Annotated in this window: 52 protein-coding genes and 1 tRNA gene (2 of these 53 cut by a window edge); 27 read left to right on the plus strand and 26 right to left on the minus strand. The window is 60.1% G+C overall.

The window, feature by feature from the left end; all coding sequences use genetic code 11:
- The 3 genes from AADW57_RS03385 to AADW57_RS03395 form a co-directional block, all read right to left on the minus strand.
- Positions 1–212: the 5' portion of an HD domain-containing protein gene (locus AADW57_RS03385; protein ID WP_341668650.1), read on the minus strand. The gene continues 430 nt to the left of window position 1, outside the view; only the first 212 of its 642 coding nucleotides appear in the window; its start codon is at positions 210–212; its stop codon lies off the left edge, out of view.
- Positions 213–321: 109 nt separating this feature from the next.
- Positions 322–1,296: a Bug family tripartite tricarboxylate transporter substrate binding protein gene (locus AADW57_RS03390; protein ID WP_341668651.1), complete on the minus strand. Its 975-nt coding sequence runs from the start codon at positions 1,294–1,296 to the stop codon at positions 322–324.
- 27 nt (positions 1,297–1,323) lie between these two features.
- Entirely contained in the window at positions 1,324–2,478 is a 1,155-nt protein-coding gene (locus AADW57_RS03395) for a mandelate racemase/muconate lactonizing enzyme family protein (RefSeq protein WP_341668652.1), read from the minus strand.
- A 302-nt stretch (positions 2,479–2,780) separates the two neighbouring features.
- Here AADW57_RS03395 and AADW57_RS03400 point away from each other — a divergent pair, with 302 nt between their 5' ends.
- The 3 genes from AADW57_RS03400 (at position 2,781) to AADW57_RS03410 (ending at position 5,174) form a co-directional block, all read left to right on the plus strand.
- Positions 2,781–3,110 (plus strand): YegP family protein, encoded by a 330-nt coding sequence (locus AADW57_RS03400; RefSeq protein WP_341668653.1) that lies wholly within the window; start codon positions 2,781–2,783, stop codon positions 3,108–3,110.
- A 164-nt stretch (positions 3,111–3,274) separates the two neighbouring features.
- A complete protein-coding gene (gene soxC / locus AADW57_RS03405; RefSeq protein ID WP_341668654.1) occupies positions 3,275–4,660 on the plus strand; it encodes a sulfite dehydrogenase in 1,386 nt (461 codons plus the stop codon).
- On the plus strand, positions 4,644–5,174 hold the full coding sequence (locus AADW57_RS03410; RefSeq protein ID WP_341668655.1) for a c-type cytochrome: 531 nt from the start codon (positions 4,644–4,646) through the stop codon (positions 5,172–5,174). Before soxC ends, AADW57_RS03410 begins: the two co-directional genes overlap by 17 nt.
- A gap of 4 nt (positions 5,175–5,178) precedes the next feature.
- On the opposite strand, the gene AADW57_RS03415 is transcribed toward AADW57_RS03410, so the two are convergent.
- Complete coding sequence (locus tag AADW57_RS03415) at positions 5,179–5,559, minus strand: RNA-binding S4 domain-containing protein (protein WP_341668656.1); 381 nt, start codon at positions 5,557–5,559, stop codon at positions 5,179–5,181.
- 97 nt (positions 5,560–5,656) lie between these two features.
- Between AADW57_RS03415 and AADW57_RS03420 the strand changes: the two genes are divergently transcribed.
- The gene (locus tag AADW57_RS03420; RefSeq protein ID WP_341668657.1) at positions 5,657–6,502 is read left to right on the plus strand and encodes a M90 family metallopeptidase; all 846 of its coding nucleotides are present in this window, start codon (positions 5,657–5,659) and stop codon (positions 6,500–6,502) included.
- Here AADW57_RS03420 and AADW57_RS03425 read toward each other — a convergent pair.
- Positions 6,399–7,964, minus strand: coding sequence for an MFS transporter (locus AADW57_RS03425; protein ID WP_341668658.1), 1,566 nt, complete (start codon positions 7,962–7,964; stop codon positions 6,399–6,401). The genes AADW57_RS03420 and AADW57_RS03425 overlap by 104 nt on opposite strands.
- Before the next feature lie 112 nt (positions 7,965–8,076).
- Here AADW57_RS03425 and AADW57_RS03430 point away from each other — a divergent pair, with 112 nt between their 5' ends.
- Positions 8,077–8,895: a helix-turn-helix transcriptional regulator gene (locus AADW57_RS03430; RefSeq protein WP_341668659.1), complete on the plus strand. Its 819-nt coding sequence runs from the start codon at positions 8,077–8,079 to the stop codon at positions 8,893–8,895.
- Here AADW57_RS03430 and AADW57_RS03435 read toward each other — a convergent pair.
- Positions 8,868–9,584: an MgtC/SapB family protein gene (locus AADW57_RS03435; RefSeq protein ID WP_341668660.1), complete on the minus strand. Its 717-nt coding sequence runs from the start codon at positions 9,582–9,584 to the stop codon at positions 8,868–8,870. The genes AADW57_RS03430 and AADW57_RS03435 overlap by 28 nt on opposite strands.
- Positions 9,585–9,673: 89 nt before the next feature.
- Complete coding sequence (locus tag AADW57_RS03440) at positions 9,674–10,528, minus strand: AraC family transcriptional regulator (RefSeq protein ID WP_341668661.1); 855 nt, start codon at positions 10,526–10,528, stop codon at positions 9,674–9,676.
- Between the two features lie 141 nt (positions 10,529–10,669).
- On the opposite strand from AADW57_RS03440, the gene AADW57_RS03445 reads away from it, so the two are divergent.
- Positions 10,670–11,209, plus strand: a complete 540-nt coding sequence (locus AADW57_RS03445) for a carboxymuconolactone decarboxylase family protein (RefSeq protein WP_341668662.1) — start codon at positions 10,670–10,672, stop codon at positions 11,207–11,209.
- Positions 11,210–11,312: 103 nt separating this feature from the next.
- Here the strand turns inward: AADW57_RS03445 and AADW57_RS03450 are convergent, their stop codons facing one another.
- The 3 genes from AADW57_RS03450 to AADW57_RS03460 all read right to left on the minus strand — a co-directional run bounded on the left by AADW57_RS03450 (position 11,313) and on the right by AADW57_RS03460 (position 13,343).
- Complete coding sequence (locus AADW57_RS03450) at positions 11,313–12,092, minus strand: MipA/OmpV family protein (RefSeq protein WP_341668663.1); 780 nt, start codon at positions 12,090–12,092, stop codon at positions 11,313–11,315.
- Positions 12,093–12,361: 269 nt separating this feature from the next.
- Complete coding sequence (locus AADW57_RS03455; protein WP_341668664.1) at positions 12,362–12,928, minus strand: NADPH-dependent FMN reductase; 567 nt, start codon at positions 12,926–12,928, stop codon at positions 12,362–12,364.
- 112 nt (positions 12,929–13,040) lie between these two features.
- Positions 13,041–13,343: a monooxygenase gene (locus AADW57_RS03460; protein WP_341668665.1), complete on the minus strand. Its 303-nt coding sequence runs from the start codon at positions 13,341–13,343 to the stop codon at positions 13,041–13,043.
- A 127-nt stretch (positions 13,344–13,470) separates the two neighbouring features.
- Between AADW57_RS03460 and AADW57_RS03465 the strand changes: the two genes are divergently transcribed.
- The 6 genes from AADW57_RS03465 to AADW57_RS03490 all read left to right on the plus strand — a co-directional run bounded on the left by AADW57_RS03465 (position 13,471) and on the right by AADW57_RS03490 (position 21,511).
- Entirely contained in the window at positions 13,471–14,067 is a 597-nt protein-coding gene (locus AADW57_RS03465; RefSeq protein WP_341668666.1) for an NAD(P)H-dependent oxidoreductase, read from the plus strand.
- 46 nt (positions 14,068–14,113) lie between these two features.
- Positions 14,114–14,998 carry an EamA family transporter gene (locus tag AADW57_RS03470; RefSeq protein WP_341668667.1) on the plus strand — a complete coding sequence of 295 codons (885 nt, stop codon included), beginning with the start codon at positions 14,114–14,116 and terminating at the stop codon, positions 14,996–14,998.
- 92 nt (positions 14,999–15,090) lie between these two features.
- Positions 15,091–16,995, plus strand: a complete 1,905-nt coding sequence (gene htpG / locus AADW57_RS03475) for a molecular chaperone HtpG (RefSeq protein ID WP_341668668.1) — start codon at positions 15,091–15,093, stop codon at positions 16,993–16,995.
- Positions 16,996–17,411: 416 nt separating this feature from the next.
- Complete coding sequence (locus tag AADW57_RS03480; RefSeq protein WP_341668669.1) at positions 17,412–19,607, plus strand: TonB-dependent receptor; 2,196 nt, start codon at positions 17,412–17,414, stop codon at positions 19,605–19,607.
- Positions 19,608–19,696: 89 nt separating this feature from the next.
- Positions 19,697–20,377 carry a Fe2+-dependent dioxygenase gene (locus AADW57_RS03485; protein ID WP_341668670.1) on the plus strand — a complete coding sequence of 227 codons (681 nt, stop codon included), beginning with the start codon at positions 19,697–19,699 and terminating at the stop codon, positions 20,375–20,377.
- 21 nt (positions 20,378–20,398) lie between these two features.
- Entirely contained in the window at positions 20,399–21,511 is a 1,113-nt protein-coding gene (locus AADW57_RS03490; RefSeq protein WP_341668671.1) for an alpha-hydroxy acid oxidase, read from the plus strand.
- A gap of 36 nt (positions 21,512–21,547) precedes the next feature.
- Here AADW57_RS03490 and ampD read toward each other — a convergent pair whose 3' ends face one another.
- From ampD to AADW57_RS03505, 3 genes are read right to left on the minus strand one after another with little or no spacing between them, the layout of a single operon-like run.
- Positions 21,548–22,144: a 1,6-anhydro-N-acetylmuramyl-L-alanine amidase AmpD gene (gene ampD, locus AADW57_RS03495; RefSeq protein WP_341668672.1), complete on the minus strand. Its 597-nt coding sequence runs from the start codon at positions 22,142–22,144 to the stop codon at positions 21,548–21,550.
- A 6-nt stretch (positions 22,145–22,150) separates the two neighbouring features.
- Complete coding sequence (locus AADW57_RS03500; protein WP_341668673.1) at positions 22,151–22,402, minus strand: PP0621 family protein; 252 nt, start codon at positions 22,400–22,402, stop codon at positions 22,151–22,153.
- Complete coding sequence (locus AADW57_RS03505; RefSeq protein WP_341668674.1) at positions 22,395–23,246, minus strand: cytochrome C assembly family protein; 852 nt, start codon at positions 23,244–23,246, stop codon at positions 22,395–22,397. Before AADW57_RS03505 ends, AADW57_RS03500 begins: the two co-directional genes overlap by 8 nt.
- A gap of 103 nt (positions 23,247–23,349) precedes the next feature.
- Here AADW57_RS03505 and ffh point away from each other — a divergent pair, with 103 nt between their 5' ends.
- The gene (ffh, locus tag AADW57_RS03510) at positions 23,350–24,774 is read left to right on the plus strand and encodes a signal recognition particle protein (protein ID WP_341668675.1); all 1,425 of its coding nucleotides are present in this window, start codon (positions 23,350–23,352) and stop codon (positions 24,772–24,774) included.
- Positions 24,775–24,901: 127 nt separating this feature from the next.
- On the opposite strand, the gene lysM is transcribed toward ffh, so the two are convergent.
- The 4 genes from lysM to trmB form a co-directional block, all read right to left on the minus strand.
- Entirely contained in the window at positions 24,902–25,345 is a 444-nt protein-coding gene (gene lysM, locus AADW57_RS03515) for a peptidoglycan-binding protein LysM (protein ID WP_341668676.1), read from the minus strand.
- 129 nt (positions 25,346–25,474) lie between these two features.
- Positions 25,475–25,675, minus strand: coding sequence for a sulfur carrier protein ThiS (thiS, locus tag AADW57_RS03520; protein ID WP_341668677.1), 201 nt, complete (start codon positions 25,673–25,675; stop codon positions 25,475–25,477).
- A 42-nt stretch (positions 25,676–25,717) separates the two neighbouring features.
- Complete coding sequence (pip, locus tag AADW57_RS03525) at positions 25,718–26,665, minus strand: prolyl aminopeptidase (RefSeq protein ID WP_341668678.1); 948 nt, start codon at positions 26,663–26,665, stop codon at positions 25,718–25,720.
- Positions 26,662–27,429: a tRNA (guanosine(46)-N7)-methyltransferase TrmB gene (gene trmB, locus AADW57_RS03530; protein ID WP_341668679.1), complete on the minus strand. Its 768-nt coding sequence runs from the start codon at positions 27,427–27,429 to the stop codon at positions 26,662–26,664. The genes pip and trmB overlap by 4 nt, the downstream gene beginning before the upstream one ends.
- A 205-nt stretch (positions 27,430–27,634) precedes the next feature.
- Between trmB and AADW57_RS03535 the strand changes: the two genes are divergently transcribed.
- Positions 27,635–27,708, plus strand: a tRNA-Gly gene (locus AADW57_RS03535).
- A 232-nt stretch (positions 27,709–27,940) separates the two neighbouring features.
- On the opposite strand, the gene fghA is transcribed toward AADW57_RS03535, so the two are convergent.
- From fghA to frmR, 3 genes are read right to left on the minus strand one after another with little or no spacing between them, the layout of a single operon-like run.
- Positions 27,941–28,771, minus strand: a complete 831-nt coding sequence (gene fghA / locus AADW57_RS03540; protein ID WP_341668680.1) for an S-formylglutathione hydrolase — start codon at positions 28,769–28,771, stop codon at positions 27,941–27,943.
- Positions 28,772–28,782: 11 nt separating this feature from the next.
- A complete protein-coding gene (locus AADW57_RS03545; protein WP_341668681.1) occupies positions 28,783–29,895 on the minus strand; it encodes an S-(hydroxymethyl)glutathione dehydrogenase/class III alcohol dehydrogenase in 1,113 nt (370 codons plus the stop codon).
- Between the two features lie 36 nt (positions 29,896–29,931).
- Positions 29,932–30,207 (minus strand): formaldehyde-responsive transcriptional repressor FrmR, encoded by a 276-nt coding sequence (gene frmR / locus AADW57_RS03550; RefSeq protein WP_341668682.1) that lies wholly within the window; start codon positions 30,205–30,207, stop codon positions 29,932–29,934.
- Positions 30,208–30,484: 277 nt separating this feature from the next.
- On the opposite strand from frmR, the gene AADW57_RS03555 reads away from it, so the two are divergent.
- The 3 genes from AADW57_RS03555 to AADW57_RS03565 are packed head-to-tail and all read left to right on the plus strand — an operon-like array spanning position 30,485 to position 35,738.
- Positions 30,485–32,845 (plus strand): xylulose 5-phosphate 3-epimerase, encoded by a 2,361-nt coding sequence (locus AADW57_RS03555; protein ID WP_341668683.1) that lies wholly within the window; start codon positions 30,485–30,487, stop codon positions 32,843–32,845.
- Positions 32,846–32,865: 20 nt separating this feature from the next.
- On the plus strand, positions 32,866–34,224 hold the full coding sequence (locus tag AADW57_RS03560) for an MBL fold metallo-hydrolase (protein WP_341668684.1): 1,359 nt from the start codon (positions 32,866–32,868) through the stop codon (positions 34,222–34,224).
- Positions 34,221–35,738 (plus strand): thymidine phosphorylase family protein, encoded by a 1,518-nt coding sequence (locus AADW57_RS03565; protein ID WP_341668685.1) that lies wholly within the window; start codon positions 34,221–34,223, stop codon positions 35,736–35,738. Before AADW57_RS03560 ends, AADW57_RS03565 begins: the two co-directional genes overlap by 4 nt.
- 283 nt (positions 35,739–36,021) lie before the next feature.
- On the opposite strand, the gene AADW57_RS03570 is transcribed toward AADW57_RS03565, so the two are convergent.
- The 3 genes from AADW57_RS03570 to AADW57_RS03580 form a co-directional block, all read right to left on the minus strand.
- Positions 36,022–37,392 (minus strand): GNAT family N-acetyltransferase, encoded by a 1,371-nt coding sequence (locus tag AADW57_RS03570; RefSeq protein ID WP_341668686.1) that lies wholly within the window; start codon positions 37,390–37,392, stop codon positions 36,022–36,024.
- Between the two features lie 230 nt (positions 37,393–37,622).
- The gene (locus AADW57_RS03575; protein ID WP_445819173.1) at positions 37,623–39,806 is read right to left on the minus strand and encodes a TonB-dependent siderophore receptor; all 2,184 of its coding nucleotides are present in this window, start codon (positions 39,804–39,806) and stop codon (positions 37,623–37,625) included.
- A 165-nt stretch (positions 39,807–39,971) separates the two neighbouring features.
- On the minus strand, positions 39,972–40,808 hold the full coding sequence (locus AADW57_RS03580; RefSeq protein WP_341668687.1) for a bifunctional allantoicase/(S)-ureidoglycine aminohydrolase: 837 nt from the start codon (positions 40,806–40,808) through the stop codon (positions 39,972–39,974).
- A 336-nt stretch (positions 40,809–41,144) separates the two neighbouring features.
- Here AADW57_RS03580 and AADW57_RS03585 point away from each other — a divergent pair, with 336 nt between their 5' ends.
- Positions 41,145–42,059, plus strand: a complete 915-nt coding sequence (locus AADW57_RS03585) for a LysR family transcriptional regulator (protein ID WP_445819174.1) — start codon at positions 41,145–41,147, stop codon at positions 42,057–42,059.
- Positions 42,060–42,071: 12 nt separating this feature from the next.
- Here AADW57_RS03585 and AADW57_RS03590 read toward each other — a convergent pair whose 3' ends face one another.
- A complete protein-coding gene (locus tag AADW57_RS03590) occupies positions 42,072–42,983 on the minus strand; it encodes a cation diffusion facilitator family transporter (protein WP_341668688.1) in 912 nt (303 codons plus the stop codon).
- Positions 42,984–43,044: 61 nt separating this feature from the next.
- On the opposite strand from AADW57_RS03590, the gene rlmD reads away from it, so the two are divergent.
- The 6 genes from rlmD (at position 43,045) to AADW57_RS03620 (ending at position 49,429) form a co-directional block, all read left to right on the plus strand.
- A complete protein-coding gene (gene rlmD, locus AADW57_RS03595) occupies positions 43,045–44,466 on the plus strand; it encodes a 23S rRNA (uracil(1939)-C(5))-methyltransferase RlmD (RefSeq protein ID WP_341668689.1) in 1,422 nt (473 codons plus the stop codon).
- Between the two features lie 309 nt (positions 44,467–44,775).
- On the plus strand, positions 44,776–45,483 hold the full coding sequence (locus AADW57_RS03600; protein ID WP_341668690.1) for an ABC transporter ATP-binding protein: 708 nt from the start codon (positions 44,776–44,778) through the stop codon (positions 45,481–45,483).
- Entirely contained in the window at positions 45,480–46,889 is a 1,410-nt protein-coding gene (locus AADW57_RS03605; RefSeq protein ID WP_341668691.1) for an ABC transporter permease, read from the plus strand. Before AADW57_RS03600 ends, AADW57_RS03605 begins: the two co-directional genes overlap by 4 nt.
- Before the next feature lie 106 nt (positions 46,890–46,995).
- Positions 46,996–47,772, plus strand: coding sequence for an outer membrane lipoprotein-sorting protein (locus AADW57_RS03610; protein WP_341669650.1), 777 nt, complete (start codon positions 46,996–46,998; stop codon positions 47,770–47,772).
- A gap of 2 nt (positions 47,773–47,774) precedes the next feature.
- Positions 47,775–49,034, plus strand: a complete 1,260-nt coding sequence (locus AADW57_RS03615) for a hypothetical protein (protein ID WP_341668692.1) — start codon at positions 47,775–47,777, stop codon at positions 49,032–49,034.
- 260 nt (positions 49,035–49,294) lie between these two features.
- On the plus strand, positions 49,295–49,429 hold the full coding sequence (locus tag AADW57_RS03620) for an alpha/beta fold hydrolase (RefSeq protein ID WP_341668693.1): 135 nt from the start codon (positions 49,295–49,297) through the stop codon (positions 49,427–49,429).
- Positions 49,430–49,530: 101 nt separating this feature from the next.
- Here the strand turns inward: AADW57_RS03620 and metG are convergent, their stop codons facing one another.
- On the minus strand, positions 49,531–51,600 hold the full coding sequence (gene metG, locus AADW57_RS03625; RefSeq protein WP_341668694.1) for a methionine--tRNA ligase: 2,070 nt from the start codon (positions 51,598–51,600) through the stop codon (positions 49,531–49,533).
- Between the two features lie 220 nt (positions 51,601–51,820).
- Positions 51,821–52,087 (minus strand): hypothetical protein, encoded by a 267-nt coding sequence (locus tag AADW57_RS03630; RefSeq protein ID WP_341668695.1) that lies wholly within the window; start codon positions 52,085–52,087, stop codon positions 51,821–51,823.
- A 102-nt stretch (positions 52,088–52,189) separates the two neighbouring features.
- Here AADW57_RS03630 and apbC point away from each other — a divergent pair, with 102 nt between their 5' ends.
- The 3 genes in view from apbC to AADW57_RS03645 are tightly spaced (at most 6 nt apart) and all read left to right on the plus strand, a layout consistent with a single transcriptional unit that may run on beyond the window.
- Entirely contained in the window at positions 52,190–53,275 is a 1,086-nt protein-coding gene (gene apbC / locus AADW57_RS03635) for an iron-sulfur cluster carrier protein ApbC (protein WP_341668696.1), read from the plus strand.
- Between the two features lie 6 nt (positions 53,276–53,281).
- Positions 53,282–55,057: an autotransporter assembly complex protein TamA gene (locus tag AADW57_RS03640; protein ID WP_341668697.1), complete on the plus strand. Its 1,776-nt coding sequence runs from the start codon at positions 53,282–53,284 to the stop codon at positions 55,055–55,057.
- Positions 55,057–56,507, plus strand: the 5' end (the start) of a protein-coding gene (locus AADW57_RS03645; protein WP_341668698.1) for a translocation/assembly module TamB domain-containing protein. It continues 2,314 nt past the right edge of the window; only the first 1,451 of its 3,765 coding nucleotides appear in the window; the start codon lies at positions 55,057–55,059; its stop codon lies beyond the right edge, outside the window. The genes AADW57_RS03640 and AADW57_RS03645 overlap by 1 nt, the downstream gene beginning before the upstream one ends.

Consider the following 56,507-nt stretch of genomic DNA (forward strand, 5'->3'; position numbering starts at 1 on the left):
GGCGAGTTTTTTTCTACGGCCACGCAGTCGTGCAGCAGGGTGGCGGCCAGCAGAATCCGTAGATCGCCGCCTTCGTGCGCCTGAATGGCGCGCACGTTTTTCCAGACCCGCTGAAGGTGGGACAGGTCGTGCGAACCGTCGCCTTGGCAACCGCTGGAGTAGGGCAGTAGTTCAAGGGCCAGGTCGGGGTAGGGGCTGAAGTCGGCGGCCATGATGGTTTGGGCAAATGCCCAGCATACGTGATGTGGGCGGGGCTTGCCACGTTTGCCGGTGATGCGCTGGCGCAATAGCGATGCGCCCCTGTGCAGGGGCGCGGTGCGGTCAGAAGTTGCTCAGGCCCAGCGCTTGCACGGTACCGGACCAGCGGTTCAGCTCCTGATCCACGTAGGCGGTAAATTCGGCTGGGCTGTTTGATTGCACCAGTGCGCCGTTGCTGTCCCAGATAGTCTTGATCTTGTCGGTCTGCAAGGCTTTGTGGATGGCGTCGGCCACGCTGTTGACCGTCTCGTCCGGGGTGTCGCCCTGCATGAAGATGCCGTACCAGGTTTGGGCGCTTAGCTCGTCCAGGCCCAGCTCTTTCAGGGTGGGCACATCGGGCAGGGCCTTGGCGCGTTCGGGGCTGGAGACGGCCAGGGCGCGCAGGCGGCCATTGCGTATCTGCGCTACGGCCGACGGCATGGTCTCGAACATGAAATCGATCTGATCGCCGCTGATCAAGGCCATGACGGACGGGTTGCTGCCTTTGTAGTGTACCGGGGTCATGTTGGTGCCCGACAGTTTGTGCAGCTTGCCCGCCATCAGGTGCAGCATGGTGCCCACGCCGCTGGTGCCGTAGTTCACGCCCTTTTCTTGTCGCGCCGCCGCCAGCAGATCGTCTACGCTTTTGTAGGGCGAGTCGGCATTGACCACCAGCACATTGGGCATGGCTGCAATCAAGGTGACGGCTTTCAGATCTTTGCGGGTGTCGTAGGGGAAGTTTTTGAGCACCGCCGGCGCGATGGTGTGGTGTACCGCGCCGAACAGCAGTTGGTGCTCCGAGGGGCTGGAGCTGGCGACCAGGCTGGCCCCCAGCACGCCGCCCACGCCGCCTTTGTTTTCCACAACAACGGTCTGGCCGATTTGCTGGCCCAGGGCTTCGGCCAATGGGCGGGCCAGGGTGTCGCCCGAGCCGCCGGCAGCGGACGGTACGATCAGGCGCACCGGCCGTTGGGCCCAGTCGGGCGGTTCGGCCAGGGCGCTTTGCGCGCCGGCCAGAAGACAGCTGAGGACAATAACAACACGGGACCAGGGTTTCATGTCTGTTTACCTCTCAGGTGGGAGTGATCAGCCTTTGCCGTTGCCCAGACTGCCGGGCAGGCGGCGCAGCTTGTCGATTTGATCCAGCCGAGGCGTCAGACCCAGGCCGGGGGCTTGCGGCATGCGCATCCAGCCTTGTTCGGGCTGGGGCAGGCCGGTGTAGATTTCCGCCATCATGGCGCTGGCGGCCAGGTGCCATTCGACTTCGCCGCCGTTCAGCAGGCCGCTGTGCAGGTGGCCGTTGTGCGAGGGGAAGGCCCCGCCGTTGGCAACCGAGGCGTTAAAGCTTTCGGCCAGGCCGAAAATCTTGCGCGACTGGGTAAAGCCGCCTGAAATCAGCACATTGGGCTGCACGATATCCACGGCCTGATGCATCAGCAGGTCGCGGAAACGGTAGGATTGCCCTTCGTTCTGGCCGGCGGCGATGGTAATGCCGGTTTGCTGGCGCAGTTCGCGCAGGCGGCCGGTGTCGTTCTGGGTGATCGGTTCCTCGAAAAAGCCTACATCCAGATCGCGGGCGGCACGGGCGACTTCTTTGGCGTGGATGTAGTCCAGGCTGCAGTTGCCGTCGATGTACAAGCCGACCTCGGCGGGTATGGCTTCGCGCACCAGCGTCATGCGGCGTATGTCCTGGCGGATGACCTCTTGCAAGGGACGTGGTTCGTCGCGTCGTTGCAGGCCGTTGTGACCCACCACCATCTTCAGGCCGCGAAAGCCCTGGTCCACGCAGGCGCGCGCCACCTGCACCAGTTCTTCGTCCTGAAGAAAGGAAAAGCCGAAGGTGGCGTAGGCGGGGACTTGTTCGCGGGCACCGCCCAGCAGTTTCCAGACCGGCTGGCCCAGGGCTTTGCCTTTGATGTCCCATAGGGCAATGTCCAGGGCAGAAATGGCATGCATGCCGTAGCCGGACTGGCCGCGCGGGCAGACGTTCCAGTACATGCGGTCCCACAAGCGCTCGGTGTTCAAGGGGTCTTGCCCGATCAGGTCGCTGGCCAGGATATCGTTGATGGCACTGGCCACGGGATGCTCTTCGGTAATGGCGGTCAGGCCGTAGCCGGTAATGCCGGCATCGGTTTCCACTTCCACGTGGCACACGGCCAGGTTGGAGGGTTTGCGTATATCGCCGCCCTGGAAGTGAAAGGGCACATTCAAGGGAATGGCACGGACTGCGGTGATGTTCATGTACAGCTCTCCTGAAATAATTTTGATGCGCTTGCATGTAATTGTTTTAGGTTTATATCTTTTTTTAAAAATCATCATCAATGGTGTAAACCCTTGATTTTGCTGATATATCAATGTGTTTTTTGATATTTCAAAAGAGGGTTTAAGTGGCTGATCAAGCGGTGGCGGGCGTTTCCGGGGAGGCGGGTCGCGCTTGCCACGGGGCACCGACAGGGGTTATTCCTGACGGGCGGCCACACAGCGGCTGCGGCATACTGGCGCAGGCGCAGCCAGCGCCTGTTCACTTCCCGACGGAGGCAAGCATGAGCGGATACTACGATCTGAAACGCAGTGGCGATCAGTACATGTTCAATCTGAAAGCCGGCAATTACGCCATCATCCTGAGCAGCGAACGCTACAAGACACGTGCCGCTGCGGTGGCGGGCATTGAGTCGGTGCGCAAGAACTCGCCATTGGACGAACGCTTTGAGCGCCGCACCGCCAGCGACGGTTCGCCGTATTTCGTTTTGAAGGCTGGCAACGGCGAAGTGTTGGGCCGCAGCGAGATGTACTCCACCCCGGCTGCTTGCGAGAAAGGCATACAGTCGGTCAAGCACAATGGGCCGCTGGCCCAGGTCAAAGACAACACATAAAAACGCGTTATATACCTGGGTATTCAATAGTTGGCGACCTAACTATCTAGGTCTACGCTGTATCCATCCCGCTATGCGCGGGATGGTGCAGGGTCTAGCCAAATCCGCCTGCCTGCACGTTTTGTAGTTCATAAGTCGTACCTGTACCCGATGGGAGGACGTTTATGAGTGACGCAAACCGCAGTGGCGACGGCGCGACCATCAAGCGCAGCCATGCCCAGCTACAGCAACTGGAAGCCCGGTTTTTGGAGCACGAGCGCCAAGACCCCGCTTCGCCGTATTTTCAGGGCGATGGCCCCAATCCGCATGCTTTGCCTTCGCGCCGCCGCTTCATGCTGGGTGCCTTGGCGATGGCCGGCACGGCCAGCGGCCTGGCGCAGGCGGCCACGCCGGGAGCCATAGAGCGTACGGTGCCGCCCGACGCCACACGCGTTCAGGGCGTGGGTGTGGGGGTGGACGATGGCGGCTATGGAGCGCGCTCGCAGTTTGAAAAAGAAGTGCGCACCCGCTACGCCACCAAGACGACCGAATCGTCCTGGAGCTTTACTCCCTTGCAGAACAGCATGGGCATCATCACGCCGTCGGGCCTGCATTACGAGCGGCATCATGGCGGCATTGCCACCATCGATCCGGCCACGCATTCCTTGTTCGTGCATGGCATGGTCAAGCAGGCGCGCAAGTATTCCATGAGCGATCTGCGCCGTTTTCCGGCTTTGTCGCGCCTGATGTTCATGGAGTGTTCGGGCAATGGCCTGACGGAATGGGCCAAGCCCACCATGAAAACGGTGCAGGGCACGCACGGCCTGACCTCGACCTCGGAATGGGTGGGCGTCCCGCTATCGACTGTGCTGGGCGAAGTGGGCGTGCGTCCGGGAGCCAAGTGGCTGCTGGCCGAAGGCGGCGATGCGGCGGTGATGACGCGCAGCATTCCGCTGGAAAAAGCGATGCAGGATTGCCTGTTGGCTTACGGGCAGAATGGCGAGGCGCTGCGTCCCGAACAGGGCTATCCCTTACGCCTGTTTGTGCCGGGCTACGAAGGCAATATGTCCATTAAATGGTTGCGCCGGCTGGAAATCTCCGATACGCCTTTTATGACGCGCGAGGAAACGTCCAAGTACACCGACCTGATGCCCGATGGCAGCGCTTTGCAGTTTTCCTTTCTGATGCAGGCCAAGTCCGTGATTACGTTTCCGTCCGGTGAAATGGTCCTGCGCGAACCGGGCTTTTACGAAATATCCGGCCTGGCCTGGTCGGCGAACGGCGCAATCAAGCGGGTAGAGGTATCAGTCGATGGCGGGCGCAGTTGGCGCGATGCCATGTTGCACGGTCCGGTGCTGCCGATTTGCCATACCCGCTTTTCCTTGCCGTGGGAGTGGGATGGCAAAGAGGCGATTTTGCAGAGCCGGTGCACGGACGAGACGGGCTATGTGCAGCCCAGCATTGCCCAGTTAGTCAAGGAACGGGGCTTAAGCTCGGTCTATCACTTGAATGGCATACAGAGCTGGAAAGTCGCATCCACGGGGGAGGTGTCCAATGTCCATCATGACTAGAACCTGTCTGGCCGTCGTTTTGGCGACCGTGTGTGTCGGTGCAGGGGCGCAGCAAGCGCATGTTTATGGCTTTGGCGTGCCGGCCACTGAAGCGGAACTGGCCAAGTTTGTGTCTCCCTTGCCCGACGGACGCGGTTTGCCCAAGGGTTCGGGCACGGTCGAACAGGGCCAGAAGTTGTATACGCAGCATTGCATGGCCTGTCACGGAGCCAAGCTGGAAGGGGGCATAGGCGATCGCCTGATTGGTGGACGCGGTACCTTGGCGGCCGGCAAAGGCCCGCCGGTCAAAACCGTGGAAAGCTATTGGCCGTATGCCACGACGCTGTTCGATTACACCAAGCGTGCCATGCCGTTTACGGCACCGGGCAGTTTGAGTAATGACGAGGTCTATGCCTTGACGGCGTATATCTTGTCCCAAGCGGGTGCGATCCAGCCTGATCAGGTTATGGATCAGACCAGCCTGCCGCAGGTCAAAATGCTGAACCGCGACGGGTTCAAGCCGGCGGGCCGCTAGCGGACTACTTACCCCGCAGCAGTTCCATCTGGCGGCGGTCCCGCTTGGTGGGGCGGCCGGCGTCGTAGTCCATCGCCGGCTCTGGAGCCAGGCGGCGCTGTTCGGCCGCCTGGGCGCGGGCCGTGCTGCTTTCTTCGGTTTCCTGATAAAGCCGACGTGCGACCGGTGCCGGTCCGCGCGCACCGCTGATGGCGACGATACGCACCTGCATGGGCGGGGTTTCTTTACGCAGGGTAATCAGATCGCCCGGCCCGACTTCGCGCGCCGGTTTGGTGGTTTGGTGATTGAGCAGTACCCGGCCCTTGCTGATTTCGTCCGAAGCCAGGCTGCGCGTCTTGTAAAAGCGCGCCGCCCACAACCATTTGTCCAGTCGTAATTTGTCCATGCCTTATTCTAATCCTGCGTCTTGTCGCCGTGGCGGGGCCGTGTTGTGATGCGTGGCATAGAATGCAGTGGGATGATGTTCCGTTGGAGAAACAGGCATGTTTGGATGGTTAAGCGGACGCGGCGCGCGGCGCAGCCAAGTGGAGCAGACGCTGGCATCGATGGACGATGCGCAGTGGCAGCAGGCCGTGCGCGCGCACAATTTTCTGCATGGCCTGTCGGCACAGGAATTGGACAGTTTGCGCCAGCGCACCGCGTGGCTGCTGGCCAGCAAGCAGTTCACCGGCACGCAGGGGTTGCAGGTCAGCGAACCGATCAAGCTGTCGATCGCCGTGCAGGCGGCGTTGCCTATCTTGAACATGGACCCGGCGGTCTACGAGGGATGGACGGAGATCGTGCTTTATCCGGGGCAGTTCATGATTCCCCAGCAGGACGTGGACGAGGCTGGCGTTGTGCACGAATACCTGATGCCGGCCTCGGGCGAGGCCTGGGACGGCGGGCCGGTCATTCTGTCCTGGGAGCAAAGCGGGCCGTATGGCGAAGCGGGTATGAACGTGGTCATCCACGAGTTCGCCCACAAGCTCGATTTGCTGGGGGGGACAGCCGATGGCATGCCGCCTTTGCACGACTATGCCGACCTGTCCGCCCGTCGCTGGCGGCAGGTGTTGGAGCAGTCGTTTGACGCGTTCGAGCATGCTTTGGATGCCGTGGAGCAGGCCATTCCACCCGATGTGGACCCCGAGTCCGAGACGGCCATGCCGTGGTACGACACCTTGCCGCTGGACCCGTATGCGGCCACCGACCACGCCGAATTTTTTGCTGTCAGCTCGGAAGCGTTTTTTATCGACCCTGCCCCCCTGGCGCACATGTTGCCGCAGTGGTACGAGCTGCTGCGCCGGTACTACCGCCAGGACCCGCTGGCGCGGTGGCAGCCCCGGCGTTGACGGGCTGGGCGGCAGGGCATGGCTGAACGGCGGGCCTTGTGTCGGCGTACGTTGCGGGCTGGCCGTGGACGTCGGGCCGGATTTGTCGCCATAGCAGCAGGGACATGAGTATGGCGGCCACGATGGCGTAGCCTTGGACATGCAGAAAGCCTTCCAGGTGCCCGGGCAGTTCAGGGAGTTCGGACAAGGCAGGCGCATATAGCAAGGTAATGGCGCATACCCCCAGCGCCGCGCCTACCTGCTGCAAGGTCGAGAGCAGCCCGGAGGCTGGTCCGGCTTGTTCGATGCTGACCCGGCTGAGCAGCAGGCCCAGCAAGGGTGTCATGGTCAGACCTTGGGCGATGCCCAATAACATGACCAGGGCGCGCAGCAGCCCGAGTCCGGCCGAATCATGGTGCAGCAGGGCATAGGCCGCCAGGCCGATAAAGCTGATGATGTGCAACACGCCGCCCGCTAAAATGACAGTATTGCCCAGGCGTCGCACCAATAGGGGGGCCGTCAGGGAGGCCAGCATGAACATGACGTTGGCCGGGGCAAACAGCAGGCCGGCCTGCATGGGCGTCAGGCCCAGGCCCTGCTGGCTGAGCAGGGCAAAGCTGATAAAGAAGGCCCCGGCGGTGGAGTACAGCAGGATGACCAGCAGGCTGGCATATCTGAAGTCGGGACGCAGGAGCAACTGCATGTCCAGCAGCACAGGCAGGCCACGATGTTGCCGCAGGTATTCGCGACGGGCAGTCAGAATCAGCAGGCTTGCGCCGCCCAGCAGACTGATCAGGCTCCAGACGGGCCAGTGCCGGGCCGGCCCTTCCAGTAAACCAAGCAACACGCCCAGCACACCTAATGCCAAAGCCAGCGCCGTGCCCGGCGTCAGGTGCGCGCCGGCCGGTTCGCGGCTTTCGGGGATATGGCGCAGCAAAACTAGGATAAGCAGTCCTATGGGGACATTGATCAGAAAAATCATGCGCCAGCCCAGCTCCAGCAGGTCGGCATGCAAGAGCCAGCCGCCCAGCACCTGACCGCTTAGCGCGGCCAGTCCCAGGCAGGCTCCCAAGCAGGCAAAGGCGCTGCGTTGCCGTTCGGCCGCGACGCTGACCCGTAAAATGGCGTAGACCTGTGGAAACATCAGGGCTGCGGTGGCTCCTTGCAGGATGCGGGCCAGAATCAGGCTATGGATCTCGGGCGCCAGACCACACAGTGCGGATGCGACGCTGAAGCTGCCGACGCCCCAGCCGAACAGGCGGCGGCGGCCATAGCGGTCGCCCAAGCGGCTGCTGCTGATCAGCGTCATGCCAAAGCTGAGCTCGTAGGCGGCCACCACCAGTCCCGCCTGTCCTAGACTGGCTTCTAAGGAATCCTGCAGGCTAGGCAGGGCGACATTGACGACAAACAGATCAAAAATGGATAGAAAGGCGGCTGCCATCAGCAGTGTCATCGCCAGCGGGGAAACAGAACGCGTAACCATAAGACCTCCAAGAAGGAGCTTTATTCTGGGTGCGCTATGCTTCTATTACAATTTACCTGTTTATACTATTACTTATGGTCATCCTTTATGACTGGACGCAGGAGCCGTGTGTATGAGCAAACCCCGAACCCGCCCTGCCTTGGCGCAGTTTTTACAGGCGCAACGACGCAGTTTGAATCCGGCCGACTACGGTTTTCCGACAGGCGGACGGCGCCGCACGCCTGGGCTGCGCCGTGAAGAGGTCGCTGCCTTGGCCGGCGTGGGGCTGGCTTGGTATACCTGGCTGGAGCAGGGACGCGGAATCGGGGTGTCCGAAGCGTTTCTGGAACGACTGGCGCAGGTGTTTCGGTTGGGTGCGTCCGAGCGGCGACATTTGTTTTTGCTGGCGTGCCAGCGGCCTCCGGTGGAGTCGGGCCGAAGCTGGTGTCAGGTGCCGCCGCTGGTGCGCCGTTTGATGCAGGATCTGCATCCTCATCCGGCTTATATGTTGAACCTGCGCTGGGATGTGCTGGCCTGGAACCCGGCGGCTCAGGCGCTGTTTGGCTTCGAGGATCAGCCGGCGGGCCGGCGAAATCGGCTCTGGATGCTATTTACGGACGAGCGCACGCGTGTCCGCATGCAGGATTGGAAAGAGCAGTTGCCAGGGTTGGTAGCCGGATTCCGGCGGGATTTTGTAGCCGCGCAGCTGGCTCCGGACTTTGTCGAATTGGTGAACGAGCTGGAACGGGTATCGCCTGAATTTAAGGTGTTGTGGCGGCAACAAGATATTCAACAAGCCTGCCGCGGGCGGGCCTGGTTCGGCCTGGAGGGCCAGCCGATGCGTCAGTACGAACATACCACCTTGATCGTGGACCAGGACAAGCATTTGCGTTTGCAGGTCCACGTTCCGGTAGAAGAGGCGGATTATTCCGACGTGCTGGTTTCCCAGTAGACTTGCTGTATGGCCGGATGGGCGCAGAGCCGGGCCTGTAGGCGATCGCTGTCACGCGGGTCGATGGAGGTCGCCATCAGTGTTGCTTTGATTTCCACCAGGGTTTCCGCGAATGCGCTGATTTCCAGTTCGCCCAGTGGGTAGTTTTCCTGCTCCAGCAGATCTTCCAATGCCTGTGTGGCCGCTTGGCGTTGTTCGGCAGGCGTGATGATATGGATGATGTGGGTGACTTCGCTGGCCTGGGCATCCATAGGCAGGCGGTTGATGCTGTTGACCACGGGGCGCAGCAGGGTATTGGCGGCCAGCACGAACAAGGTGGCCAGCACGGCTTCCACGATCAGGTCGGCCCCGGCGCAGGCACCGATGGCGGCCGATCCCCACAAGGTGGCGGCGGTATTTAAGCCGCGCACATGGCCTTCTTCGCGCATGATGACGCCGGCACCCAGAAACCCCACGCCGGACACCACATACGCCACCACGCGGACTGCGCCGTCTGCGCCGGCAATGCGAAATGCCATGTCCACGAAAATAGCCGCGCCCACGCAGACCAGTACATTGGTGCGCAGACCGGCGGTGCGCTGGCGGTATTGCCGCTCAAAGCCCACGATGCCGCCCATCAGAAAAGCCGTCAGCAGGCTGACCAGGGTATTCAGGATCTCGTCCGGGTTGATGGTCTGAAATGCGTGCATGGCGTCCTCCTGACGATGATGGGTAAGCGCTGGGCAGGATACGTCAATTACATGTCATGTTGATGACATGAAGCGCAAGTGTCCACGGTTCAGTCCGATTTGCGCGCTGCCAGCCAGTCTCGTATCGACAGTCCGGTTTTCTGCCGGAACAGGCGCGAGAGCGCCGAAGGATTGGCATAACCCAGATCGATGGCGATGCGTTTGGCCGATTGCCCTTGGCTCAGTCGCTGGCAGGCCAGGGACAGACGCCATTGCGCCAGGTAGTCCGCCGGGGTGTCGCCGACCCAGTGTTTGAACTGCGCGGCAAAAGCGCTGCGCGACAAACCGGCTTCCTGGGCCAGAGACTGCACGGTCCAATCGCGCCCTGGGTCGGCCTGTATGGCCAGCAGGGCGCGTGCGATGGGCGGGTGCGACAGGCCGCGAAATAAACCCACCGGAATGGCACAGCGGTCGGGATGGTCGAACAGCCAGCGCAGCAGTTGCAGCAGCACGATCTCGAACAGGCGGTCAGCCAGCAGGCGGTGGCCGCAGCGCACAGAGGCCGTTTCGGCAAACAGCAGTTCCAATGCCTGGCTCAGGCCCGGAACCTCGTCCAGTGCTACGACGATCAGGCTGGGCAGGGAGCGGGCCAGCGGATGCATCTCGCCGCCGTCGAAATCCAGCGTGGCGCAGGTAAAGTCCCAGCCTTCTTGCGGCGGGTAGTGAAAGGTATGCTCCAGCGGGCGGGGGTAGAAGATCAGGCTGGGACGCTCGATCCGTATGGTCTGCGGCACCGGGTCCCGGGCATCGTGGCGTACGGTCAGTTCGCCGTGTCGCAGAATGTGTAGAAACGCGCGGCCGGGCTGGGCGGCAAAGCGCGTCACGCCGCATAGCGAACCGTTGTAGAACAGATGCGCGCGCACGCGGAACTGATCCAGCAGTAAAGAGAGCCGGTCCAGATTCATGATGCCCCCAAGGCAGTGGATGGAAAGATAACTTATGTGGATTGATCTTATCCAATAGTCCTGTTTTTGGCGAGACACTGCATCATGTCCAGCCGGACACTTTTTCGGGTCGTTGCCGGCCCCCTATTCCAGGAGCATATTATGTCCCGTCTTTCCCTGCCCGATGTTGCCCAGGCCCCTGCCGCCAGCCAGCCAGCTTTGCAGGAAATTCAGAAAGCATTCGGTGCCGTACCGGCCATGTTCCGCACTGTTTCTTTGTCGCCCGCCGCTTTGCGCAGCATGTGGGGTTCGTTCGGTGCTTTGGGCGGCGGCACGCTGGGTGCCAAGCTGGGCGAACAACTGGCGGTAGCGATTGCCGATCGCAACCGCTGCGAATACTGCCTGGCCGCCCATACGGCTTTGGGCGGCAAAGCCGGCCTGAGCGAGGAAACCCTGGCCAAGGCTCAGCAAGGTCAGTCCGACGACCCGCGCACTGCAGCCGCACTGGCGTTTGTGCTCAAGCTGGTCGATAAGCGCGGTCAGGTTTCCCAGGCCGATGTGCAAGCCGTGCGTCAGGCCGGCTTTGACGAAGGCCAGGTCGTGGAGCTGATTGCCGTGACCGCCCTGAATCTGTTTACCAACTATGTGAACGTGGCGCTGGATGTACCAGTGGACTTCAAAGTCGTGGAACTGACTGCCTGATCGCCGACACCGTGCATTGTGGCCTTTTGGCAAGGCAGTGCCGGTGTCAACAACAAAGCCGTCCCATGTGGGACGGCCTTGTTGCGTGGGCAAGCGTAATTGCTTAGAACTGATACGACACACTGAGCGAGCCGAACGTGGAATTGCGTTTTTCCACCAGTGGGCTGTCTTTGGTCTTGCCGGCCAGCGATTGCATGCCCAGGCTCAGATCGGCGCTCCAGTTGGCGCTCAGTTGGTGGGTCAGCGTGGCCGACAGACCATAGGAGCGCATCCCGCCTTTCATTTCGTATGGTTTCAATTGGCCACCGCTGGCGCGGGCTTCGTGGGCCTTGACGCCGAACCAGGTGTTCATGGCTTTTTTGCTGGACCAGTGGGCGTTGGCACCCAGGCTGAACGAGGTATTGCCCGAATCCGACATCCAGGCCAGGTAGGACAGATCCAGCATCAGGCCGCTGCCGTACTGGCTCTTGAAGGCTTGATAATAGGTCAGGCCGACGCCGAAACGACCCATTTGGTACTCGGTGAAAATACCGCCTACGCTGTGGTGTTTGATCTCGTCGGTGCCGCGCAGACGCTTGCCGTCTTTTTCCTTGCGGCCGCCTTGCATGCCCAGGTACAGGCCGCTTGTCCATTCCGGGGTGATGTTGAACATGACACCGACGGCGGGACCGTTGCCACGGCCGCCGATGAACCAGTTTTCGCCGGCGATGTTGATGACGGGAGAAGGACCGAATTTATATTCTTTCGAGCCCTCGTATTTTGGGGCATAACCAATACCGGCACCAATGGTGAAGTCAACGGCGTGGGCGGTGCCGGCGCAGGTGGCGGCCAGCAGCACAGCCAGGGTCCGCAGGCGCAGCAGGGTAGAGAAGGGGGTAGTCACGAGGCGTCATCCTTTAATTGATTCGTGAAAGCAAGAGGGCGTTTCAGATGCATGCAGGCTGATCGTAGTCAGCCATCCGTGAAACAGCCGTCAAGGCTGCAAGCGCCTTGTGCTTTGTTGGGAATCCGTTCGGATGCGCCCGTTTGTAGGGCGTGGGGCGAGCCGGGTGCGACTGTATCCGCTCGCTGTGCTCCGTGCCTGCCCGCAGCGTGCTGGAGCAGGTCGGTCAGTGTGCGCGCTTGATTGCAGCGCGCGATAAGAAGCGGGCCTTAGCGTGCCTGGAGCCGGCGCGTCCAGTCGGACAGGGCCAGCAGTTGCTTGCGGATATAGCCTTCGGTGGCCTGGTCGTGCAGTTCGCCTTGCTCGTTGATCAGGTTCTGGGCGGTGGGAATCATGATTTCAGGCTGATTCAAGGGATGCACGTTTAGAAATACCAGGGTCTGGCGCAAGTGGTATTGCGCCCGTGCCGTGCCCAGACGTCCGGCGCTGGCTCCCATGATGGCGGCGGGCTTGTTCGCAAAAGGCTGGTCGGAGCCGCGCGAAGCCCAGTCAATGGCATTTTTCAGGACGCCGGGCATGGAGTAGTTGTATTCGGGGGTGACAAACAGCAGCGCATCGGCCTGGGCGATTTGCTGGCGCAGGCGCTGCACGGATTCCGGGAAACCCTGCTGGTAAATATCGTCGTTGTAGAGCGGGATGTCGTCGATCCGCGCATGGGAAAACACCATGTGCTCCGGTGCCAGCCGCTGGGCGCAACGCAGCAGGGCGGCATTGAAGGATTGTTGGCGCAGGCTGCCGCAGATGCCCAGGATCTTGATTGTTTCTGCTTGGCTCATGGTCTGAACTCCGTGTCGGGAATGGATGGGGGAATGCTGTATCGCCCGCTTTCGGCCTGCGGGCGGCGGATCAAGCGCCAGTGTATCCAGGGTGTGACAGGATGTCGCGGCATCAGACCGGGCCGCGGTCGATTTCGCTGAGCGGGTGATTCACCTCGAACAGCCGTCCTTGTACGCCGTCGATGCCGAAGCTGTTCAGCCGGCGAGTGTGCATCTCCAGATAGGCCTGCGCATGGGCGTGGTCCGTGAACAGGTAGACGCCGCCCGCCGTGCGTTCAGCCTGGTTTTCCGTCCAGATTTTCCAGATCAGGCCTGGTTCCTGGGCGATGGACTCGGCCAGTTCGCGCATGGCGGCGCTCATGTCGGCACCCCAGGGACCCGGATAGGGAAAATCAACATACAGCACGGTACTCATGAGAGGCTCCATTGAAAACAGATCCGCTTCATCTTACTCTTGTCGACTTGCAATGGCCGTGTTCTCTTTCGCGCAGCGTCGATGCGCCAAGAGGCTGGGTCTGTTCGATTTTCAGGAGCCTGTTGTCATGCGTTGTCTGATCGTGCTGGCCCATCCTGTGCCAGGTAGTCTGTGTCATCATCTGGCCGCCCAAGCGCAGCAGCACTTGCGGCAGGCAGGACATCAGGTCGAGGTGCTGGATTTATATGCGCAGGGGTTTGATCCGGTGCTGAGTGCCCAGGAACGCCGTGCCTATTACGCCAAGGGCGAACCGCCTGTGCCTGATTCCATGCAGCAGGCGTTGCTGCAGGCCGAAGGCCTGGTCTTGTGCTTTCCTACCTGGTGGTTCGGCTTTCCGGCCATTTTGAAGGGTTGGTTCGATCGGGTATGGAGCCCCGGCGTGGCCTTTGATCATGCCGACGACTTGGGTCCGATCCGAGCCCGTTTGACGAATCTGCGGCATGTGCTGGCCATGACCACGCTAGGCTCGGCCGCTTGGGTAGACCTCCTGGTGATGCGGCAGCCAGTACGTCGGGTTTTGCGCGGTGCCTTGCTGGGTGCCTGCGCCCCTAAGGCAAAGCTCGATTTTTTGTCTCTGCATCGTAGCGAAACGGCCACACAGCAGCGCGTTGCGTCCTTTGAGGCCAAGATCGGCGCACGGCTGGCCCAATGGCCCCGTGACTGAAGCAGGCGTATAGTCGTCGTTTTTGCCCTTGGCTTGCGGGTGCATCATGTCCTGGACCGCTTTATCGCTGGTAGTGGTGGCTGCGTTTATTCATGCCGGCTGGAACCTGTTGTCCAAGCGGGCTGCCGCAGCAGGGGCGCACTTTGTATTCGCCTATTCGATCTTCGCCATTCTATTTTATTTCCCGGTCATGGTCTGGGTGTTGGTCACGCAGGGCAATATGCCCTGGAACACGGCCACGATTACCTGTCTGGTGCTCAGTTCCTTGCTGCACATGGCCTACAGCTTGAGCCTGCAAAAAGGCTACCAGATGGCCGACATGTCCGTGGTCTACCCGATTGCGCGCGGCACAGGGCCTTTGCTGTCCTCGGTGGGGGCCTTTGTCTTGCTGGGTGAGCCGGTACGTCCGCTGGGCGTGTTGGGCATTTTGATGGTGGTGGTGGGGATTTTGTTGATCGCCACCCAGGGGTATTTGCGCCGCTTCCTGAATCCTGCCTCGCTGACCGGCGTGCGCTGGGGGGTGCAGACCGGCCTGCTGATTGCCGGCTATACCGTGGTCGATGCGTATGGCGTCAAGGTATTGCTGATTTCTCCCTTTTTGCTGGACTGGTTCAGCAATGTGCTGCGCGTGGGCATGCTCTCGCCCTATATCGCCCGTCAGGGTCGGGCGGGTTTCGCCAAGCTGTGGCCCCATTGGAAGCTGGCGGCCGGCGTCGGCTTGCTCTCGCCCTTGTCCTACATTCTGGTGTTGCAGGCGTTGGGCATGGGGGCTCCTCTGTCCATGGTGGCCCCCGCGCGCGAAATGTCCATGATGGTCGGGGCCATTTTAGGCATGGTGGTGCTGCGCGAACAGGTCAATGGCTGGCGTTTGCTGGGGTGTGCGGTCCTGATCGGCGGCGTCATTTTCCTGACCTCCGGGCCCGCCGCTTAACGCCGCTCTTGAAATAGGGCCGGACGCCCCTATCTGTCTGGGATAGGGCGCGCTGCGGCGCGTGGCCAACCACTCTTTTTTGCATACTCATCATGAGCCAGACAGATACTGCGAATATGTCCGAAACCTTGGGCTTTCAGGCCGAAGTCAAACAGCTTCTGCACCTGATGATCCATTCCTTGTACAGCAACAAGGAAATTTTCCTGCGCGAGTTGGTGTCCAATGCCTCCGATGCCTGCGACAAGCTGCGCTTTGAGGCCATCGACAATCCCGCCCTGTTGCAAGGCGACGGCGAACTGCGCATCCGTGTGGATTTCGACAAAGAACAGCGCACCATCACCATCGACGACAACGGCGTGGGTATGTCGCGCGACGAGGCCATCGCCAATCTGGGCACCATTGCCCGTTCCGGCACCAAGGAATTTTTCTCGCAGCTGACCGGCGACAAGCAGAAAGACACCCAGCTTATCGGCCAGTTCGGCGTGGGCTTTTATTCGTCCTTCATCGTGGCCGACAAAGTGTCCGTGCTGACGCGTCGCGCCGGCGAGGATCAGGAAGCCGTGCTGTGGGAGTCCACGGGCGAAGGCGAATTTACCATTGCGGCGGCCGAAAAAGACACGCGCGGCACCACGATTACCTTGCACCTGCGCGACGGCGAGGACGATTTCCTGGACGGCTGGCGCTTGCGTAACGTGTTGCGCCGCTATTCCGACCATATTTCTCTGCCCGTGCAGATGCGCAAAGAAGATTGGGACGAAGAAAAGCAGCAGCAGCTCAAGCAGGACGAGTGGGAAAGCGTCAACCAGGCCAGCGCTTTGTGGACGCGCTCCAAGTCCGATATCTCGGACGAGCAATACCAAGAGTTCTACAAGCATATCTCCCACGATTACGACAATCCGCTGGCCTGGACGCATAACCGCGTGGAAGGCCGTAGCGAATATACCCAGTTGCTGTTCGTTCCCAAGCAAGCCCCCTTCGACCTGTGGGACCGCGATGCGCGCCGTGGCGTGAAGCTGTACGTCAAGCGCGTGTTCATCATGGACGACGCCGAGCAGTTGTTGCCTGGTTACCTGCGTTTTGTCCGTGGTGTCATCGATTCGGCCGACCTGCCCCTGAACGTGTCGCGCGAAATTCTTCAGGAAAGCCGCGATGTGCGTGCCATCCGCGAAGGCAGCGCCAAGCGTATCTTGTCCTTGCTGGAGGATCTGGCGGAAAATCAGCCCGAGCAGTACGCCACATTTTGGAATCAGTTCGGCCAGGTCCTGAAGGAGGGTACGGGCGAGGACATGAGCAATCAGGCGCGTATCGCCGCCTTGTTGCGCTTTGCGTCCACGAACCAGGAAGGCTCGGCACAGACGGTGTCGCTGGCCGATTACATCGCCCGCATGAAGGAAGGCCAAGACAAGATCTACTACGTCGCTGCCGATTCCTTTGCCGCTGCCTCCAACAGCCCGCATCTGGAAGTGTTCCGCAAGAAAGGCATCGAAGTGCTGTTGATGTCCGACCGGGTGGACGAGTGGATGCTGTCCTATCTGCGCGAATTCGAGGGCAAGTCTTTGGTGTCCGTGGCCAAGGGCGGTCTGGATCTGGATGCCTTGGCCGATGAAGAGGAAAAGAAGCACCAGGCCGAAGTGGCCGAAACTTTCAAGCCTCTGGTGGAGCGCCTGCAAGCGTCCCTGGGCGAAAAGGTCAAGGAAGTGCGCATAACGGCGCGTCTGGTGGATTCGCCAGCGTGCGTGGTGGTCGATGCCAACGAACTGAGCCCGCACTTGCTGCGCATGTTGCAGGCGGCCGGTCAGGAAGCACCCGAGGTCAAGCCTATCCTGGAAATCAATCCGGACCACGAGCTGATTGCCAAGGTGCAGGCGGCCGACGACGCGGCATTCGGCGAATGGGCCTTGTTGCTGCTGGAGCAGGCCATGCTGGCTGAAGGCGCGTCTTTGCAGGACCCTGCCAGCTTCGTCAAGCGCGTCAACCGCTTGTTGTTGAACCTGTAAACCTGCGTTGCCGGCATCAGGCCGGCGTGGCGGTTCAGGCTATGGGACCCCGTATCCTTGTTGTAGGGATGCGGGGTTTTCTTTTGTGTATGTGTTGTCCGGCAAGTCGGCAGTTTGGTGGACAACGTGAAGCATCAGCTGCCTGATTATCGATTTATTCAGAAAGGAAAATGAGAGTAGTTTTCATTTGCATTTTGATGTTTATACGCAACATTGTGAGTGGGAATCGCACTTTCCTGTCGCTGAATGACGCAAAAAGTCATTTTTTGCTTTAGATCGATAATAGTAATGATTAACATTAGCGTCTCTAATATAAATCATTCGTTTGTGTGCAAGTCTCTTTTATCACCCCGGCTTCTGCGGTGTAAGGGATGTCTTTTGCCGCGAAAAAGCGATTATTTCTTTCGGAGCTGGTGATGTCATTTTTCTCTGCCCAGCCGCCTCGTCGTTTTGCCGAGACGGTCCTGTCCGCCGCGCTGTTTGCAGCTTTGGCCAGTCCTGCCCTGGCCCAGTCAGCGGACCCAGGCGTGGCTGAACTGAAGTCCATTCGTGTGCAAGGGTCGGGGGGCGCGAACGGCATTGATGGTTTCCAGGCCAACAAGGCGCAGTCGGTCAAATTTTCCGAGTCGCTGCTGAACACGCCGCGCTCCATCACCGTGATTCCCGAAGAAGTCATTAAAGATCGCGGTGCCACGTCTTTGCAGGATGTTCTGCGCACTACGCCCGGCATTACGCTGGGTTCGGGCGAGGGCGGCACACCTGTGGGCGATCGTCCCTTTATCCGTGGCTACGAAGCTAGCACCGATATTTTCATTGACGGTGTGCGCGACTACGCACGCGGCTCGCACGAGACCTTCAATCTGGAATCGGTGGAAGTGCTCAAAGGGCCCAGCTCGGCCTTTACCGGACGCGGCGGCACCGGTGGTAGCCTGAATCTGGTAACCAAGTCGCCCAAGCTGAAGGACTTTTTTGAAGTGCAGGCAGGGTATGGCACGTCTGATCAGTATCGTCTGACCGCAGACGGCAACTATGCCTTTACCGACACGGCGGCGTTTCGCCTGAACCTGATGCGCATGGGGGGCGATATGCCCGGCCGCGACGGCGTCACGATCGACCGTTGGGGCATTGCGCCGTCCATCGCCTTTGGCCTGGGGACGCCCACGCGTGTGACTCTGTCCTACTCCCGCCTTGAAAATAAGGACATGCCGGATCTGGGCGTGCCATTCAAGAACGCCGCCAATCCAGACCGCGTGACGCCCTTGGAAGCGGATCGGGACAATTTCTACGGTCGCCACAATGTCGACTTTCGCAAGTATACGGCCGATACCGCGTCGGCCAATATCGAGCACGACCTGAATGACCGTTTTACCGTGCGCAACGTGACCCGTTACAGCAAGACGCTGAATCACTACCTGATGACGCGTCCTTCGTTTGACAACTGCACGGTCCGTTCGCGCGGCGCTTGCGTGACCGAAGGCGAAGGCTTGCAGTTCCGTCGCGATAACCGCACGAACTACCGCATTTCCGAGTCGCTGCTGAATCAGACCGACGTGTACGGCAGTTTCGACACCGGTTCACTGAAGCACGATATTGTTGCGGGCGTGGAGTTCAGCAAGGAAGAGATCTCCAACAAGAGCATGACCGGTGGCCCGGCGCGCGAGACGGATTCGTTCTACAACCCGAACCCCAACCGTCAGTACAACTATTCGCTGCAGTACGGCCCCAAGACCAAGAGCGGCGACATCAAGACGCGTTCGGCGTATATTTTCGACACCATTACCATCAACGACCAGTGGATGGTGAACGGCGGCCTGCGTTTTGACCGCTTCGAAGTGGACAACACCACGTCGTCCCGCAAGGACGATATGTGGAACTACCAATTGGGCCTGGTGTACAAGCCTGCCCAGAACGGTTCCATTTACCTGAGCTATGGCACGTCCTCCAACCCTTCGGGTGAAAACCTGGGGCAGGCGGGTGGCGCGGACGGCCCTGCCGGTGGTTCCGCCATTCACGAGCTCAAGCCCGAGCGTAGCCACAGCTGGGAGCTGGGCACCAAGTGGGATGTGGCTGACGAGAAGCTGTCTCTGACCGCCGCCATCTTCCAGACCGACAAGAAAGACGCGCGTTCTACCGACCCCTTGACCGGCGATGTGTCGCTGAGCGGCAGCAACCGCGTGCGTGGTCTGGAACTGGGCGCGGCAGGTGCGATTACGCCCAAGTGGAACATCTGGGCCGGTTACACCTACCTGGACCCCAAGATCAAAGAGTATCGCAACCGCAATGCGGTCTACGACGGGAACCAGATGAAGTTCATCGCCAAGCAAAGCTTTAACGTGTGGTCGACCTACAAGGTGCTGCCCGAGCTGACTCTGGGTGCTGGCGCGACCTATGTGGGCGAACGTTACGTGGATGATGCCAACTCCTTGAAGCTGCCTTCCTACTGGCGTTACGATGCGATGGCCCGCTACGACGTGAACAAGAACATTGCGTTGCAGTTCAACGTGAACAACATCAGCAATGTACGCATGTATGATGCTTCTCACGTAGGTATCTTCGCCAATGTGGGCCCTGGCCGCTCCTACATGTTGAATGCGACGTACCGCTTCGAGTAAATAGCGCGATCTCCGTAGAGCTGGATGGGCCGCCCTTTGAGGCGGCCTGTCCGTTTCCGGGGCGCACGGCTTTTTTTGACAGGTGCCTGATGCTGATTACCCTTCCCGATGTCCTGAATCCCGAACAGTTGCGCGATTGTCGGCAAGCCCTGGAACAGGCGCAGTGGGAGGATGGGCGCAAGACCGCAGGCTATCTGGCCCAGCAAAGCAAAAGCAATCTGCAGTTGCCGTTGGACCACCCGGTGGCCCGCCAGATGGGCGAATTTCTGATGCATGTGTTGGGGCAGCACAGCGGTTTTATCGCGGCTGCCTTGCCGCTGCGCATGTTGCCGCCGCGCTTTAACCGCTACGAAGGCGGCGGGCAATACGGCAATCATATCGACAATGCTATTTTTACGATTCCGGGTACCAGCCAGCGCCTGCGCACGGATGTGTCCAGCACGCTGTTTTTCAGCGACCCGCAGGAATACGAAGGGGGCGAATTGATTATCGAGGATGTGTACGGCACGCAATCGATCAAGCTGCCCGCCGGACACATGGTGGTCTACCCCGGCACCAGCCTGCATCGTGTCGAGCCGGTTACAAAAGGCACGCGTTATGCGTCTTTTTTCTGGACGCAGAGCATGGTGCGCCATGCCCACCAGCGCAAGCTGCTCTGGGAATTGGATCAAAGTATTCAGCAGTTGGCCGGGCAGGGGGCCGATACGCAAGAGCTGTCGCGCCTGACGGGCATCTACCATAACTTGCTGCGCGAATGGAGCGATGCCTGACCGTTCTGGAGTCCGATGACCATGACACATGTTCCCTTGCCGCCTCTGGCCAGCATTCCGGCCGATATTGCCAGCCTGGCTGATTACGAACCGTATGCCTGCGCGCGCATGACAGCGGGGGCCTGGGCGTATTTCAGCGGCGGCGCGGCCGACGAGCTGACGGTGCAGGACAATCTGGACAGTTACCGGCGCTGGGGCTTGTGGCCGGCGGCCTTGGGCCAGTTCGAGCAGGCGTCAACGCGCCTGGAGCTGTTTGGGCACAGTATGGCTTATCCCATTTTGCTGGCTCCGGTGGCTTACCAGCGGCTGGCTCATCCGCAAGGGGAACTGGCCAGCGTGTTGGGGGCGGGTGCGATGGGCGCAACCAGCATCATCAGCATGCAGGCCAGCCACGCCTTCGAGGATATTGCCGCCCATGCTCATGCACCCTTGTGGGCGCAGTGGTACTGGCATCCCGATCGGGATTTCATGCAGGACTTGCTGCGCCGGGTGGAGGTGGCCGGATATCGGGCGTTGGTGTTTACCGTGGATGCGGCAGTCAATGGCGTGCGCAATCGCGAGCAACGTGCCGGTTTTGCCTTGCCGGACGATGTCCAGGCCGTGAATTTGCGTGGCGCGCCAGCCGCACCAGCCGTTCTGGGTGCCGCCGGCAGCAGCCCTTTGTTTGGCAGCGGCCTGCTGGATCAGGCCCCAAACTGGAATGACTTGGCCTGGCTCGTGCAGGAAAGCAGGCTGCCGGTTCTGGTCAAGGGAATCATGCGGCCCGGCGATGCGCTGCGGGCGCTGGATGTGGGGGTTGCCGGCATCGTGGTGTCCAACCACGGTGGGCGTACGCTGGATGGCGCGCCTGCGTCGCTGGATGCGCTGGGGCAGGTCTGCGCTGCGGTGCAGGGGCGCGTGCCGGTGCTGATGGATGGAGGCATACGGCGCGGTACCGATGTGCTCAAGGCGCTGGCTTTGGGAGCCAGGGCCGTGTTGGTGGGGCGACCCTATGTGTATGGCCTGGCGGCGGCAGGCGCGGCTGGTGTGGCCCATGTGCTGCATATTCTGCGCGCCGAACTGGAAGTGGCGATGGCCTTGACCGGTTGCAATGATCTGGCCGCTATCTGCCCTGATGTGCTTTACCGGCGCTGATCGTCTTGCTTGACACTGTTCGGGATGGGACCGGGTTTACGAGGTTTCGGGTAGAGCGGTCGCGGGCCAGCCATGTTCGCGCGCGATGCGCCGCCAGTCGAAATGCGGGCCGGGGTCGGTCTTGCGCCCCGGAGCGATATGTTCGTGGCCGCGCACATCGCGCAGGCTGTGGCGCATGCGCAGGGCGCGGGACAGGCGGGCCAGCTCCTTGTATTGTGCGTCGGTAAATGGCACGAAATCGCTGCCTTCCAGCTCAATGCCGATAGAAAAGTCGTTGCAGCGTTCCCGGTCCTGAAAGTGCGAGACGCCCGCATGCCAGGCGCGTCGGGTCGTGGGCACGAACTGGATGATGTGGCCGTTGCGCTGGATCAGAAAATGCGCCGATACCTTCAGGTCGCGGATGTTCTCGAACCAGGGGTGCGCGCCGATATCCAGACGGTTCTGAAAGAAGTCGCGGATGTAGGGGCCGCCGAACTCGTTGGGCGGCAGGCTGATATTGTGCAGCACCAGTAGCGTAGGCGTGTCGCCGTCAGGGCGCTGGTCGTGGTTGGGCGAAAGCGCGCGCGTGACATTGGCATGCGGCATCAGCCAACCCTGCCGGTCCAGATCGTAGGCGTGGTGCATGCGGGCCATGGCGGTCTACTGGCGCGGGCCGCGCTTGGCGTGTTCCAGGCTGCACCAGGTGTGATGGTTGCTCATCAGGGCTTCGGAACGGGGCAGGTGGATGCCGCAATGGGCACAGCGCACCATGGCTTCGCCTTGCTTTTGCGAACGGGGCGGACGCATGGTGGGATTAGGCGGCATTTTTTTGCGCGCTTTGCTATGCGACACGATGCGGGCAATGATCATGGCTGCCAGAATGACCACTACCCAAAATAATGCTTTACCCAATTGTGCCTCGCTGCAGAATCACTTCCAGGACGAAACGGCTGCCGGTGTAGGCCAGCAACATGAAGGCAAAGCCCGCCAGCGTCCAGCGCAGGGCGATGCGGCCGCGCCATCCGTACTGTTTTCGTCCCCATAATAAGCCACCAAATGTAACCCATGCCAGCAAGGTAAAGATGGTTTTGTGGTCGGCAGGCAACCATGTGCCCGCCACAGCCAGGGAAACGGCGGCACCACTCAGGATGGTCAGGGTCAAGATGACAAAGGACACGCGTATCAGGCGAAACAGCAGATCTTCCTGGACCAGCAGCGGGGGCAGGGTGTCCAGGGCGCGGCTGAGCAGACCGTGGTGCTCTTCGTGTTGGATGGGACGGTGCAACTGGCGGTCCAGCGCGGTCATCAGGACGGCATGCAGGGCGGCGACGGTGCTGAGGCCATAGGCGACCAGGGCAATCAGCAGGTGGATACGTAGCCATTCGTTGCCGGCATGGTTCACGATGTGGCCTTGCGGAAAGGCAATGGCCAGCAGGCTGACGATCGTGGCGGCAGGCAGTAGAATCAGAAGCAGGCTGTCCAGGCGCAGATACAGGCTCTGGAACCAGAACACCACCATGCCCAGCCAGATGGCGGCCGACAGCGCCAGTGCCCAGCTTAAATGCAGACCGTGAGGCAATACAATAGTCAGCAGCAGCCCTGCGCCATGCACGATGATCGCGCACAGCAGCGCGATCCGGCTGGGTGCATCAAGCACCGTACGGGCGCTGCCTTGTGTCAGCGGACGCCACAACGAGATCGAAAGCACGATGTATGCCAGCGCGGCGAGCAAGTGAAATACAATACTTGCAGACATAAGTCCCGGATTTCCTGAAAGACAGTACGGGGCGTACCCCAAGCGACCATTTTATTCTTATTCGTAGACCACACGATAACCTAGTTTAAGCGAACCCACCCTTATGTTTGAAAATCTGACCCAGCGCATGTCCCGCGTGGTGAAAACCATGCGTGGTCAGGCGCGCCTGACCGAATCCAATACCCAGGATATGTTGCGGGAAGTCCGCCTGGCGCTGTTGGAGGCGGACGTTGCCCTGCCGGTGGTGCGCGAATTTGTCGCGCGGGTCAAAGAAAAAGCCCTGGGCCTGGAGGTGGCGGACAGCCTGAACCCCGGCCAGGCTTTGGTGGGCGTAGTACACCAGGAACTGACTGCCCTGATGGGGGCCGACCTGGGCGAGGCCGCCAGCGAACTGTCGCTGGCCGCGCAACCGCCGGCGGTCATCCTGATGGCGGGCCTGCAAGGGGCGGGTAAGACCACCACGACGGGTAAGTTGGCCAAGTGGTTGTCCGAAGGCGGCCATACCCAGCATGGTCGCAAGACTGGCAAGAAGAAAGTGCTGGTGGTCAGCGCCGACGTGTATCGTCCGGCCGCTATCGAACAGCTCAAGACGGTAGCCGGGCAGGTCGGGGTGGATTTCCTGCCGTCCGACCCCAGCCAGAAGCCCGAGGACATCGCCCGTAACGCGCTCGATCATGCCAAGCGCCATCATTTTGATGTGCTGATCGTGGATACGGCCGGTCGCCTGGGTGTGGACGAGGCCATGATGCGCGAGATCCGCGCTCTGTACGATTTGCTCACGCCTATCGAAACCTTGTTTGTGGTCGATGCCATGCAGGGTCAAGATGCCGTCAATGTGGCCAAGGCCTTTGCCGACGCCTTGCCCTTGACCGGTGTGGTGCTGACCAAGCTGGACGGCGATTCGCGCGGCGGCGCGGCCCTGTCGGTGCGCCATGTCACCGGCAAGCCGCTTAAATTTGTCGGCATGTCCGAAAAACTGGACGGTCTGGAGCCTTTCCATCCGGAACGCATGGCGCAGCGCGTGCTGGGCATGGGCGACATCGTCTCTTTGGTGGAGCAGGCCCAGCGCAATATCGATATTGCCGAAGCCCAGAAGATCACCGACAAGATCAAATCGGGCGATAAGTTCGATCTGAACGATTTCCGCGATCAGTTGCAGCAGGTCAAGAAATTGGGCGACATGGGTTCCCTGCTGGAAAAGTTGCCGGCGCAGTTCTCCCAGGCGGCCTCGCAGTTGCAGGGCGGTCAGGCCGAGCAGCAGTTGCGTCGTACCGAAGGCATTCTTAATTCCATGACGCCGACCGAACGTGCCAAGCCCGAATTGCTCAAAGCGTCGCGCAAGCGTCGCATTGCCGCCGGTTCCGGCGTGACGGTGCAAGAGGTCAACCGCCTGCTGAACCAGTTCGAGCAGATGCAAGGCATGATGAAGCAGATGAAAAAAGGTGGTATGGCCAAAATGATGCGAGGCCTGGGCGGCATGAGCGCGCTCAAGGGTATGGCCAAGAACGGCTTCAAGGGCTTTCGCTAAGGTCGGGCCGGTACGACCCCAGGCTGCTGTCCGGCTGCCTGCAGGGGCCGTGGCCTGGACGGCATTGTGCCTTGTGCATCAAAAACGCCCGCGATTGCGGGCGTTTTTGATGTGCCGTCGCGCAGGTTTACAGCGCAGGAATGCGCAGCACCTGACCGGGGTAGATCTTGTCGGGATGGCTCAACATGGGCTTGTTGGCCTCGAAAATGACGGTGTACTTGGCACCGTTGGGCTTGCCATAGTGGGTTTCGGCGATTTTCCACAGCGTGTCGCCCTTTTGTACCGTGTACATAGTGGCTTCGGGTGCCGCTTGGGCCACATTCAATTGATTGTCCACTTGCGAGACGCCCAGCGTGTTGCCCAGGGCCAGCACGATTTTTTCGGCCTGTTCCGTGGAGGCAGCCTGCCCGCTGACTGTTACTTTGTCGCCATCAACTGCAATGTCCAGGTCTTCGGCGGACAATTGGTGCTTGTCCAGTTCTTTGCGAAGTTCGTCGGCAGTGGCAGCCTTGGCTTCGTTGGCACCGAATAGCTTTTCGCCGACATCTTTTAGAAAACTGAAAACGCCCATTGTTCTGCTCCTGAGTAAAAGTGGTATCAGGTCGGCTGCCTGGCGACGCCGACCTGTCCATTATGCCTTTAACCGGGCCGGCATCGCGGGGCGCGAATGTCAGCAATTGTGCATTTTTGGCTTCAATGATCAGCCGCCGCCCACCGCCACGACGATTTCGATCTGATCCGCGTTCTGGATGCGGGTTGTGGCATGTTGGCTTTTGGGCACGATATCGCCGTTCAGTTCCACGGCAATGCGCTTGTTTTCGTAACCTAGCTGGGCGATCAGCGCGGAGATGGTATCGGCGTTTTCCAGGGTCTTGTTCTGGCCGTTCAGGGTGATGTTCATGGTTGTCTCTGGATGTGGTCCGGCGCAGGCCGGGCAATGGATTCAGATGGCAAATTTCCGGGTGGCGTCCAGCAGGCGCGCCAGTATGCCCGGTTCGTCGTACGCATGGCCAGCGTCCGGCACCATGTGGAATTCGGCTTGTGGCCAGGCCCGGTGCAACTGCCATGCCGTATGGGCTGGGGTGCAGACATCATAGCGCCCTTGCACGATGACACCGGCAATGCCGTGCAGGCGATGGGCGTTTTTCAGTAACTGGTCCGGCTCCAGAAAGCCGTTGTGCATGAAATAGTGATTTTCGATCCGCGCAAAGGCCAGCGCCGCCTTGTCGGTGGAGTGCGCATCCAGATGAAGCTGGCTGGGCAGCAGGGTAATGGTGCTGCTTTCCCAGGTAGACCAGGCATGCGCGGCGCGTAGCTGGACGGCGGTATCTTCGCCGGTCAGACGCTTGTGGTAGGCCGTGATCAGGTCGTGGCGTTCGTCCTCGGGGATGGGGGCCAGATAGCGCTCCCACAGGTCGGGAAACAACTGCGAGGCCCCTTCCTGGTAAAACCAGCGCAGCTCCTGCGGGCGGGCCATGAAGATGCCGCGCACAATCAGTTCGCTGACATGCTCTGGATGGGCCTGTGCATAGGCCAGACCCAGGGTGGAACCCCAGGAGCCGCCAAATACCAAAACCTTGTCGGCTTTGAGCTTTTCCTGACGCAGGCGCTCGATATCGGCCACCAGATGCCAGGTGGTGTTGTTCTCCAGACTGGCGTGCGGGTAGGAGCGTCCGCAGCCGCGCTGGTCAAACAGCAGCACATTGTATTTTTGCGGATCGAACAGACGGCGGTGGTCGCTGGAGCAGCCTGAACCCGGTCCGCCGTGCAGAAATATGGCCGGCTTGCCTTGGGGGTTGCCGCATAGTTCCCAATAAATATGGTGTCCGTCGTCCGTGTGCAAAATGCCTTGGGAGTAGGGTTCGATGGGCGGGTACAGGCGTGCGTTCATGCGTCTTTCTTGGGCCAGTTCAGTTCGGGGACGGGATGCTCGTTGCGTGTAAAGATCAGATCCCAGACGCCGTGGCCCAGACGCAGGCCGCGGTTCTCGAACTTGGTCAGCGGGCGGAAGTCCGGGCGTGGGGCATAGCCATCGTGCGTATTGTGCAGCATGGGTTCGGCCGACAGCACTTCCAGCATCTGCTCAGCGTAGTTTTCCCAGTCGGTGGCGCAGTGAATATAGCCGCCGGTCTTGAGCCGGCTGACCAGCAACTGGATAAACGGCGACTGCACCAGACGGCGCTTGTGATGACGCTTTTTGGGCCAGGGGTCAGGGAAATAAATGTGGATGCCGGCCAGCGTGCCGGGACGTATCATGTCGCGCACCACCTCTACGGCATCGTGCTGGATGATGCGAATATTGCTGATCTGGTTGTCGTCGATGCGCTTGAGCAGCGCACCTACCCCGGCATTGAACACTTCGACGCCCAGGAAATTGTCGTCCGGGCGGGCCTGGGCAATTTTCTGGGTGGTTTCACCCATGCCAAAGCCGATTTCCAGGATGACGGGCCTGTCGTTGCCGAAGGTGGCTTCCAGATTTAAGGTGGCATCGCGATAGGGTACCGACCATTGCGGCAACAGGCGCGCCAACGCCTCTTCCTGGCTGGGCGTAATGTGCGCGCGTCGGTGCACGAAGCTGCGGATATGGGTTTCGCCGGAATTGCTGGTTGATACGCTGGGCGACAGGAGTGATTGTTTTTCGGTGCTCGAGGTCATGAGAGAGAGCGCGGGACATCGGCGATGGCTCGCGTATCAGCTATAAATCGGGAAAACTCCATTGTAGTGAGTCTTGCCGCCGATTTCATGCGCCGGTGTGCGAAAAAACTGTCTGCCTGCTATGCGCGCGCCGCGCAGATCGCGCTATACTTTGCATCTGCTTTTTCGCGTCCGGCCGCTCGGCCATTGAAGGGCGCAACACAAAGCGGGTGTAGTTCAATGGTAGAACGGCGGCTTCCCAAGCCTCAAGCGTGGGTTCGATTCCCATCACCCGCTCCAGATCACATCGTCAAGCACATCCTTAGAAACGTCCCATATCGTTGCAAGTCCTTGCCCGATAGAGCAGCGGCTTCGGGTTTGCGAATGCGTCCCTAACGCCTTGAGCCGCGGTTTGGCCAATGATGGCAATGGTGTGGAGATGCCATGTAGATTGGCTCGCCCCTCTGTAGATCTAATAAAAAATCCCGGAAAGCGCAAGGCGTTCCGGGATGGGGTATGACGGCGGCGTGTGTTAGCGCAGTGCCTGGGCGTGGTGGGCCAGGTGTTCGCCGATGAAGCTGGCGATGAAGTAGTAGCTGTGGTCGTAGCCGGCGTGCCGGCGCAGCTGCACGGGGTAGTTCGCTTTCTGGCAGGCCGCTTCCAGCAGCTCGGGGCGCAATTGCTCGTTCAGGAACGAGTCATCCAGGCCTTGGTCGATCAGCAGTGGCAGGCGTTCGCTGGCCTGGTTGATCAGGTGGACAGCATCCCATGGCAGCCAGGTGCTTTTGTCCTCGCCCAGGTAGGCGGCGAAGGCTTTTTGCCCCCAGGGAACCTGGCTGGGTGCCACGATGGGCGAGAACGCCGATACCGAGCGGTAGCGACCGGGGTGGCGCAGGGCCGTGACCAGTGCGCCGTGGCCGCCCATAGAATGGCCGCTGATGCTGCGGTGGGTAGTGGCAGGAAAATGCTGCTCGATCAGGGCAGGCAATTCCAGGGCGATGTAGTCTTGCATTTGATAATGCTCGGACCAGGGGGCCTGGGTGGCGTTCAGGTAGAAGCCGGCTCCTTGGCCTAAGTCGTAGGCCGAGTCATCGGCCACGTCCTGGCCGCGCGGGCTGGTGTCCGGGGCGACCAGAATCAGGCCCAGGGCCGCCGCGTGCTGCTGGGCCGCGGCCTTGGTGATGAAGTTCTGCTCCGTGCAGGTCAGGCCCGAGAGCCAGTACACGACCGGGCATGGTTCGCCGCGCAGGGCGGCGGGCGGCAGGTAAACGGCCACGTTCATGTCGCAGCGCAGCGATTCGGCGCGGTGCCGCCAGACTTCCTGGCGGCCGCCAAAGCAGGCGTGCTGTTCGATGCGTTCCATGTCCACTTTCCTTATGCGTAATTGACGACGGAGCGGATGGACTTGCCTTCGTGCATCAGGTCAAACGCTTCGTTGATCTGCGTCAGCGGCATGGTGTGCGTGACAAAGGGTTCGAGCTGGATGCGGCCGGCCATGGCGTCTTCCACCATGCCGGGCAGTTCGCTGCGGCCTTTGACGCCGCCAAAGGCCGTACCCATCCACTTGCGGCCGGTAACCAATTGGAAAGGGCGGGTGGAGATTTCCTGGCCCGCGCCGGCTACGCCGATAATGACGCTCTGGCCCCAGCCGCGGTGGGCGCTTTCCAGGGCGGCACGCATGACATTGACGTTGCCGATGCACTCGAAACTGTGATCCACACCCCAGCCCGTCATCTCGACCACCACTTGCTGGATGGGCTTGTCGAAGTCGTTGGGGTTGAGGCAGTCGGTCGCGCCGAAGGTGCGGGCCAGCTCGAACTTGGCCGGATTGGTGTCGATGGCGATGATGCGGCTGGCTTTGGCCATTTTGGCACCCTGGATGGCCGCCAGACCGATGCCGCCCAGGCCGAACACGGCCACGGTATCGCCTTCTTGTACTTTGGCGGTGTTTTTGACCGCGCCCAGGCCGGTGGTCACGCCGCAGCCCAGCAGGCAGACGTGCTCGGGGTTGGCATCGGGGTTGACCTTGGCCAGCGAGACTTCGGCGACCACGGTGTATTCGCTGAAGGTGGAACAGCCCATGTAGTGGTAGATGGGCTCACCCTTGTAGGAAAAGCGGGTGGTGCCGTCCGGCATCAAACCCTTGCCCTGGGTGGCGCGCACGGCGGTACACAGATTGGTCTTGCCGCTCTTGCAGAACAGGCACTCGCCGCATTCGGCGGTATACAGGGGAATGACATGGTCGCCGGGCCGCACGCTGGTGACGCCTTCGCCTACTTGCACCACGATACCCGCGCCTTCGTGGCCCAGTACGGCCGGGAATACGCCTTCAGGGTCGTCGCCGCTCAGGGTGAAGGCATCGGTATGGCAGACGCCGGTATGGGTGATCTTGACCAGAACTTCGCCCTTTTGTGGGGGAGCGACGTCGATTTCGACGATTTGCAGGGGTTCACCAGCCTTGAAGGCAACGGCAGCGCGTGATTTCATGTGTATGTCCTCGGGGGATTAGAAGGGTAGGGGCTGTCAGCGCAGATAGGAGCGTACCAGGGCGACGGCGTCGTTCACGCAGGATTGCCGGGAACCGTCGCCGTCGGCCAGTGGAGCGAGTTCTTCGCGCAGATGGCTTTCCAGCACGCCCGCCATCAACCCGTTGACTGCGCCGCGCACGGCGGCGATCTGCTGCAATACGGGGCCGCAGTCCTCGCCTTGCTCCAGCGCGCGCTCCAAGGCATCGAGCTGCCCACGGATGCGGCGCACGCGGGCGAGAACGCGTTTTTTCTCTTCGGGTGAATGTGGCACGACGAGCTTCCTGTTGATACTGGCCCCCAGTATAGCAAATATACTGCCCTGGAGTATGTGGGTGTCTTCTAGGGGCAGGGCACAGGCGGCGCAACAAGCCGTTCGTCTAGACCGGTGCCGGGTGCCGGCATGGGACGTCGGGGCACGCACCTGATTGGCGCAGGGCGCGAACTTGGCGCATCATGGTGGTGTCAGGCCGTTGTGGCGACCTGGGTCGGCGGTCTGAGGCGCGCGCCGTTGGCGCGTTGGTGTTTTTCTGTCGTCAAGGACGCGTGCAATGACCTTACGTGACGAGTGGCAGTCGGGTTTTGGGCCTATCAGGCATAGTGCCAATACAGTAAGCCGTGTGGATGCCTTGGTGCAGCGCTTGGCAAGCAGCAGCCTTATCCCTGCTCCAGATAGCGCTTATTCCATGTTCGCGGCCGCTGATCGCCTGTGCTGCGCGGCGATGAATGTGGTGGCGCACATGAGCTACGCCCTGCGTATCGACCTGAACGGCGAACCGCTGGCTGCCGACGATTTCAAGTCCGATCCGCAGGGGCATACCGGCGGCTCGCTCAATATGGTGCCGGCCTTTGTGGGCTATTTGCTGGCCAATGCGCTGACCGGGAAGACGCGCGGGTGGCTGATGGGCCAGGGACATTGCGTGGCCGCCATCGAGGCTGTCAATGCCCTGACCGGGGATGTGTCGGCTGCACAGCGCGGCCGATACGACCGTAGCGCCCAGGGCCTGGGGCGCTTGATTCGGGACTTCTACTCCTATGCCATCGACGCAAGCGGTCTGCCGGCCGTGCCATTGGGCAGCCACGCCGGCCCGAATACGGCAGGGGCGATTTCCGAAGGTGGCTATCTGGGGTTTGCCGGCTTGCAGTACGTGCATATGCCTTTACCCGGCGAGGGGCTGGTGGCCTTTCTGAGCGATGGTGCCTTCGAGGAACAGCGCGGCTCGGACTGGGCCCCTCGATGGTGGCGGGCCGAGGATTGCGGACTGGCCGTGCCGGTCATGATTTTGAATGGGCGACGTATCGAGCAGCGCACCCAGATCGTGCAGGAAGGCGGTGCGCAGTGGTTGGCCCAGGATGTGTGGCACAACGGTTTTGATCCGCTGATCGTCGATGGCCGCGACCCGTCTGCCATTGCCTGGGCCATCCTGGAGGCGGAAGACCGGTTGCAGAACCATCTGGCTCAGGCGGATTTTCGTTATCCGGCCCGGCTGCCATATGTGATTGCCGAGACAGAAAAAGGTTTTGGGTTTCCAGGCGCGGGCACCAATGCGGCCCATAACCTGCCGCTGGGCGGCAACCCCAGGCACGATGAAGCGGCACGCAAGGCCTTTAACCAGAGCGCACGTGGGTTGTTTGTGCCCGGCACCCAGTTGGAGCAGGCGATTGCCGTCTTGTCCAACCATGCGCAGGGGCCGCGCCCCTTGGAAAGCGCCCATCCCTTGGCTCACCGGCATCCACAGACACCGACGCTACCTGTCCCCGATTGGGCGCAGCCTGGCGAGTCGGGCAGTGCCATGACGGCGTTGGATCATTGGTTTATGGCGCTGGTGCGCGCCAATCCACTGTTGCGCGTACGTATCGGCAACCCGGACGAATTGGCCAGCAACAAAATGGGCGGCACGCTGGCGCTGCTCAAGCATCGCGTCAACCATCCCGAACCGGGGGTGGCCGAAGATTTGCACGGTTCTGTCATTACTGCTTTAAACGAAGAGGCGGTCGCAGCAGCGGCGCTGGCCAACAAGGCGGGACTCAATCTGATCGTCAGCTACGAAGCCTTTGCCATGAAAATGCTGGGTTTGCTGCGTCAGGAAATCATCTTTGCGCGCCGCCAGAAGGAACTGGGCCAGACACCCGGGTGGCTGGTGGTGCCTTTGATCGTGACCTCGCATACCTGGGAAAACGCCAAGAACGAGCAGTCGCACCAGGACCCGACCATTGGAGAAGCGTTGCTGGGGGAAATGTCCGATACGTCCCGCGTGCTGTTTCCGGTCGATGGCAATAGTGCAGTGGCGGCGCTGCGGCAGGTGTATGCAGGGCGTGCGCAGCTAGCCTGCATGGTGGTATCCAAGCGCGATGGCCGGCAGCATCTTAGCGCGCAGGCCGCGCAGAGCCTGGCCGAGCAAGGAGCCGCGCATGTGGTGGGCGATCCCGCCGCCAGTGTGCTGCAGTTTGTCGCCATTGGGGCGTATCAGCTCGATCAGGCCCTGATCGCGCATGCCCATTTAAGCCAATTGGGTTATGCGTGTTGCGTCAGCGTGGTGCTGGAGCCGGGCCGGCTGCGTATGGCGCGCGATGCGATCGAGAGCGAGTTCGTGTTGCCCGAGGCGGCCTTGCGCGCGTTATTTCCGCCTGGATTGCCGCGTGTGCTGCTGTGCCATACCCGTCCCGAGCCTATGCTGGGCATATTGCGCCGCTTGGATGGTGGTCCCGCCCAGACGCGGGCGCTGGGTTATATCAGCCGGGGCGGCACCTTGGATGTGCCCGGCATGCTGTTTGCCAATCGTTGTACCTGGGCGCATGCGGTCGATGCCGCTGCCGCCCTTGTCGGCTGGCGACGCGAGCAGGTGTTGGATTTGTCCGTGCGGCAGGCCATTGACGGGCATGGCAAGCCAGCCGATTTGTTGTCGGTCTAAATCATTTCCGGAGGGGCATCATGCTTTCACTGACATGTCTGGGAGGAGCTGGCACGGTCACTGGCTCCAAGCATTTGCTCAGTCACGGCGACACGCACGTGCTGGTCGATTGTGGCTTGTTCCAGGGCCTGAAGAATTTGCGTGAACTCAATTGGCAGCGTCTGCCCATTGCGCCGGCCGATATTGCGGCCGTGGTGCTGACGCATGCGCATCTGGACCATTGCGGGTACTTGCCCCGGCTGGTGGCCGATGGTTTCAAGGGGCGTGTTTATGCCAGCCGGGCGACCCGCGATGTGGCCGAACTGATTTTGCTGGACAGCGCCAGTTTGCAGGAAAAAGATGCCGAATTTGCCAATCGCAAGGGCTTTTCCAAGCACAAACCGGCCTTACCCCTGTATCGCGTGATCGATGCGCAAAAGGCCTTGGCCCGTTTTACCGATGTGGCCCTGCACCAGGAAACGGTGTTGCCAGGCGGGGGCCGCCTGACTTTGCGCCGTGCCGGCCATATTCTGGGAGCGACGACGGCGCAAATTGATATGGGCGGGACACGGGTGGTTTTTTCCGGCGATCTGGGCCGTTATGGCGATATGACGATGCACGATCCGGAGCCGGTGCCACAGGCCGACTATGTGCTGATCGAATCTACCTACGGAAACCGGCGTCACGATACCGCCGATCCGATCGATGCTTTGGGGCGTATTATTGAAAGCACTGTGCAGCGGGGGGGCACCATTGTGATTCCCGCCTTTGCCGTCGGGCGTGCCCAGACCTTGATCTACGCGTTGTGGAGGCTGCGCGTGGCCGGGCGTCTGCATAATGTGCCGGTGTATCTGGATAGCCCTATGGCCACCAGTGCGACCCAACTGCTGAAGCAGCATGCCGGCGAACATAAATTGCCGGCGCGGGATTACCAGGCGGCGTGTGCAGCCGTGACCTATGTGCGCGACGTGCAGGAATCCAAGGATTTGTCGGCCAACCGCTACCCCAAGGTGATTCTGTCGGCCAGCGGCATGGCCACCGGCGGGCGCGTCTTGCACCATATTGCGGCTTTTGGCGGCGATCACCGCAATACCTTGCTCTTTTCCGGCTTTCAGGCCGCAGGCACGCGTGGGCGGAAATTGCTTGATGGCGCTACCGAAACCCGGATTTATGGGCAGTGGATGCCGATCAAAGCCCAGGTTGTCGAGCTTCCCATGCTGTCGGCCCATGCCGACAGCGACGAGTTGATGCGCTGGCTGTCCGGGTTCCACCAGGCTCCCCGAAGGGTTTTTGTCGTCCACGGCGAACCCGAGGCATCCGAAGCCTTGCGCGAGCGTATCCTGCGCGAACTGGACTGGACGGTCAGCGTGCCGCTGCAAGGGCAAAGGTACACGCTATGAGCCGCGCCACGCTGTTAAGGCCGCCCTTGTTGCGTGCGACCCGGATGCGCTTGCATGCACAGCATCAACCTATTGCCTTGATGCGTGCCGATTGCCACGTTTGCCGCGCTGAGGGCCTGTCGTCCCGTTCGCAGATTCTGATCGCCGCAGGCGGGCGCGAGGTGCAGGCGCAGCTCTATCAGATCGACAGCGATTTGCTGGCGCGCGATCAAGTGGCCTTGTCGGAACAGGCCTGGGCTGCCCTGGATATTCGCGAAGGCGAGAAGGTGCGTGTGCGGCATCCGCCTGTGCTGGAATCCTTGGCGGGCGTGCGTCAGCGTATCTATGGCCGGCGGCTGGAAGCCGGGGATGTGCAGGCCATTGTGCGCGATGTGGTGCGTGGGCGTTATACCGATGTGCATCTGGCCGCATTTCTGACCGCCACGGCTACCTTGCCGCTCAGCATGGATGAAATCGTTTTCTTGACCCAAGCCATGGTGGATGTCGGGGAGCGCCTGAGTTGGCCGTCCTCTATTGTGGTGGACAAGCATTGCGTGGGCGGGCTGCCCGGCAATCGCACCACCCCTCTGGTGGTGGCCATTGCGGCTGCCAATGGCTTGTTGATGCCCAAGACCTCGTCACGTGCGATTACTTCGCCGGCCGGTACCGCCGACACGATGGAGGTGCTGGCTCCGGTCAATCTGGATATTGATCACTTGCGCCGTGTGGTCCAGGCCGAAGGGGGCTGCATTGCCTGGGGCGGCACGATGCGGCTTAGCCCGGCTGACGATATTTTTGTGCGTGTGGAGCGGGAGCTGGATATCGATACCGAAGGTCAGATGATCGCATCGGTGTTGTCCAAGAAAATCGCGGCCGGAGCCACCCATGTGGTCATTGATATTCCGGTGGGGCCCACGGCCAAAGTTCGCACGCACGATGCCGCCCAGCGCCTGGCGCGCCACTTAATCGATGTTGCATCGCACTTTGGCCTGACATTGCGCTGTCTGTACACCGATGGTAGCCAGCCTGTGGGGCGGGGCATAGGTCCGGCGCTAGAAGCACGGGATGTGCTGGCAGTCTTGCGCAACGAGGCCGAACAGCCTTTTGATTTGCGGGAGCGGGCTATTCAGATAGCGGCAGCCGTGCTGGAGGTGGGCGGTGCCGCCAGAGCCGGAGAGGGTGCGGCGCTGGCTGAACAGACCCTGGCCAATGGGCGCGCCTGGGAAAAGTTCATGCGTATTTGCATGGCTCAAGGCGGGTTTCGGGAGCCTGCCCGCGCCGAATATGTGCAGCCCCTGCTGGCTCAGCAGGCTGGGCGGGTAACACATTTAGACAACCGCAAACTGTCGCGGCTGGCCAGGTTGCTGGGTGCGCCGGAACAAGCGGCGGCCGGCGTGGTGCTGAACACCCGCCTGGGCGAAGAGCTGGCCCGTGGCCAGCCTTGGCTGTTTTTGCACGCCCAGACCCGGGGCGAACTGGCCTATGCGCTGGATTATGCCCGCCATGCGGGCGACCTGCTGGCGATTGAAGCTTGAACGTGGGCCCGACTGGCTTTAGTCGCGTCGTAGTCGGTCGCGCTCACGGCGGCGCGACCGCGACCACGGGTGGGGCACCTTGGATGGACGGGGCCGGTAGGTGGAGGCGGCGTTTTCCCGGACGGGTTCGGTCGCGGGTTCGTTCTGCGCCGTGTGGAGGTGAACGGCGGTGGGGCTGGAGCAGCGTATCGGCATGGTATGGCCTCGGTCTGTTCTGGCAGGGTGGGGGCAGTTGGCAGTTAGGCTTTGCTGTGTGCAGAGCCAGACCGCGCTGCCGGGTGGGTTATCCTTCGCAGGCGGTCAGGGTGTCGTAGGTATGGATCAGGGACTGCAGCAATGTAGCCGGATACTGCGCGTCCAGTGTGGTCGGCTGGGCCTGCAGTTCGGCCAGCCACAGGTTATCTTCCCGACCTTGCCAGTGCTTCTGGTAGTTGCCTTGCTGGTAGCCGCGCATTTGGCGCAGGCGGTTCAGTGCATTCTTGCCGACATAGGCTTGGAACAAGGAGTCCAGCGTCATGCCGCACAGACCGGCCAAGGTGCCGAAGGCGGGAAAGTCAAAACGACGCGATTGCAGGCTGATCTGAGCAAAGCGTTCCAGGGCATTGAGGATGGCAGCGGTATCCACGGCCTGGCCGTTGGCATCCGCCAGTTTTTCCAGTGCGCAGGCAGCTTGCCGGTGCAGTTCGGACTGAGCGTGCAAGAGCAAGTCGCATAGACCGAAATGCAGGATGTCCACCAATTCCAACTGCAATTGCGGCAACTGACGCTCGGTATGCTGCCACCATTTCCAGTCCAGATGGCCAGCCAGCTCGGCGCACTCTATCCAGACGGCCCGGTAGTAGGGCTGAGGGGCGCGCCGCCACTGCGGATTGATCAGGATATTCAGGTCTTGCTGTAGCGACAGCATCTGTTCCAGGCGTAGGGCTCCACGGGGGGCGGCAGCCGGACAGACCGCTTCGGCTGCGCCAAGGCGGCGGCGCTGACGGCCTTGGGCATCGAAGTTGTCGGCGTGCAGCCAGGCCTGTAGAGCCGCTTTGCGCATGGGCCATTCTTGGTCGGTGATGGAAAACCAGGCGGTATCGCGCGAACGACCTTTGTAGATCATGGCATGGCGAAAAATGCCTTCAAACGAAAAACCAAGTCGGGCGGCAGCGGCGCGGGATGGCGCATTGTTGGCGTCGCATTTCCATTCGTAGCGGCGATAGCCCAACTGTTCGATGGCGTAGTGCATGAGCAGGTAGTGGGCTTCGGTCGCCAAACGGGTTTTTTTCAGCAAGGGCGACCAGGCCACGAAGCCGACTTCGATCACACCGTTCGATGGATCGATGCGCATCAGCGCCAGTGTGCCCAGGGCGCGTTCGGTGGCCGGATCGATGACCGCATAGTGGATGGCGTCCGTGGCTTGGGCGATGCGGGCCAGGTACTGGTCGAAGTCGTTGCGGGTCTGGAAAGGGCCGACGGACAGATACGTCCAATCCCGGCTATCGGGTGCCAGGCTATAGGCTTGGTACAGACTGTCGCCGTGGCGCAAAGGGTCTAGGGCTTCTAGTCTGCCGTAGTGGCCGGTCAGGGTGATGCGCGCCGGGTAGGGCCGTGTCTGCCAATGGGGAAGGGGCTGGCCGATAGCCTGTTGAAATTCATTGAACCGGGACATAAAGAGCCTGTACGCAAAACGTATCGTCGCCAGAGAGACGACGCATAGATATAGAAAGCGGAAAAAGCGGCGAAAGCCGCCGTGCCGTTTGTGCCTGACTTGTATTCTAGGAATCAAGTGGCAGGTCTTATCATTCCGCTTTGCTTACGTGGGACAGACCGCCCTGTAAGGAGCGGCCGGGGCAGGGCTGCGGATGCCGGTAATGCCCCGGCGCTTGGGCGCAGGCTTGTTTACCAGCGGTAACGCAGGCTGGCTTTAACACTGCGCTGATAGCCATACCAGCACCAGTCCTGCGACGTGCATGAACTGATATTGCGTGTGTTAAACAGATTGGAGACATTCAGGGCAAGATCCATGCCTTTCAGAGTTGGGCTGGCACGGCCCAGGTCATAGTCCAGCGCCATGTCCACCAGCGTGCTGGCTGGTACCTTGAAGTCGTTGTGGGAGCCGCCATAGCTGGTGCCTCTGTAGCGTAGGCCGGCGGCCATGCCCAGGCCGGACAAGGGGCCGGACTGCAATTGGTAGCGTGCCCAGACCGATGCCTGGTGTTTGGGGATGCCGTATGGCGTCATGCCTTCCATGCTGGGGCGGTTGGGGCTTGCGTTGTCCTTGGTGTATTCGTTGGCGATATAGGAGTAGTTGGCAATCAGGCTCAGCCCGTTGTTGAATTCGCTGCGCGCTTCCAGTTCCAGTCCCTGCGTGCGCACTTCGCCGGTTTGCTCCTGGCATTTGGAGCCGACGCAGCCGGCAATGGTGGTCAGCATGTTCTGGCGGCGGATATCGAACAGCGCCGCCGAGTACAGGGCGCGGGTGCCTGGCGGTTGGTATTTGATGCCCAGCTCGTACTGCTGGCCGCGCAGGGGGTCGAACGGCCGGTCCTGAGCGTCGGTGCCCGATTGGGGCTCGAACGATTCCGCGTAGCTGAAATAAGGGGCCAGGCCGTTGTCGAAGTTGTAGATCAGGCCGACACGGCCGGTAAAGGCCGTGGCGCGGGTGGAGGACGGTGTAACGACACCGTTCTTCAGGTTGCGCGCTTCGGACACCGTGCGCGACCAGTCGTAGCGACCGCCCAGCAGCAAGGACCATTTGTCGATCTGGATCTGGTCTTGCAGATACAGACCGGTCTGATATTGGCGCTGGTTTGTTTTGCTGGTCCAGTTGACCGGGCCTATGGGCTGGCGGTAGTCGGGGTTGAAAATGTCCAAAGGCGGAGCAGGGTCGAAACTGCTGGCCAGCGTGTCTGATTGAAGGTGGGCGAAATCAAATCCTGCGACTACGGTATGGTCCAGAGCGCCGGTGGCAAAACGACCTTGTATGTGATTGTCCAGGGTGTAGCTGTCCATGGTCACGTCTGTGCCGCCTTTGCGCCGCGCCAGGTAACGATAGTCGGTGGAGCCGGGTAGATAGCCGCTGGAGTACACGCTGCGATAGATGCCTTCGGCGTGCAGGTAGCGGGCTTGCGAACGGACCGTGACGGTCGGGTTAAAGCGATGTTCGAAATCGTAGCCAATCGATTGATGACGTCTGTCGCTGGTCTCGAAGTCGGCATCGCCATCGTAGAAGTCCGGGTCCAGGCGTATGCCGTCCGGCGCATCGAAGCGGGTGCGGATGCCGGGCAGCGATCCATACGAGCCCATGTGCGGATCGCGCTGAAAGTTGGCCAGCAAGGTCAGGCGGGTGTCGGCGCTAGGCTGCCAGGTCAGGGCCGGAGCGATAAAGTAGCGCTCTTCGCGTGTTTCGCGGATTTGGCCATCGGCCTTGTAGACCGAACCCGTCAGGCGGTAAAGCCATTGCTCGTCCTGGTCCACGGCCCCGGAGAAGTCCACGTTGGCGCGCCGGTAATGGCGGTCGCCCAGTTGCAGTTCGACTTCGTTCAGCCGTTCGCGGGTCGGCCGCTTGCTGATCTGGTTGACCACGCCGCCCGGCCCTCCCTGGCCGAACATGACCGAGGACGGCCCTTTAAGTACATCCACGCGCTGCAGACGATAGGCATCGACCTGGGGCAGGGCGTCACGTGAGCCGAAAATACGCATGCCATCCAAGAGCGTGGTGGCGGAAAACCCCCGTATATTGAATTGATCCAGGCGCGACGCTACGGCACCGCGTGTTTCGGGAGCGACACCGGAGGTATACCGCAGCACCTGGTTCAGGGTCTGCGCGCCTTGTTCGCGTATCTGGTCTTCGGTAATGACAGAGATCGATTGCGGAATCTCGATGATGGGCGTGTCTGTTTTGGTCGCCGTCACGCTGTCCTGTGCCACATAGCCGACGGGTTCCTGTTGGGCGGAGCTTTTGACGGTAATGGGTGCCAGCGTGGCGCTGTCATCTACTTGCTGTGCATGCGCGGCAGGTAGCAGTGAGCTTAAAGCGATGCTTGTGAATACAGGTGTTGATAGGCGAGACGGCAAAAACACAAAATACCCCTATGAATATTAATGATAATGATTTGCATTGTGATTTTATCATTTGAAAATTAATAGCGAGTAAAAAATGTCACCCTGCGTCCGCATCGTGGTGTACAGACAAAAAGAAACCCGCCGGGTGGGCGGGTCGGAGTGGGCGATACGTACCGTACCTGTCTAACGCGTGCCGCCAATGGTCAGGTTGGCATGGCGGTTCACGTCTTTATACAGCAGGTAGCGGAAACGGCTGGGGCCGCCGGCATAGCAGGCCTGCGGGCAGAACGCGCGCAGCCACATAAAATCGCCTGCCTCTACTTCTACCCAATCCTGATTCAGGCGGTAGACCGCCTTGCCTTCCAGCACGTACAGACCGTGTTCCATTACATGGGTTTCGGCAAAAGGGATGACACCGCCGGGCTCGAAGTTCACGATGTTGACATGCATGTCATGGCGCATGTCGGCCATGTCCACAAAGCGCGTGGTGCTCCAGCGCCCGTCCGTATCCGGCATGACGCGAGGCTCGATGTCTTTTTCATTAGTCACGAAGGCTTCGGGGGCATCCAGGCCTTCGACGCGCTGGTAGCGCTTGCGAATCCAGTGAAAACTGGCCAGATCGCCCGTGCGGTTATGCAGTGTCCAGTCGGTCGATGGGGGCAGAAAGGCGTAGCCGCCTTCTTCCAGAATGTGTTTGGTGCCGTTCAGGACCAATTCCACTTGACCCTTGACCACGAAAATCACACCTTCGGCTTCTGGGTCGGATTCCGGTTTGTCGCTGCCGCCGTTGGGGCTGACTTCAACAATGTATTGCGAGAATGTTTCCGCAAAGCCCGACAGTGGGCGGGCCAGAACCCATAGGCGGGTATTGTCCCAGCCGGGCAGGTAGCTGGTCACGATGTCTTGCAGCACGCCTTTGGGCAAGACGGCGTACGCTTCGGTGAACATGGCGCGATCGGTCAGCAATTGGGTTTGTGGAGGATGGCCGCCGGCGGGGGCGTAATAATTGACGTTGGACATAACAATTCCGTAGAGGACACAAACACAGGCCGCGCCGGCTGGCTGGGTCGGTGCCGCCGGTGTGCAAAAGCGGGCCGTCCTTATCCATGCGCGGGATACAGACACAATAGCGGGGTGGCACGGTATCTACAAATTAAATGTATTAATCCAAGGTATTTGATTTGTGAATATGAGTCAGTGTCAATTTGCTGGGGGCACCGCCAGCCTGCCTGTTCAGCTTGGTTGGGTGTTAAGTCTTTGCCAAGCCGAGGAAATGATCGTGTTGGCCGTGTGCTTGTGCCAGCGTACCCATTGATGCTAAAAGGGCGCAGTATTATTCAAAAGACAAATGCAGACATGACATCCAGTGAGAAACTGAATAAGCCTTTGTACGATCTGGATCTGCTGCGGGCACTGATTACGGTGCTCGATTGCGGCAGTTTCACGACAGCGGCGCTGCGTTTGCATTCCACGCAGTCGACGATCAGTCAGAAGGTCAGACGTCTGGAAGATTTGGTGGGCCACAGGCTGTTGGAGCGGGGCAGTCGTGGCGTCAGTGCGACCGAAGCGGGCCAGACCCTGATGGGGTATGCGCGCCAGATGCTGGCTTTGAATGATCAGTTGTCGCAGGCGCTGTCCGGCGCTTTCGTAACGATCACGGTTCGCTTGGGTATGCCGGAAGACTTTACAGGCGGGGCCACCATGCGTGCTTTGGCAGGATTCAATCGTCGTTTCCCGCAGGTCAAGCTGGAGGTGACCAGCGGTTTGAGCAGCGATCTGGCCGCCGCCTACGATCAGGGCGAACTGGATCTGGTGCTGGTCAAACAGCGTCACCACGCCCGCGAGGCGATCGCCAGTCTGCCGGAACAGACCGTTTGGGTGGACAGCGCCAGTCATCCGGTCTTTCATCAAGACCCCATCCCTTTGGTGACCTTTCCGCGGCGCGGCGTATATCGTGAAGAAATCATAGGCGCGGTCGAGTCGCTGGGCAGGCGCTGGCGCATCAGCTTTACCAGTTCCAGCCTGAGCGGCATTCAGGGGGCGGTGGCCGATGGCATGGGAATCAGCCTGCTGCCGCGCCGCGCCATGACCGGCGATCACGTCGAACTAGGTCAGGCACAGGGCTTGCCGGTGATCGATGCGTTTGAGCTGGCTATTTTGCATCGTCCCCATGCGCATAACATGGTCAAGGCACTGGCGCGGGTACTGGTGGATAGACTGGCACCTGAACGCCGCTCCGGCCTGTGGCCGGCTGACGGTGATCTGGGTTGACCTCGTCTTGTCCTACGGATGGTGTGCAGGTTTGTGCAAATCGACCGGGTCAAAGTGCGTCATGACATCAAGTACCGGTTCGGCCTGCATGACTCGTTCGCGTGCCAATACTGCGATGGCATGTCCTTGCGCAATGGTCAGGGAACCGTCCATTTCCAGATCGACCTCGACCCATATCATGTCGCCCAGCTTACGGGTGCGCAGTTCGTGTATCCCTTGTACGCCGGGTGTGGTGCGCAGCAGCGTGGCAATGCGCTGCTCTGTGTCGTGGTCCACGGCGCGGTCGGTCAGGTCGTGGAACGCGCCGATAGAAAATTTCCAGCCCATGCGCAGAATCATCAGGGCCACAATACAGGCGGCCAGGGGGTCGGCCAGCGGCAGGCCGGCCAGATTGGCCAACACGCCCAGGCTGACCACTAACGAGGAGGCCGCATCCGACCGCGCATGCCAGGCATTGGCCACCAGCATGGTGGAACGCACTTGCGTGGCGACCCGCAGCATGTAGCGAAACAGCAGTTCCTTGCCTACCAGCGCCACAATGGCCACGACCAGTGCGGCCGGATGCACGGCCTCGATGGTCTCGGGATTCTGCAAGGCGCTTACCGCATTCCAGACCATGCCCAGGCCTACGGCGATCAACAACATGCCGATGGCCAGCGTGGCGGCGGTTTCATAACGCAGATGGCCGTACGGGTGATCGGCATCGGGCCCTTTGCGGCTGTGGCGGTTGGCGAACAACACGACAAAATCCGATAGCAGATCGGACAGAGAATGAATGGCATCGGCCACCAGGGCGCGCGAATTAGCGAACAGGCCGATGGCGATCTGCAGCAGACTTAAACCGATGTTGACGGCGACGCTGGCCCAGGTGGAGCGGCGTGCGGCATGATGCCGATCCAGATCGATTTGGCTTGCCTTGTTCATGTGTCGTCCTTGCAAGAGGCGTGCGGGTCCGGGGTGTGAAATGCCAGTGTATCGGGCTTTGATGTCTGTGTTGCGACCAGGATGCGTCGCTTTTGCTCAAGCGCGCGGCTGGCGGTTTCGCTTTTACAATATCCGGGGCAAAAAAAGGGCGATCAAGGAGCGCCGGCGGGACATGATGGAATTGGATATTCAAGCATTGGACATGCAGGGGCGTGGCTTTGTGAAGCTGGGAGCGTGTACGCATATCGTGGCCGGTGCCTTGCCGGGTGAGCGGGTGCGGGTGGACAAGCCCTATGGGGCGCGCAGCCATCAAGTCTGGGAGTTGCAGGCAATTTTGCGGGCCAGCAGCCAGCGGGTTCAACCACCCTGTCCCCATTTTGGGACTTGCGGAGGTTGCGTCATGCAGCATCTGGAGCCGGCCGCCCAAGTGGCGGTCAAACAGCGCTTTTTGGAAGACAGCTTGCAGCGGATTGCCGGGCTTGTGCCCGAACGCGTGCTGGCAACCATGCACGGGCCGTATTGGGGCTATCGACATCGTGGCCGATTGTCGGTCTATCAAGTGCCAGGCTACGGTGTACGCATCGGTTTTCGGGAGCATAACGGCACGCATGTGGCCGATTTACGCCAATGCCGCGTTGTGGCACCCGTGTTGTCGGCTTTGTTGGAGCCTTTACGCCTTTTGATCGAGCGCCTGTCCATTGCGCATCGCATCCCCAAGATCGAATTTGCCCTGGGCGATACCACTTGCGTGCTGGTGCTGCGCCACCTGCTGCCCTTGAACGAGAGCGACAAAGAGCAATTGCGCGCGTTTGGGCAGACGTATCGCGTGCAGTGGTGGACGCAGCCGGGCGGGCCCGATTCGGCCAGTCCACTGGAGCCGGTGCGCGAAGCACAGAATTTGGCGTATGCCTTGCCCGAATTCGACCTGCGTTTTGAGTATCGTCCTACCGACTTTACTCAGGTCAATCCAGGCAGCAACCGCAAACTGGTTGTGCAGGCGCTTGGTCTGCTGGCACCGGGGCCTGATGAACATGTGTTGGATTTGTTCTGCGGCCTGGGTAACTTCACCTTGCCTTTGGCGCGGCAGGCGGCGTCGGTCGTGGGCGTGGAAGGTAGCCCGGCCTTGCTTGAACGGGCCGGTGCCGCCGCCCGGGCTCACCATTTGCAGGATCGTGTCCGGTTTGCTGCACGCAATCTGTTTCAGGTGGATGAGGACTGGTGGCGAAGCCTTGGGCCGATCGATAAGGTGCTGATGGACCCGCCCCGCGAAGGCGCGCGCGCAGTCTCGGAAATTCTGGCCAGCCTGCCGGAGAAGGAACGGCCGCGGCGCATTGTGTATGTTTCCTGCGAACCCCGAACCCTGGCTCGTGATGCAGCTATTTTGGCGCATCGGGGTGCGTACCGTTTGCGTGCTGCCGGGGTGCTGAATTTATTTCCACATACCGCCCATGTGGAATCGATGGCGGTATTCGAGCCGGTATGAGCGGCATATCGATCAGTGGTTGTGCCATGATTTGCCGTGTCTACAATCACTTGTCGCTTCTTTTTGGTCGCCATTGATATTTATTTGGTCGCCTTATTTTATTTTATTAAAATATTTATCTTTATTTTTTGATTTTCTTTCTATTTTAAAATATTAAATATTTTTTATTTGTTGATAGCGCCTCCTTTTCTTGCTATTGTTTTTCAAGTTTTTTGCCAGCGAATCTTGTTTCTGGTTTTGCTCTGTTCTATGTGTTCTGCATAGGGGCCGAGCTGGCCTGGCCATCAGGTGTTGTAGTCGGAGGCGTGTGTGCATTCGGTCATTCTTCAGAAGGTCAGTAAAACTTATCATCTGGATTCCGTGGCTGTACCAGCTTTAACGGATATCAATCTGGAAATTGCTCCCAATTGTTTTACTGTCATTTCGGGGGCGTCAGGCAGCGGAAAAACTACCTTGCTCAATTTGATCGGTTGCGTCGATCGCCCCGATACCGGAGAGATTACTTCGGCAGGGCAGGCAGTCAGCACCATGAGCGATAACGAATTGTCTGATTTTCGCGCTCGCCATCTGGGCTTTATTTTTCAAAGCTTCAATCTTTTGCCTGTCCTGACGGCCTACGAGAACATCGAATACCCTTTGCTGCTGGTCAAGACACCCGCACGCGAAAGAAAAGAACGGGTCATGGCCGTACTGGATGCGGTCGGACTGGCCGATAAGGCCAGAAACCGTCCTGGCCAACTGTCCGGGGGGCAACGTCAACGGGTAGCCATCGCCCGTGCCCTGGTCGGCTCTCCCAAGCTGGTTCTGGCCGACGAGCCCACGGCCAATCTGGATAGTGAAACCGGCGCGGCCATTATTGCCCTGATGCGCAAAATGCAGCGGGACAATGCCGTGTCGTTCGTGTTTTCCTCGCATGATCCCAAAGTGCTGGCGGAGGCAGACGACGCCGTCTTTATCAAGGATGGTCGCATCATGGCCGTCGAACGACGTCAGTCTCCCGTGCAGAGGGCACTATGAAACTTTTTTCTCTTGCTTTTCGCAGCTTGCTGCGCAATCGGCGTCGTTCCTTGATGACTTTGTCGGCCATGGTCGTCGGCCTGGCGGCCATGCTGATTTTTGGTGGCTATGCGCGCAATGCGGTGTTGGCGACGCAAACCGGCTATGTGCAATTCCAGGGGCATCTGCAAATTCAGCGCAAAGGTTACTTCCTTTACGGCACCGGCAATCCCTCTGCTTATGGTATTTCTCGCTATCAGGACATCATCAAAGCCATTCAGTCCGACCCGCTCTTGCAACCCATGATAAAGGTCATTACGCCGACGCTGCAGTTGCAAGGCATTGCCGGAAATTTTGCCAGTGGTGTCTCCAAAGGCGTAGTGGCTACCGGGGTGGACGCCAAAGACCAGAACCTGATGCGCAAATGGGACGATTATGACGGGCAAATTTTTGCTCCCACTATTGCCCTGGAAGGGAAGCCGGCCGATTCCGCCGTCGTCGGTACGGGCGTGGCGCACTTGCTGCAGCTTTGCACCGCCTTGCAACTGAGCGACTGCCCTTCTGCTCAGGACGTAGGCGGAGAAACGCAGCGCAAGCCCCAGGGGCCCGATGCGCCTACCGATATCGCGGCACTGTCTGCGTTAGCCCAAGAAGGGAATCAGTCAGCGCCAGCCGGTGGCACACGCATCGAGCTGTTGGCCGCCAGTACCAGCGGGGCACCCAATGTCGGCAGCCTGAACGTCGTGCAGGCTGAAAACTGGGGGGTCAAGGAAATCAACGACTCCTTGATCGTGCTGAATATGGAGCAGGCCCAGCGGCTGGTCTTTGGCAGTGCCGAACCCCAGGTCACCGCGATCCAGATTCAGTTGGCGCATACGGCTCAGATACCCGTGGCGACGGAAAAATTAAAGCAGGTGTTGACCAGTCAGTTTGGTGATATGTCTCTGGAGGTGCTGGACTACGAAACACTGACGCCTATTTACCGGCAGGTCATCCAGTTCTTTGACTCGATCTTCGGTTTCATTTCTATTTTGATCTATGTGATCGTGTTGTTTACCGTCGGCAATACCATGAGCATGGCGGTGGTGGAACGCACCACGGAAATCGGCACATTGCGCGCTATCGGGCAGCGACGCAGCGGCATACGACGTCTGTTTATCTGCGAAGGGTTTTTGCTTGGGGTGATCGGAGCCGTATTGGGTATCTTGGTGGCCTTGCCGATTTCGTATCTGATCAATAACAGTGGCCTGACCTGGGCTCCGCCTGGGTACTCCTATCAATACCCCATCATGGTGCGCGTATGGGGCGATATCGGTCTGATCACCAGCACGGCTTTCAGCCTGGTATTGATCGCCGTTCTGTCGGCCTGGTGGCCGGCCAATCGCGCTGCCAAACTCAATATTGTCGATGCGCTGCGTCATGCCTAGTGTGCGTGCAGCGCTGGGGCCAAGGCCGGTCCCGGCGCTGTACTGTTTGCGCTTGCCTGCACCTTGTATGTTTCACACTATTTGATAGGAGTGGTGTCCCATGATGATGCGTTCCCCCCTGGTGGCAACCGTCCTGGCGCTTGTGCTGGCCTATCCTTTTGCAGGGCAGGCTCAGCCTAGCGCCCAGGAAATTCTGGCCGCCAGCGATGCGGTACGCAATCCGGATCACCCGTTCGGCGTGGTTACCACCCTGACTGAATACCGCGATGGCAAGCAGACGGATGTGTCGGTATTGGCGGTGTATTCAAAAGAGGACACCAGCAGCGGGCAGTTTCGCAGTCTGATCCGTTTCGAGTCCCCGGCCAGGGACGCCAACAAGCTTATGCTTAAAACGGGTAATGATTTGTGGTTCTATGATCCTGCCAACAAAGCCAGCATTCGCATATCGCCGCAACAGCGTTTATTGGGTCAGGCCGCCAATGGCGACGTCGTTACCTTTAATCTGGCTAAGGATTACCAAGCCAGTTTGGCAGGCGAAGAAGAAATACTCGACGGCGATCGCATAGCTCGGCAAAGCTACAAACTCAAGCTGGATGCCGTCAGCCCCGATGTGACGTATCACCATATCGAGATGTGGATCGATCGCGCCAATAACCGACCGTTAAGGGCCCGTTTTTACAGCGAAAGCAAACGTCTGCTGAAGACGGCCTATTATCGTCGCTATCAAGAGCAGCTGGGTGCCGAGCGCCCTACGGAAACAGTCATCATCGACGGTTTGGAACCGAACTGGGTAACGATTCTGGGCTTTAGCGACTGGGCAAAGCGTGACGTGCCCGAAGCATGGTTGCAGCGGGATTACTTGCCGCGCTTCCGACCCGAATAGCCATGCGGCGTGTTGCATGCTTGATCTTGGCCTGGACTGCGGGTCTGGCCAGTGCTCAGGACGCTGACGAGGCCGCTCTTTTGCTACAGGGCAGCGAACCGCCGCGTCAAACAGAAGCAAGGTCCTGGAAGCTGTTTGCGGAAGGATCTGCCGGCCGTGAACAGATTCGCGCAACGTATCCGAACGCGGGCATGCGGCCCATGCAGCGCTTGTCGCTGGATCTGCAACTGGATGCTGCGATTGCGCCGAATTGGCGGGCGGTATTGGCCGACCGCATAGACATCGGTTGGGAGCGGCAGTGGGGGCGACGTTCCGAGATCAACACGCTTAAAGAAGCCTATCTGAGCTGGCAGCCGCGTAACAATGTCATCGTCGATATAGGGCGGATCAATCAGCGTTCGGGTGTCGGCGTCGGCTATAACCCGACCGATTATTTTAGGGCCGGAGCCGTGCGTTCGCTGGTGTCGGTTCAGCCTGAAAGCATACGCAACAACAGGCAGGGCAGCGTGATGCTCAGGGGGCAAATGCTATGGGACGATGCCTCCTTATCGCTGCTGTACTCGCCCCGCCTGAGCCGGCATCCGCATTCGGGTTCGTTCAATCTTGATTGGGGTTCGACCAATTACGAAGACAGGGTTTTGTTGGCATTTAGCAAACGCATCGGTCGTGATTTCAACCCGCAATGGCTGGTGTATCACGAGAGGGGGCAGTCGCCGCAATTTGGCATGAATGTGACCCGATTGCTGAATGACGCCACGGTAGGGTATGTGGAGTGGTCGGGCGGCAGACGTCCTACCGCTTTGCAGCAGGCTTTGGGACATCAAGAAGACCGTGCTTTCCGCAATAGCGCCGTTGCCGGCATAACGTACTCCACGGAGCAGAAACTGTCCGTGACGGTGGAGTACCAGTACAACGAAGCTGCGCCGCGCGGTTCGTCCTGGAATGCCTTGCCGGCAGCGTCTATGCCTGCGTATTTGCGATATCGACAATACACCACCAGAGCGCAAGAGATGCCTACGCGCAGTGCTTGGTTTCTGTATGCGACCTGGCAGGATGTGCTGATTAACCGTTTGGATCTCTCGGCTATGGTCAGGCGCAGTAATGCGGATCGCAGTGTGTTGTCCTGGCTGGAGCTGCGTTACAGACGGGTGCAGGACGAATTTGCGGTGCAGTGGCAGGCCATGAGTGGGGGAACGCATAGCGAGTATGGCTTGGCACCACAAAAAAGAGCATGGCAATTATTGTACCGATATTACTTCTGATTTTTTTGCTTTATTGTTAGTTTGCTTATTTGTATTGTTTAAATTCTTTGTTTCATTATTTTCTTTTTATAGGTATTTTTTTGTTTATATATTTAAATATCTATAATAAAAGTTAATTAAATATATTTCCCTGAATTCCTATTTTATGGGTTTCTGGTGTTATATTCTTGCGGGTCGTGTAAGTTTTTGTCTTTTCTTGTTTTTGTTTTTCCTGTTTCTATTTTATTCGACTCTTTATTCTACGGTGCCATATTAAATAAGTGGCTCGCCTGGAAAGAGCGATTGCCGATGCGCGTTTGCTGGTGCTGGATAAGGGGGGGCATTTGCCTTTTCTGAACCAGAGCGAACAGTTCAACCGGGCTTTAGGCGACTTTCTGGACTCGTGCCGGGCCTGACAGGGGGCGGTTTCGTCGCGGCATAAAAAAACAGCCGACAGACGTTGCGGTCTGTCGGCTGTTGTAGGAGCAGGACCGGCACCTGGCCGGTCTGAACCGTATCAGTGGATGCGCATGCCGGGCTGCGCGCCGGGGAAGGGTTCCAGCACGTAGATGCCGTCGTCCACGGACTCGTCGGCGTGGCTGGCGGCCAGCACCATGCCTTCTGATACGCCAAAGCGCATCTTGCGTGGGGCCAGATTGGCGACCAGCACGGTCAGCTTGCCAACCAGATCATCGGGCTGATAGGCCGACTTGATGCCCGAAAACACCTGGCGCAGGCGGCCTTCGCCTACATCCAGGCTTAGGCGCAGCAGCTTGTCCGAACCATCCACCGGTTCGCAGGACACGATCTTGGCGATGCGCAGGTCCACCTTGGCGAAGTCCTTGATGTCGATGGTGTCGGCGATGGCTTCGCCACCGGGCAGCACGACGGGTGCGGGCGGCGGGGCCAGCAGCTCGTCCACCAGATTGCTGTCCACACGCTGCATCAGGTGCTTGAAGGGGGCGATGCGGGCGGGCAGTTGGGCCACGTCGTTCCAGGTAAAGCTGCGGTCCATGCCGAACAGTTCGCGGGCGACACGGTCGGTCAGCGCGGGCAAAATGGCGGCCAGCATGACGGACAAGCCCTTGAAGCCGGCCAGGGTGCGCGAGCAGACGTCTTGTAGCGCGTCTTTCTGGGCTTGCTCGGCGGTGCCTATGCCTTTGGCCATGATCCAGGGCTGGGCCGTATCAAACGCCTGGTTGATCAGGTCGGCCTGCGCCATGATCTGACGCACGGCGCGGCTGTATTCGCGGTTTTCCAGATCGGCGCGCACCTTTTCGGCCACGGCCTGCAGCTCGGCCTGCATCTGCGCCGTGTCGCTGTGGTAGGCCAGTTGGCCGTCGAAATGCTTGCTGATGAAATTAGCGGCGCGGCTGGCGATGTTCACGTACTTGCCGATCAGATCGCTGTTGACGCGGGCAATGAAGTCCTCGGGGTTGAAGTCCATGTCCTCGACGTGCGAGTTCAGCTTGGCTGCCATGTAGTAGCGCATCCATTCGGCGTCCATGCCCAGTTCCAGATAGCGCAGCGGCGAGATGCCCGTGCCGCGGCTCTTGGACATTTTTTCGCCGCTGACGGTAATGAAACCGTGCACATTCAGCGCGTCAGGCACCTTGCGGCCGGAAAATTTCAGCATGGCCGGCCAGAACAGCGCGTGGAAGTACACGATGTCCTTGCCGATGAAGTGAACCTGCTCGGTGTTGCCGTTCGGGTCCAGCAGTGCGTCAAAATCCAGGCCCTGCTCGGCGCAATAGGACTTGAGTGAAGCCAGGTAGCCCACCGGCGCATCCAGCCAGACATAGAAGTACTTGCCCGGTGCGTCGGGAATGGGGATGCCGTAGTAGGGCTCGTCGCGGGAAATGTCCCAGTCGTTCAGCGACGCTTGGGCTCCGTCGCCCGTGCCCAGCCATTCGCGGGTCTTGCCCAGCACTTCGGATTGTAGGTGCGGTTTGCCCTGGGCATTGGTGCCAGTGGTCCATTCCTGCAGAAAGGCCACGCAACGCGGGTCGGACAGGCGAAAGAAAAAGTGCTCGGAGCTCTTGAGCACCGGACGGGCGCGGGTCAGGGTGGAATACGGCTCGATCAGTTCGGTGGGCGCATAGACGGCGCTGCACACTTCGCAGCTGTCGCCGTACTGGTCCTTGGCGTGGCACTTGGGGCATTCGCCCTTGATGTAGCGGTCGGGCAGGAACATGCCTTTGACCGGATCGTAGAACTGTTCGATGGTGCGCGTGTCAATGAAACCGGCTGCCTTGAGCGAACGGTAAATATCCTGAGCCAGCGCAATGTTGGTGTCCGAGTCGGTCCGGTGCCAGTGATCGAACTTGATGTGAAAGCCGTTCAGGTACAGCGGGCGTTCGGCCGCGATGCGGTCCACCAACTGGGCGGGCGTGATGCCGGCGCTTTCGGCCTTGAGCATGATGGGCGCGCCGTGAGCATCATCCGCGCCTACAAAGTGCAGCGTATGTCCCGACATTCGCATGGACCGGACCCAGATATCGGCCTGGATGTACTCCATGATATGGCCGATGTGAAACGAGCCGTTGGCATACGGCAGGGCGGTCGTGACAAATATCGTTCGTGACATGACGTAATGGAAAAAAAATGTAAAAGGGAAGGGTCGATTTTAAGTCGAATCGTGTTCTTCTGCTGCCCGTGCGGGATAAACTGCCAGCCCTCGGTCGCGCAAGCGCGACGGGAGGGCTGCAAACAGGTCAAAGCAGATGCGTAATCTATCGCCCCGCGCCGCTGTCGGGCGGGAGTCGAGATACCGACCTAGAGCGGCAAGCCGCTAGAGCATACGGTATTTAGGGGATCTCGCGCATTTCGATGTCGGTAACATCCTGTGCACGGGGCGCGCGCGGTTCGCCCGGGCGCATCGTGGGGGCGGTCGGGCGGCGGCGCTGGTCCCAGTAGGCTTTGACGCCGAAGGGCCGACCACTGATCCGGGCCACGATATACAGGATGCCGATGGCAATCGCGGTGGAAACCATGAAAATAAACGCCATGATTGCACCGAAAATTGTCAGCAAGACAAAGAGGGCTGTGCGGATAATCTGGTTAAATGTATTCATAGGGTTAGTATGACACTATCCATGCAAAAAAATTCCCTTTGATCCGTTATTCTTGCGGGTGCGAGGGGTGGTGATGTTTCTTTATATCAAGGTTTTGGACAAATGACTGTAAGTTCTGAACGTGTATTGCAGGCTCTGGCAGGGGTGACCGATCCCAGCACGTTAAAGAAGCTGTCGGTAGAGGCGGGCCGGTGTGAGCTCGACATCGATAATAATCGGGTGTCGGTCACCTTGTACCTGCCCTATACGGCCTACGACATCCAGGGGCAGTTGCGCGAGCGTATCGAACAGGCGTTGGCGGCCCAGGGCGCACAGCTGGAGAAACTGCACCTGAAATCGCGCATCGGCACACATGCGGTGCAAGAGGGCCTGCGGCCCATGCCTAATATCCGTAATATTATTGCGGTGGCCTCGGGCAAGGGCGGCGTGGGCAAGAGCACCACATCCGTCAATCTGGCCTTGGCGCTACACATGCAAGGAGCCCGGGTGGGCCTGCTGGATGCCGACATCTACGGCCCCAGCGTACCTATTATGCTGGGCCTGCACGAAAAGCCGCGCAGCGCCGACGGCAAGATGATGGAGCCGTTGATCGGCCACGGCCTGCAGGCCAACTCCATCGGTTTCTTACTGGACGAAAATGCGCCGGCCATCTGGCGCGGCCCTATGGCGACCCAGGCCCTGACGCAGTTGCTTAACCAGACACGTTGGGACGATCTGGATTACTTGATCATCGACATGCCGCCCGGCACGGGCGACATCGCCCTGACGCTGTCCCAGAAAGTGCCGCTGACCGGTGCCGTCATTGTCACCACGCCGCAGGATCTGGCCCTGGCCGACGCCAAACGCGGCCTGACCATGTTCCAGAAGGTCAATGTGCCGGTGTTGGGCATTGTGGAAAACATGTCGGTGCATATCTGTACCAACTGCGGTCATGCCGATCCTGTATTCGGTCAGCATGGCGGGCGGGATATGGCGGCGCAGTTCAATGTGCCCTGGCTGGGTGCCTTGCCGCTGGCCATGAATATCCGCGCACAGACCGATTCGGGCACGCCCACCGTTATCGCTGCGGCCGACAGCGCCGAAGCGCGCCTGTACCAGGAGATTGCCAATCGCGTGTCGGCCAACCTTTCGCAATTGCCACCCGATACGTCGGGACAGCGGCCCAAGGTCGTTCCCCGTCCTCTTTGAGTGTTTATGCTGAAATCCGGCTTGTGCCTGATCGTATTGCTGGCCCTGTGCCGACCGGCCTGGGCCAATGACGTTCCCGAGGTCATCATCGATCCGGGTGGCGTGCCCCCCGAAGCCCTGAAGGAAATCCAGCGTGCCGTCAGCGCCATTACGCGGCTGGCCGAAGATCAGGATGTGGGCGAAACATCGCGGCTGCGGCGGCGCGCGCATGATGCGACGGTGTCGGCCCTGGAAACTCAGGGCTATTTCGATTCCGTGGTCACGCTGGAGGTCGGCGAGGACATAGGCGGCGAAACCTGGGACATCATCATCGAGCCGGGTGAACTGACCCACGTGCGACAGGTGGACCTGGATTTCAAGGGGCAGATCACCCAGCCGCCATTCCAGGTCCGTCTGGAAGGCATCAAAGCGGATTTTCCGCTCAAGCCGGGCGATCCTTTCCTAAACAAGGTGTGGTCCTCGGCCAAGGCGGATTTGCTGGAAAGCGTGCAACGGCAGGATTTCTACTATGCGCGCTACGAAAGCACGCGCGCGTTGGTGCATGCCGAAGAAAGCGTGGCCGACCTGTCCCTCAAGGTCAAAAGCGGCCCGCGGGTGCGGATGGGGCCTTTGGTCACGACCGGCCTGAAGCGGGTGCCGCAGTCCCTGATCGATCATTATGTGCGCTACGAACCGGGCGACCCCTACGATCAGGATCTGCTGGACGAGTGGCAACAGTCCTTGGCCTCGACCACGTTTTTTCGTGGCGCTTTCGTGACCTTGGACGACGAGTCCAGTTTGCAGAAGGTGCGCGCGGACGGCGAGGTCGAGCTGCCTGTGCTGGTACGGTTGACCGAGGCCCCCGCCAAGCGCTTTACCGGTTCTTTGGGCGCGGACAGCGACCACGGCGTGCGTCTGGAAGGACTCTACCGGCAGAATATTGTTTTTGGCCTGCCGGTCTGGACAGAGGCCGGTCTTGGAGTGGATAAAAAACGCCAGCGGGCGTTTTACGACATCCATTTGCCGCCTACGCCCAGCGGCTACAAAAACAGTCTGGGTTTGTTGTATGACCGCTCCGACATCGAAGGTCTGGACACGGCACGCGCTGCGATAGGCTGGAAGCTGCGTCAGGAACGCAAGGCGGCAGGCAGCAGCCGTGTGGAATTCGAGACCGAATGGGGTTTGCTCGGTGCCTGGGACAAGACCAAGATATCCGGTCTGCCCACGCGGGAAGTGCCGTCGGCCATTGCGACCTGGCAGTGGTTGCGCCGCGATGTGGACAAAAAATACGACCCGCGCGAGGGTAATCTGGTGGATCTGGGTCTGGGGGCGGGTGTCACCCTGGACAAGGGCGAAGCGTTTTACCGGGCCAATCTGCGCTTGCAGCAGTGGTGGCCCATTGGTGATTGGGATGTGCTGTCGGTGCGGGGCGAGGTTGGCAAAGTGTGGCGCATGACCGAGCGCACGCCGCCGGACTTTGGCTATCGTACCGGGGGCGCGCGCAGCATTCGCGGCTATAAGTTCCAGAGCATAGGCCTGCGGCTTAATGATGCCGTAGTGGGCGCGCCCACGATGGCAGTGGCCAGCGTGGAATACACACATTTCTTCACCAGCATGTACGGCATGCGTGCTTTCGTGGACGTGGGCGATGCCGCGCCTAGCTTTGGCGACATGAAGCTGGCCTGGGGTTATGGTCTGGGTGCCGTGGTACGCACACCGGCCGGGCCTTTTAACGTCGATCTTGCGTACGGGCAGCGGGACAAGCGCCTGCGCCTGAGCTTTTCTTTGGGAATCGCATTCTGATGGCTTTTGTGCGACGCTGGTTCCGTCGTTTTGCCTTGTGGGGCATCCCTTTTGTGGTGATGGCTCTGCTGTTGGTGTGTGGGTTTGTGTATTGGGCGCTGGCCACCCAGGCGGGCACGCGATGGGCCTTGGATACGGCTTTGCCGTATGCGGGCGGGCAGGCACAGGGGGTCAGCGGCTCTGTCTGGGATGGCCTGTCCATCGACAATCTGACGCTGGAGTTGCCCGATACCCATGTGGGTATCGAAGGTTTGCGTGTGCAGGTCAATTGGCGGGAATTGTTGGAGCGTCGCCTGCACGTGCTGGAACTGAGCGCACGCACCGTGGATGTCGGCCTGAGCACGCCAGCCCAGCCCGCTGCGCAAGAACCCTTCCAGATGCCCGAACTCCCTGTCTATATTGCGGTGGACAAGCTGGCATTAGGCCGGTTTTCCCTGACGCAGGACGGCGTGGCCTTGCCGCTGTCGATAGCCGATCTGTCGGCGGCGCTGGCTGTCGGGCGCGAGGCCGGACAACTGCGGCTGCATGACTTGGTGCTTTCTAACGAAGCCATGCAAGCCAGTGTGCAAGGCGAACTGGAGCTGGCGCAGTTGAAGGCTCCGTTTCCGGCGCGTGCCGACATCCAGGTCGTTGCGCAGGGGCTTGGCGAGCAATCGCCGATCTGCGCGCGGCAGTATCTGCCCGGCTACGCCGTTAAATCCGGCGCGCCGGCCAACACGGTGGTCGGGTCAGACAGCACGGCATCGGCAGCAGGCCATCGCGCGGCCGATGCCCCCGCCGTGCGCGAACATCCAGCCGGGCCAGGGGCGGATTGTGTTATTCATGCCCAGCTCAAGCTGGATGGTTCGCTGGAGCAGGCCGCATTGACTGTGCAAGGCAGCGGACAAGGCTACAGCCTGGATGCCAAGGCCGATCTGACGCCTTTGGCGGCCGTGCCGGTGCGTCAGGCGACGCTGGCGCTGCATCTACCCGATCAGTCCAGAGTCAATGCCGACTTTGCCTGGGAAGCGCAGCAGGAAGGGGCGCATATCAAGGATCATTTCACCGGCCAGTTCAGCAGCGACAAACTGGACCTGCACGCCTTGCTGGGCAATGTCCTGCCCGATGCGCTCATCAACGGCCAGGGACGTTTTGATGTGACCTTGGTGGACAAGACCCAATTGGTGGCGGCGGATGTGGATGTCCAGTTGTTGCAAGGCAGTCGCTGGAATAAACAGGCCGCAGCCGGGCAACTCAAGGCACGTGTTGCGTCTGCGGCCCAGCCGGGTAGCGCCGATTGGTGGCGCAGTGTCACGGTGTCCGATGCCTTGACCGATGTAAAGATAGGTGACAACCGTGTGTCTTTAAAAGGCGGATTCGGCACGCCCGCCAGCGTGCTGGACCTGCAGGTGCAGATGCCGCATGCCGGCCAATTGTGGCCGGGCCTGGAGCTGGGCAAGGCATCGGTTCA

Origin of the sequence: Alcaligenes sp. SDU_A2, assembly GCF_038237375.1 — a bacterium.
GTDB lineage: Bacteria > Pseudomonadota > Gammaproteobacteria > Burkholderiales > Burkholderiaceae_B > Alcaligenes.

What these genes read in the sequence shown, in the direction of transcription:
- AADW57_RS03490 (WP_341668671.1), top strand. Translation starts at nt 20,399, where the DNA reads ATGACACATGTTCCCTTGCCGCCTCTGGCCAGCATTCCGGCCGATATT.
- AADW57_RS03640 (WP_341668697.1), top strand. Translation starts at nt 53,282, where the DNA reads ATGCTGAAATCCGGCTTGTGCCTGATCGTATTGCTGGCCCTGTGCCGA.
- AADW57_RS03480 (WP_341668669.1), top strand. Translation starts at nt 17,412, where the DNA reads ATGTCATTTTTCTCTGCCCAGCCGCCTCGTCGTTTTGCCGAGACGGTC.
- AADW57_RS03610 (WP_341669650.1), top strand. Translation starts at nt 46,996, where the DNA reads ATGCGTTCCCCCCTGGTGGCAACCGTCCTGGCGCTTGTGCTGGCCTAT.
- ffh (WP_341668675.1), top strand. Translation starts at nt 23,350, where the DNA reads ATGTTTGAAAATCTGACCCAGCGCATGTCCCGCGTGGTGAAAACCATG.
- AADW57_RS03430 (WP_341668659.1), top strand. Translation starts at nt 8,077, where the DNA reads ATGAGCAAACCCCGAACCCGCCCTGCCTTGGCGCAGTTTTTACAGGCG.
- rlmD (WP_341668689.1), top strand. Translation starts at nt 43,045, where the DNA reads ATGTCTGTGTTGCGACCAGGATGCGTCGCTTTTGCTCAAGCGCGCGGC.
- AADW57_RS03400 (WP_341668653.1), top strand. Translation starts at nt 2,781, where the DNA reads ATGAGCGGATACTACGATCTGAAACGCAGTGGCGATCAGTACATGTTC.
- AADW57_RS03435 (WP_341668660.1), bottom strand. Translation starts at nt 9,584, where the DNA reads ATGCACGCATTTCAGACCATCAACCCGGACGAGATCCTGAATACCCTG.
- AADW57_RS03580 (WP_341668687.1), bottom strand. Translation starts at nt 40,808, where the DNA reads ATGTCCAACGTCAATTATTACGCCCCCGCCGGCGGCCATCCTCCACAA.
- ampD (WP_341668672.1), bottom strand. Translation starts at nt 22,144, where the DNA reads ATGGCCCGCATGCACCACGCCTACGATCTGGACCGGCAGGGTTGGCTG.
- AADW57_RS03390 (WP_341668651.1), bottom strand. Translation starts at nt 1,296, where the DNA reads ATGAAACCCTGGTCCCGTGTTGTTATTGTCCTCAGCTGTCTTCTGGCC.
- AADW57_RS03570 (WP_341668686.1), bottom strand. Translation starts at nt 37,392, where the DNA reads ATGTCCCGGTTCAATGAATTTCAACAGGCTATCGGCCAGCCCCTTCCC.
- apbC (WP_341668696.1), top strand. Translation starts at nt 52,190, where the DNA reads ATGACTGTAAGTTCTGAACGTGTATTGCAGGCTCTGGCAGGGGTGACC.
- AADW57_RS03590 (WP_341668688.1), bottom strand. Translation starts at nt 42,983, where the DNA reads ATGAACAAGGCAAGCCAAATCGATCTGGATCGGCATCATGCCGCACGC.
- htpG (WP_341668668.1), top strand. Translation starts at nt 15,091, where the DNA reads ATGAGCCAGACAGATACTGCGAATATGTCCGAAACCTTGGGCTTTCAG.
- AADW57_RS03555 (WP_341668683.1), top strand. Translation starts at nt 30,485, where the DNA reads ATGACCTTACGTGACGAGTGGCAGTCGGGTTTTGGGCCTATCAGGCAT.
- AADW57_RS03460 (WP_341668665.1), bottom strand. Translation starts at nt 13,343, where the DNA reads ATGAGTACCGTGCTGTATGTTGATTTTCCCTATCCGGGTCCCTGGGGT.
- AADW57_RS03440 (WP_341668661.1), bottom strand. Translation starts at nt 10,528, where the DNA reads ATGAATCTGGACCGGCTCTCTTTACTGCTGGATCAGTTCCGCGTGCGC.
- AADW57_RS03615 (WP_341668692.1), top strand. Translation starts at nt 47,775, where the DNA reads ATGCGGCGTGTTGCATGCTTGATCTTGGCCTGGACTGCGGGTCTGGCC.
- AADW57_RS03470 (WP_341668667.1), top strand. Translation starts at nt 14,114, where the DNA reads ATGTCCTGGACCGCTTTATCGCTGGTAGTGGTGGCTGCGTTTATTCAT.
- AADW57_RS03605 (WP_341668691.1), top strand. Translation starts at nt 45,480, where the DNA reads ATGAAACTTTTTTCTCTTGCTTTTCGCAGCTTGCTGCGCAATCGGCGT.
- AADW57_RS03630 (WP_341668695.1), bottom strand. Translation starts at nt 52,087, where the DNA reads ATGAATACATTTAACCAGATTATCCGCACAGCCCTCTTTGTCTTGCTG.
- AADW57_RS03465 (WP_341668666.1), top strand. Translation starts at nt 13,471, where the DNA reads ATGCGTTGTCTGATCGTGCTGGCCCATCCTGTGCCAGGTAGTCTGTGT.
- AADW57_RS03565 (WP_341668685.1), top strand. Translation starts at nt 34,221, where the DNA reads ATGAGCCGCGCCACGCTGTTAAGGCCGCCCTTGTTGCGTGCGACCCGG.
- AADW57_RS03445 (WP_341668662.1), top strand. Translation starts at nt 10,670, where the DNA reads ATGTCCCGTCTTTCCCTGCCCGATGTTGCCCAGGCCCCTGCCGCCAGC.
- AADW57_RS03560 (WP_341668684.1), top strand. Translation starts at nt 32,866, where the DNA reads ATGCTTTCACTGACATGTCTGGGAGGAGCTGGCACGGTCACTGGCTCC.
- AADW57_RS03485 (WP_341668670.1), top strand. Translation starts at nt 19,697, where the DNA reads ATGCTGATTACCCTTCCCGATGTCCTGAATCCCGAACAGTTGCGCGAT.
- soxC (WP_341668654.1), top strand. Translation starts at nt 3,275, where the DNA reads ATGAGTGACGCAAACCGCAGTGGCGACGGCGCGACCATCAAGCGCAGC.
- AADW57_RS03425 (WP_341668658.1), bottom strand. Translation starts at nt 7,964, where the DNA reads ATGGTTACGCGTTCTGTTTCCCCGCTGGCGATGACACTGCTGATGGCA.
- AADW57_RS03420 (WP_341668657.1), top strand. Translation starts at nt 5,657, where the DNA reads ATGTTTGGATGGTTAAGCGGACGCGGCGCGCGGCGCAGCCAAGTGGAG.
- trmB (WP_341668679.1), bottom strand. Translation starts at nt 27,429, where the DNA reads ATGACCTCGAGCACCGAAAAACAATCACTCCTGTCGCCCAGCGTATCA.
- AADW57_RS03410 (WP_341668655.1), top strand. Translation starts at nt 4,644, where the DNA reads ATGTCCATCATGACTAGAACCTGTCTGGCCGTCGTTTTGGCGACCGTG.
- AADW57_RS03455 (WP_341668664.1), bottom strand. Translation starts at nt 12,928, where the DNA reads ATGAGCCAAGCAGAAACAATCAAGATCCTGGGCATCTGCGGCAGCCTG.
- AADW57_RS03505 (WP_341668674.1), bottom strand. Translation starts at nt 23,246, where the DNA reads ATGTCTGCAAGTATTGTATTTCACTTGCTCGCCGCGCTGGCATACATC.
- AADW57_RS03415 (WP_341668656.1), bottom strand. Translation starts at nt 5,559, where the DNA reads ATGGACAAATTACGACTGGACAAATGGTTGTGGGCGGCGCGCTTTTAC.
- AADW57_RS03585 (WP_445819174.1), top strand. Translation starts at nt 41,145, where the DNA reads ATGACATCCAGTGAGAAACTGAATAAGCCTTTGTACGATCTGGATCTG.
- metG (WP_341668694.1), bottom strand. Translation starts at nt 51,600, where the DNA reads ATGTCACGAACGATATTTGTCACGACCGCCCTGCCGTATGCCAACGGC.
- fghA (WP_341668680.1), bottom strand. Translation starts at nt 28,771, where the DNA reads ATGGAACGCATCGAACAGCACGCCTGCTTTGGCGGCCGCCAGGAAGTC.
- lysM (WP_341668676.1), bottom strand. Translation starts at nt 25,345, where the DNA reads ATGGGCGTTTTCAGTTTTCTAAAAGATGTCGGCGAAAAGCTATTCGGT.
- AADW57_RS03395 (WP_341668652.1), bottom strand. Translation starts at nt 2,478, where the DNA reads ATGAACATCACCGCAGTCCGTGCCATTCCCTTGAATGTGCCCTTTCAC.
- thiS (WP_341668677.1), bottom strand. Translation starts at nt 25,675, where the DNA reads ATGAACATCACCCTGAACGGCCAGAACAAGACCCTGGAAAACGCCGAT.
- pip (WP_341668678.1), bottom strand. Translation starts at nt 26,665, where the DNA reads ATGAACGCACGCCTGTACCCGCCCATCGAACCCTACTCCCAAGGCATT.
- AADW57_RS03545 (WP_341668681.1), bottom strand. Translation starts at nt 29,895, where the DNA reads ATGAAATCACGCGCTGCCGTTGCCTTCAAGGCTGGTGAACCCCTGCAA.